Annotated in this window: 51 protein-coding genes and 3 pseudogenes; 27 read left to right on the top strand and 27 right to left on the bottom strand. The window is 55.5% G+C overall.

Features of this window, described 5'->3' with window-relative positions; translation table 11 throughout:
* Positions 1–179 precede the first annotated feature (179 nt).
* From rpmG to Q0Y02_RS03695, 4 genes are all read right to left on the bottom strand, one after another.
* Complete coding sequence (gene rpmG, locus Q0Y02_RS03710; RefSeq protein WP_007151127.1) at positions 180–347, bottom strand: 50S ribosomal protein L33; 168 nt, start codon at positions 345–347, stop codon at positions 180–182.
* Positions 348–368: 21 nt separating this feature from the next.
* On the bottom strand, positions 369–605 hold the full coding sequence (rpmB, locus tag Q0Y02_RS03705; RefSeq protein WP_035248690.1) for a 50S ribosomal protein L28: 237 nt from the start codon (positions 603–605) through the stop codon (positions 369–371).
* Positions 606–799: 194 nt separating this feature from the next.
* Positions 800–1,474: a DNA repair protein RadC gene (gene radC, locus Q0Y02_RS03700; RefSeq protein WP_297764538.1), complete on the bottom strand. Its 675-nt coding sequence runs from the start codon at positions 1,472–1,474 to the stop codon at positions 800–802.
* 49 nt (positions 1,475–1,523) lie between these two features.
* Positions 1,524–1,700 (bottom strand): four helix bundle protein, encoded by a 177-nt coding sequence (locus tag Q0Y02_RS03695; protein ID WP_297764535.1) that lies wholly within the window; start codon positions 1,698–1,700, stop codon positions 1,524–1,526.
* 194 nt (positions 1,701–1,894) lie between these two features.
* On the opposite strand from Q0Y02_RS03695, the gene coaBC reads away from it, so the two are divergent.
* The 5 genes from coaBC (at position 1,895) to slmA (ending at position 7,719) form a co-directional block, all read left to right on the top strand.
* Positions 1,895–3,094 (top strand): bifunctional phosphopantothenoylcysteine decarboxylase/phosphopantothenate--cysteine ligase CoaBC, encoded by a 1,200-nt coding sequence (gene coaBC, locus Q0Y02_RS03690; RefSeq protein WP_297764532.1) that lies wholly within the window; start codon positions 1,895–1,897, stop codon positions 3,092–3,094.
* A 90-nt stretch (positions 3,095–3,184) separates the two neighbouring features.
* Entirely contained in the window at positions 3,185–3,637 is a 453-nt protein-coding gene (dut, locus tag Q0Y02_RS03685) for a dUTP diphosphatase (protein WP_297764529.1), read from the top strand.
* Between the two features lie 18 nt (positions 3,638–3,655).
* On the top strand, positions 3,656–6,052 hold the full coding sequence (locus Q0Y02_RS03680) for a phosphomannomutase/phosphoglucomutase (RefSeq protein WP_297764527.1): 2,397 nt from the start codon (positions 3,656–3,658) through the stop codon (positions 6,050–6,052).
* Positions 6,053–6,120: 68 nt separating this feature from the next.
* Positions 6,121–7,020, top strand: a complete 900-nt coding sequence (gene argB / locus Q0Y02_RS03675) for an acetylglutamate kinase (protein WP_297764524.1) — start codon at positions 6,121–6,123, stop codon at positions 7,018–7,020.
* 111 nt (positions 7,021–7,131) lie between these two features.
* On the top strand, positions 7,132–7,719 hold the full coding sequence (gene slmA, locus Q0Y02_RS03670) for a nucleoid occlusion factor SlmA (protein ID WP_297764521.1): 588 nt from the start codon (positions 7,132–7,134) through the stop codon (positions 7,717–7,719).
* A 110-nt stretch (positions 7,720–7,829) separates the two neighbouring features.
* On the opposite strand, the gene Q0Y02_RS03665 is transcribed toward slmA, so the two are convergent.
* From Q0Y02_RS03665 to rph, 3 genes are read right to left on the bottom strand one after another with little or no spacing between them, the layout of a single operon-like run.
* Positions 7,830–8,450, bottom strand: a complete 621-nt coding sequence (locus tag Q0Y02_RS03665) for a hypothetical protein (protein WP_297764519.1) — start codon at positions 8,448–8,450, stop codon at positions 7,830–7,832.
* Positions 8,451–8,452: 2 nt separating this feature from the next.
* Positions 8,453–9,115, bottom strand: coding sequence for an orotate phosphoribosyltransferase (gene pyrE, locus Q0Y02_RS03660; RefSeq protein WP_035248706.1), 663 nt, complete (start codon positions 9,113–9,115; stop codon positions 8,453–8,455).
* Positions 9,116–9,124: 9 nt separating this feature from the next.
* Positions 9,125–9,841, bottom strand: a complete 717-nt coding sequence (gene rph, locus Q0Y02_RS03655) for a ribonuclease PH (RefSeq protein WP_035248709.1) — start codon at positions 9,839–9,841, stop codon at positions 9,125–9,127.
* Positions 9,842–9,999: 158 nt separating this feature from the next.
* Between rph and Q0Y02_RS03650 the strand changes: the two genes are divergently transcribed.
* The 4 genes from Q0Y02_RS03650 (at position 10,000) to Q0Y02_RS03635 (ending at position 14,282) form a co-directional block, all read left to right on the top strand.
* Entirely contained in the window at positions 10,000–10,851 is an 852-nt protein-coding gene (locus Q0Y02_RS03650) for a YicC/YloC family endoribonuclease (protein ID WP_297764514.1), read from the top strand.
* A gap of 292 nt (positions 10,852–11,143) precedes the next feature.
* Positions 11,144–12,361, top strand: coding sequence for a site-specific integrase (locus Q0Y02_RS03645; protein ID WP_063508271.1), 1,218 nt, complete (start codon positions 11,144–11,146; stop codon positions 12,359–12,361).
* A gap of 449 nt (positions 12,362–12,810) precedes the next feature.
* Complete coding sequence (locus Q0Y02_RS03640; protein WP_052042919.1) at positions 12,811–13,125, top strand: helix-turn-helix domain-containing protein; 315 nt, start codon at positions 12,811–12,813, stop codon at positions 13,123–13,125.
* Positions 13,126–13,358: 233 nt separating this feature from the next.
* A complete protein-coding gene (locus Q0Y02_RS03635; protein ID WP_035248713.1) occupies positions 13,359–14,282 on the top strand; it encodes an alpha/beta hydrolase in 924 nt (307 codons plus the stop codon).
* 74 nt (positions 14,283–14,356) lie between these two features.
* Here the strand turns inward: Q0Y02_RS03635 and Q0Y02_RS03630 are convergent, their stop codons facing one another.
* The 7 genes and pseudogenes from Q0Y02_RS03630 to Q0Y02_RS03600 form a co-directional block, all read right to left on the bottom strand.
* Positions 14,357–14,926, bottom strand: coding sequence for a LysR substrate-binding domain-containing protein (locus tag Q0Y02_RS03630; RefSeq protein WP_231866110.1), 570 nt, complete (start codon positions 14,924–14,926; stop codon positions 14,357–14,359).
* Between the two features lie 189 nt (positions 14,927–15,115).
* Positions 15,116–15,209, bottom strand: a pseudogene (locus tag Q0Y02_RS03625) (LysR family transcriptional regulator); the annotation flags it as partial.
* A 227-nt stretch (positions 15,210–15,436) separates the two neighbouring features.
* A pseudogene (locus Q0Y02_RS03620) lies at positions 15,437–15,598 on the bottom strand (integrase core domain-containing protein); the annotation flags it as partial.
* A 19-nt stretch (positions 15,599–15,617) separates the two neighbouring features.
* A pseudogene (locus Q0Y02_RS03615) lies at positions 15,618–15,992 on the bottom strand (iron-containing alcohol dehydrogenase); the annotation flags it as partial.
* 148 nt (positions 15,993–16,140) lie between these two features.
* Positions 16,141–17,322, bottom strand: a complete 1,182-nt coding sequence (locus Q0Y02_RS03610) for a lipid-transfer protein (protein ID WP_063508269.1) — start codon at positions 17,320–17,322, stop codon at positions 16,141–16,143.
* Positions 17,323–17,345: 23 nt separating this feature from the next.
* Complete coding sequence (locus Q0Y02_RS03605) at positions 17,346–20,333, bottom strand: peroxisomal multifunctional enzyme type 2 (protein WP_063508268.1); 2,988 nt, start codon at positions 20,331–20,333, stop codon at positions 17,346–17,348.
* Positions 20,334–20,389: 56 nt separating this feature from the next.
* Complete coding sequence (locus tag Q0Y02_RS03600) at positions 20,390–21,565, bottom strand: acyl-CoA dehydrogenase family protein (protein ID WP_063508267.1); 1,176 nt, start codon at positions 21,563–21,565, stop codon at positions 20,390–20,392.
* Between the two features lie 162 nt (positions 21,566–21,727).
* On the opposite strand from Q0Y02_RS03600, the gene Q0Y02_RS03595 reads away from it, so the two are divergent.
* The gene (locus Q0Y02_RS03595; protein WP_035248720.1) at positions 21,728–22,393 is read left to right on the top strand and encodes a TetR/AcrR family transcriptional regulator; all 666 of its coding nucleotides are present in this window, start codon (positions 21,728–21,730) and stop codon (positions 22,391–22,393) included.
* Between the two features lie 681 nt (positions 22,394–23,074).
* On the opposite strand, the gene Q0Y02_RS03590 is transcribed toward Q0Y02_RS03595, so the two are convergent.
* From Q0Y02_RS03590 to Q0Y02_RS03575, 4 genes are read right to left on the bottom strand one after another with little or no spacing between them, the layout of a single operon-like run.
* Complete coding sequence (locus Q0Y02_RS03590) at positions 23,075–24,346, bottom strand: FAD-dependent oxidoreductase (RefSeq protein ID WP_231866109.1); 1,272 nt, start codon at positions 24,344–24,346, stop codon at positions 23,075–23,077.
* Positions 24,347–24,404: 58 nt separating this feature from the next.
* The gene (locus Q0Y02_RS03585) at positions 24,405–26,060 is read right to left on the bottom strand and encodes a choline dehydrogenase (RefSeq protein WP_035248722.1); all 1,656 of its coding nucleotides are present in this window, start codon (positions 26,058–26,060) and stop codon (positions 24,405–24,407) included.
* Complete coding sequence (locus Q0Y02_RS03580; RefSeq protein WP_035248723.1) at positions 26,060–27,472, bottom strand: cytochrome P450; 1,413 nt, start codon at positions 27,470–27,472, stop codon at positions 26,060–26,062. The genes Q0Y02_RS03585 and Q0Y02_RS03580 overlap by 1 nt, the downstream gene beginning before the upstream one ends.
* 14 nt (positions 27,473–27,486) lie before the next feature.
* Positions 27,487–27,807: a 2Fe-2S iron-sulfur cluster-binding protein gene (locus tag Q0Y02_RS03575; RefSeq protein WP_008930234.1), complete on the bottom strand. Its 321-nt coding sequence runs from the start codon at positions 27,805–27,807 to the stop codon at positions 27,487–27,489.
* A 122-nt stretch (positions 27,808–27,929) separates the two neighbouring features.
* Here Q0Y02_RS03575 and Q0Y02_RS03570 point away from each other — a divergent pair, with 122 nt between their 5' ends.
* Entirely contained in the window at positions 27,930–28,973 is a 1,044-nt protein-coding gene (locus Q0Y02_RS03570; RefSeq protein WP_035248724.1) for an AraC family transcriptional regulator, read from the top strand.
* Between the two features lie 69 nt (positions 28,974–29,042).
* Here the strand turns inward: Q0Y02_RS03570 and Q0Y02_RS03565 are convergent, their stop codons facing one another.
* Positions 29,043–29,648, bottom strand: a complete 606-nt coding sequence (locus tag Q0Y02_RS03565) for a TetR/AcrR family transcriptional regulator (RefSeq protein ID WP_007151233.1) — start codon at positions 29,646–29,648, stop codon at positions 29,043–29,045.
* Between the two features lie 181 nt (positions 29,649–29,829).
* Between Q0Y02_RS03565 and Q0Y02_RS03560 the strand changes: the two genes are divergently transcribed.
* From Q0Y02_RS03560 to Q0Y02_RS03515, 10 genes are all read left to right on the top strand, one after another.
* Positions 29,830–30,774, top strand: a complete 945-nt coding sequence (locus tag Q0Y02_RS03560; RefSeq protein WP_008930237.1) for a metal-dependent hydrolase — start codon at positions 29,830–29,832, stop codon at positions 30,772–30,774.
* Complete coding sequence (locus Q0Y02_RS03555) at positions 30,759–31,598, top strand: SDR family NAD(P)-dependent oxidoreductase (RefSeq protein WP_022983810.1); 840 nt, start codon at positions 30,759–30,761, stop codon at positions 31,596–31,598. The genes Q0Y02_RS03560 and Q0Y02_RS03555 overlap by 16 nt, the downstream gene beginning before the upstream one ends.
* 38 nt (positions 31,599–31,636) lie before the next feature.
* Positions 31,637–32,596 (top strand): alpha/beta hydrolase, encoded by a 960-nt coding sequence (locus Q0Y02_RS03550; protein ID WP_035233473.1) that lies wholly within the window; start codon positions 31,637–31,639, stop codon positions 32,594–32,596.
* Complete coding sequence (locus Q0Y02_RS03545; protein ID WP_007149384.1) at positions 32,593–34,236, top strand: NAD(P)/FAD-dependent oxidoreductase; 1,644 nt, start codon at positions 32,593–32,595, stop codon at positions 34,234–34,236. Before Q0Y02_RS03550 ends, Q0Y02_RS03545 begins: the two co-directional genes overlap by 4 nt.
* 334 nt (positions 34,237–34,570) lie before the next feature.
* On the top strand, positions 34,571–35,932 hold the full coding sequence (locus Q0Y02_RS03540) for an outer membrane protein transport protein (protein ID WP_063509526.1): 1,362 nt from the start codon (positions 34,571–34,573) through the stop codon (positions 35,930–35,932).
* 34 nt (positions 35,933–35,966) lie between these two features.
* Complete coding sequence (locus Q0Y02_RS03535) at positions 35,967–39,047, top strand: Ig-like domain-containing protein (protein WP_297764480.1); 3,081 nt, start codon at positions 35,967–35,969, stop codon at positions 39,045–39,047.
* 161 nt (positions 39,048–39,208) lie between these two features.
* Positions 39,209–40,177 (top strand): alpha/beta hydrolase, encoded by a 969-nt coding sequence (locus tag Q0Y02_RS03530; protein ID WP_365848622.1) that lies wholly within the window; start codon positions 39,209–39,211, stop codon positions 40,175–40,177.
* A complete protein-coding gene (locus tag Q0Y02_RS03525) occupies positions 40,174–41,700 on the top strand; it encodes an NAD(P)/FAD-dependent oxidoreductase (RefSeq protein WP_035248735.1) in 1,527 nt (508 codons plus the stop codon). Before Q0Y02_RS03530 ends, Q0Y02_RS03525 begins: the two co-directional genes overlap by 4 nt.
* Complete coding sequence (locus tag Q0Y02_RS03520; protein ID WP_007150445.1) at positions 41,697–42,563, top strand: SDR family oxidoreductase; 867 nt, start codon at positions 41,697–41,699, stop codon at positions 42,561–42,563. Before Q0Y02_RS03525 ends, Q0Y02_RS03520 begins: the two co-directional genes overlap by 4 nt.
* Positions 42,564–42,604: 41 nt before the next feature.
* Positions 42,605–43,489: a metal-dependent hydrolase gene (locus tag Q0Y02_RS03515; RefSeq protein ID WP_007149555.1), complete on the top strand. Its 885-nt coding sequence runs from the start codon at positions 42,605–42,607 to the stop codon at positions 43,487–43,489.
* 146 nt (positions 43,490–43,635) lie between these two features.
* Here the strand turns inward: Q0Y02_RS03515 and Q0Y02_RS03510 are convergent, their stop codons facing one another.
* The 7 genes from Q0Y02_RS03510 to Q0Y02_RS03480 are packed head-to-tail and all read right to left on the bottom strand — an operon-like array spanning position 43,636 to position 51,990.
* On the bottom strand, positions 43,636–45,237 hold the full coding sequence (locus tag Q0Y02_RS03510) for a GMC family oxidoreductase N-terminal domain-containing protein (protein WP_035248738.1): 1,602 nt from the start codon (positions 45,235–45,237) through the stop codon (positions 43,636–43,638).
* Positions 45,224–46,339 carry an acyl-CoA dehydrogenase family protein gene (locus Q0Y02_RS03505; protein ID WP_035248740.1) on the bottom strand — a complete coding sequence of 372 codons (1,116 nt, stop codon included), beginning with the start codon at positions 46,337–46,339 and terminating at the stop codon, positions 45,224–45,226. The genes Q0Y02_RS03510 and Q0Y02_RS03505 overlap by 14 nt, the downstream gene beginning before the upstream one ends.
* 8 nt (positions 46,340–46,347) lie before the next feature.
* Positions 46,348–47,508 carry an acyl-CoA dehydrogenase family protein gene (locus Q0Y02_RS03500; protein WP_007150215.1) on the bottom strand — a complete coding sequence of 387 codons (1,161 nt, stop codon included), beginning with the start codon at positions 47,506–47,508 and terminating at the stop codon, positions 46,348–46,350.
* Between the two features lie 47 nt (positions 47,509–47,555).
* Entirely contained in the window at positions 47,556–49,106 is a 1,551-nt protein-coding gene (locus Q0Y02_RS03495) for a long-chain-fatty-acid--CoA ligase (RefSeq protein WP_035248742.1), read from the bottom strand.
* Between the two features lie 58 nt (positions 49,107–49,164).
* A complete protein-coding gene (locus Q0Y02_RS03490) occupies positions 49,165–50,145 on the bottom strand; it encodes a PaaI family thioesterase (protein ID WP_231866193.1) in 981 nt (326 codons plus the stop codon).
* Positions 50,120–51,121 carry a BtrH N-terminal domain-containing protein gene (locus Q0Y02_RS03485; protein ID WP_052042942.1) on the bottom strand — a complete coding sequence of 334 codons (1,002 nt, stop codon included), beginning with the start codon at positions 51,119–51,121 and terminating at the stop codon, positions 50,120–50,122. Before Q0Y02_RS03485 ends, Q0Y02_RS03490 begins: the two co-directional genes overlap by 26 nt.
* Positions 51,121–51,990, bottom strand: coding sequence for a metal-dependent hydrolase (locus Q0Y02_RS03480; protein WP_035248744.1), 870 nt, complete (start codon positions 51,988–51,990; stop codon positions 51,121–51,123). Before Q0Y02_RS03480 ends, Q0Y02_RS03485 begins: the two co-directional genes overlap by 1 nt.
* 877 nt (positions 51,991–52,867) lie before the next feature.
* On the opposite strand from Q0Y02_RS03480, the gene Q0Y02_RS03475 reads away from it, so the two are divergent.
* The 6 genes from Q0Y02_RS03475 (at position 52,868) to Q0Y02_RS03450 (ending at position 57,409) form a co-directional block, all read left to right on the top strand.
* On the top strand, positions 52,868–53,200 hold the full coding sequence (locus tag Q0Y02_RS03475) for a membrane protein (protein WP_035248785.1): 333 nt from the start codon (positions 52,868–52,870) through the stop codon (positions 53,198–53,200).
* 79 nt (positions 53,201–53,279) lie between these two features.
* Positions 53,280–53,774: a DNA repair protein RadC gene (gene radC / locus Q0Y02_RS03470; RefSeq protein ID WP_063508940.1), complete on the top strand. Its 495-nt coding sequence runs from the start codon at positions 53,280–53,282 to the stop codon at positions 53,772–53,774.
* Positions 53,775–53,874: 100 nt separating this feature from the next.
* The gene (locus Q0Y02_RS03465) at positions 53,875–54,843 is read left to right on the top strand and encodes a DUF932 domain-containing protein (RefSeq protein ID WP_103917428.1); all 969 of its coding nucleotides are present in this window, start codon (positions 53,875–53,877) and stop codon (positions 54,841–54,843) included.
* Between the two features lie 84 nt (positions 54,844–54,927).
* Positions 54,928–55,428, top strand: coding sequence for a hypothetical protein (locus Q0Y02_RS03460; RefSeq protein ID WP_233192295.1), 501 nt, complete (start codon positions 54,928–54,930; stop codon positions 55,426–55,428).
* On the top strand, positions 55,425–56,432 hold the full coding sequence (locus Q0Y02_RS03455) for a lambda-exonuclease family protein (protein ID WP_062814933.1): 1,008 nt from the start codon (positions 55,425–55,427) through the stop codon (positions 56,430–56,432). Before Q0Y02_RS03460 ends, Q0Y02_RS03455 begins: the two co-directional genes overlap by 4 nt.
* Before the next feature lie 95 nt (positions 56,433–56,527).
* Positions 56,528–57,409, top strand: coding sequence for a hypothetical protein (locus Q0Y02_RS03450; RefSeq protein ID WP_062814934.1), 882 nt, complete (start codon positions 56,528–56,530; stop codon positions 57,407–57,409).
* On the opposite strand, the gene Q0Y02_RS03445 is transcribed toward Q0Y02_RS03450, so the two are convergent.
* A partial coding sequence (locus Q0Y02_RS03445) for a helix-turn-helix transcriptional regulator (RefSeq protein WP_297764441.1) occupies positions 57,406–57,671 on the bottom strand: 266 nt, incomplete at its 5' end. The two genes, Q0Y02_RS03450 and Q0Y02_RS03445, sit on opposite strands and share 4 nt — an antisense overlap.

Here is a 57,671-nt window from a genome sequence, read left to right as displayed (position 1 = left end):
TTGAACATCGGTGAACTATTGCCACCCGTCAGGAGAAAATCCGCCGCGGCCAGCCGACAAAAACCCACCTTCAAACCACCCTTATTTGCCCTCCCTGGCCAGATTTCGGACATAAAAAAACCCGGAACAGAATCCCGGGTTTTTTTATGTCCGTTGCCAGGCAGGCAGGAAGAAAATCGTTACTTGATCTTCGCTTCCTTGTAGGCCACGTGCTTGCGCACGACCGGATCATACTTCTTGGTTTCCATCTTTTCAGGATGGAGACGCTTGTTCTTGGTAGTGGTGTAGAAGTGCCCCGTGCCAGCAGAGGACACCAGGCGGATTTTTTCACGAATAGGACCGGCCATGGGTTAGCTCCTTAATTAGCCTTAAACACGCTCGCCGCGAGAACGGATGTCAGCCAGCACGGCATCAATCCCTTTCTTGTCGATAATACGCATGCCCTTGGAGGTCACACGCAGGCGCACAAAGCGCTTCTCGGACTCAACCCAGAAACGATGGTGGTGCAGATTCGGCTCGAAACGACGCTTGGTCTTGATGTTCGAGTGAGAAACTCTATTGCCCGTTACAGGGCGCTTACCGGTCACCTGGCAAACCTTGGACATTGTCTTGCTCCGTAAATCTTCTTGCGGGGGGACGGTAGAGCCCCGGAAAAGGCGCGTTTTATACCAATCTGCCGGTCAAGTTTCAAGCTAAATCTTGGATATTCGACCGGATGGGCCAGGATTCAGGGACTTAGCTCGGCCCTGCCAGGACCTGGCAGGGCAAAAATACCCGACAGGGGATTTTCGCAGCCTGACTAAACAGCCCCTCTCGAGGCCAGCGACACCCAGCCACCGTCACCGATTACCAGATGATCCAGCACCCGAATCTCCAACAGCCCAAGCGCTTCTACCAGCCGCCGGGTGATGGCATGGTCCGACTGACTGGGTTCGGCCACGCCGGAAGGGTGGTTGTGAGCCAGAATCACCGCAGCGGCATTGTGCTCCATAGCCCGGCGCACTACTTCCCGCGGATACACCGCTGCCGCATCGATGGTGCCCTGAAACAACTGTTCGAAGGCAATCAGGCGGTGTTTGTTATCCAGAAACAGGCAGGCAAACACTTCGTAGGGCAGCCCGCGCAAGCGCGCGGTGAGTAGCTGCCCGGCCTTGTCCGGGTTATCCAGTGGCAACCCTCGCTCCAGCGGTTCCGCCAGATAACGCCGCCCCAGCTCCAGGGCCGCCAGCAACAGGGCGCGCCGGGCCGTGCCCATACCCGGTAACCGGGCCATGCGCTCCGGCCCGGCATCCAGCAGGGCCCGCAGCCCGCCCCCTGCCGCCAACTGTGTTCTGGCCAGATCCACCGCTGTCATACCCTGTTGGCCAGTGCGCAGAAAGATCGCCAGCAGTTCCGCATCACTCAGTGCTCCCGCCCCTCTCGCCAGCAACTTTTCCCTGGGCCGCTCATCCGCCGGCCAGTCGGTTATGGCCACAGGAACGCCTCACAGGGCATGCGACCCCGCAACATGGAATAATCAGACATCACGCAGCCTCCAGCATTCCCGACATCAGCGCAAACACCTTTTCGATCACGGTGATATTGGACGGGATTCCCAGCGCCGTTCTTTCCATCTGGCCAGCCAGCCCAAAGCGTTCTTCTCTCGGCCACCCCTCGGTCATGCCATATATCCTTCGGCCAATTCCACCGCTTCCTGGCAAACTCTCAAGTTCTTATAGCGCCGATTCTCTCTTTCCATCTTCCTGCTCCTGATCTTTCCGTGTTGCGTCCTTGCATGCTGCGTGCCGCGTCTCTTTTACAGTGCTACCCTATGCGCCTCGATTAATAGCATTCCGGGGGCAGCATCGGCAGACGAGATTTGCCATGATTGCCGTCAGCCAATAAGGGTTCTCGCATGCATCGTCTGGTGAACAAACGCATCCTTCTGGGAGTCACGGGCGGAATTGCCGCCTATAAAGCCGCAGACCTGGTTCGCCGCCTGCAGGATGTGGGCGCCCAGGTGCGAGTGGTGATGACCCAGGGAGCCTGCGAATTCATTACCCCGTTGACCATGCAGGCCCTGTCCGGGCATCCGGTGCATACCACCTTGCTGGACCCCACCGCGGAAGCCGCCATGGGCCATATCGAGCTGGCCCGCTGGGCGGATCTGGTGCTGATTGCCCCGGCCTCAGCAAACTTCATGGCGCGCCTGGCCCACGGCCATGGCAACGACCTGCTTGCCACCCTCTGCCTGGCCACCGGCGCCCCCATCGCCATCGCGCCGGCCATGAACCAGCAGATGTGGGCGGATACCAGCACCCAGAAAAACCTGCTGATCCTGCAGGAAAAGGGCATCAAGGTGTTCGGCCCCGGCAGCGGCAGCCAGGCCTGCGGCGAAATCGGCGCAGGGCGGATGCTCGAGCCACTGGAGATTCTCCAGCATGCCGCCGAGGTATTCGATTACCAGTTGCTCACCGGCAAGCATGTGGTGATTACCGCAGGTCCTACCCGCGAAGCCATCGACCCGGTGCGCTATATCACCAACAAGAGTTCCGGGAAAATGGGCTTCGCCCTGGCCGAGGCTGCTGCCGAAGCCGGTGCGCGAGTCACCCTGATCGCCGGGCCGGTCAATTTGCCGACCCCGTCACGGGTAGACCGAGTGGACGTGAGCCGTGCGGTGGACATGTTCGATGCCTGCATGAAAACCGTGGACGAGGGCTGTGATGTATTCATTGCCACCGCCGCTGTAGCCGACTACCGCCCCACCGTCACCGCCGACCACAAGATCAAGAAATCCACCGAGGAAATTCACCTCACACTGGTAAAAAACCCGGACATCGTGGCGTCGGTAGCAGAACACGACAAACGCCCCTTCACCCTGGGCTTCGCCGCTGAAACCCGGGATGTAGTGGCGTACGCCCAGGCCAAACTGGTGAACAAGAAACTGGACATGATCGCTACCAACGATGTGTCCGGAAGCAATGTGGGCTTCAACAGCGACAACAACGCCCTCACCGTCATCTGGCCCGGTGGCCACAAGGTGCTGCCGCTGGCCTCCAAAGCCCAGATCGCCAAACAACTGATCGAACTGATTGCGATACGGTATAAAGATTAATAACAACGCCAGACACCTGACCCCAGATGCCAGACGCCCGCCGCGTCCGGCGTTCAGCATCAGGTGTCCGGCCAATCAGGAACTGACTCCATGAAACTGCAATACCGCGTTCTCGACACCCGACTGGGCGACACGATTCCTCTGCCCCATTACGCCACCGACGGCTCCGCCGGACTGGACCTGCGCGCCATGGTCAAAGAGCCACTGACGCTGGAACCGGGGCAGACCGAGTTACTGCCCACCGGCATGTCCATCCACATCAGCGATCCCGGCTATGCCGGCATGATCCTGCCACGCTCCGGGCTGGGCCACAAACACGGCATCGTGCTGGGCAATCTGGTGGGACTGATTGATTCCGACTACCAGGGCGAGCTGATGGTGTCCTGCTGGAACCGTGGCAACCAGCCATTCACCGTGGAACCCGGCGAGCGCATTGCCCAGCTGGTGATCGTGCCGGTGATGCAAGTGCAACTGGAACAGGTGGAGACTTTCACCAACACTGAGCGGGGCAGCGGCGGTTTCGGCCACAGCGGCCGCCACTGAGCCTGATCCGGAGGGGATATGGGGAACAACAAGAAGAACAATAAACGCGCCGACGTGAGCGTATTCAAGCCACTGGCGCCCCTGCTGATTGCTGCCCTGGCTGCCATCCTGGTGGCCGGCGGCGCTACCTGGCTTTACCAGACCCGGGTCGCAGACGCGGCACAACAACAGCAAAACGCCACGCAGCTTGCCCAGTCCATCGCCAACCTGGGGCAGAGCCATATCCAGGCACACCAGCAGCAGCTGGCGTTGCTGGCCACCCGCAACGATGTGGAGCAGGCACTATCCGCTGACACCATCGCGAACTTTAACGCCCGTCACCACCAGTGGTTGCCGGATGCCAGCCTGCGCCTGGTGCCACGCCGTGGCGCGAATACTGATGATTTCAGCTATACCGCCCAGGAACTGCTCAAGGAAGTGCGTCTGGGCCAATCACCGGGCCCGGTCATCATCGCCGGCCAGCCTCCCACCCTGATTCTGGTGAAAGCCACCCGCAACCAGAGTGGCGCCCTTCTGCTGCAACTGCCTCTCAACGCATTGACGAAAAGCCTGCAATCCCTGGCCCCCGCCGGTAGCCAGCTGCAGGTAACCTTCGCTGGCAACAACCTCTTCAAGCAGCCCGGCAGCAACAATGGCACCCGTGCAGACGCTACTGCCGGCCCGGTGGGGGTCCAGCTGACGCTCCCCCCCACCGACAGCAATCTGCTGATGATCAGCACCATCGTTGTGGCCCTGGGCATCGTGCTGTTGTTACTTGGCACCCTGGTGGTAAACCGCTTGCTGGCCCGATTTCTCAAGCAGGATTGTGCCGAGCTGGTCCGTTACTGCGACGAGCTCGCCCGCCAACCCGGGGTCAGCGCCCGCAATCACTTCCATTTTCCGCTTTTTAGCACCGTCAACGACGCCCAGGCGCGCATGGCAAGCAAGCTCCGCGAGCGGAGCGGGCCAGCTCGCCCGGCTGCCAAAAAACAGTCGGAAGACCTGGTCGTGGTGGAAGAGAATGACGACGGCATTCTGCTGATGGACGAGGAGCACGGAGAAACCCTGCCGGACAGCATCTTCCGTGCCTATGACATCCGTGGCGTGGCCGGCGACACACTCACCGCCCAGGGCGTGTATCTGCTTGGCCGCGCCATCGGCACCGAAGCTGGCGAAGCCGGCCAGCAAAGCGTACTGGTGGCCCGGGACGGGCGCCTGTCGAGCCCGGAACTGAGCCGTTCGCTGATCAAGGGCCTGCTGGAATCCGGTCGCGATGTTATCAATCTGGGGCTGGTGCCCACTCCGGTGCTCTACTACGCCACCGAAGTGCTGGAAACCCGTAGCGGCGTCATGCTCACCGGCAGCCACAATCCGCCCAGCCACAACGGTCTGAAAATCGTCATCAATGGCGACACCCTCTACGGCGAGCGCATTGCTGCCCTGCAGGAACGTATCCGCAGCAAGTCGTTCAGCGAAGGCCAGGGCCGCGAGGAAGAGCGCGATGTCGCCGATCGTTATCTGGACGATATTCTCAGCGATATCGTGTTGGCGCGGCCCCTCAAAATCGCCATCGACTGCGGAAACGGCGCTGGCGGCGAACTGGCTCCACAGCTCTTCAGGCAACTTGGCTGTGAGGTCACCCCTCTCTACACCGATATCGACGGCAACTTCCCCAATCACGCTCCAGATCCGGGCAACCCGGAGAACCTGGCCGACCTGATCAGGATAGTGCAGCAGGAAAATCTGGACCTCGGCCTGGCCTTTGATGGCGACGCTGATCGCGTGGCGGTGGTCACCAACAGCGGCGAAATCATCTGGCCCGATCGCCTGTTGATGCTGTTCGCCAAGGATCTGCTGGGGCGCAGCCCGGGCGCGGACATTCTCTTTGACGTAAAATGCAGCCGGGCTCTGCCGGCCATTATCCGCAAGAACGGTGGCCGCCCGATGATGTACAAGACCGGGCACTCGCTGATCAAGGCCAAAATGAAAGAGTGCGGTGCGCCGCTGGCCGGCGAGATCAGCGGCCACATCTTCTTCGCCGACCGCTGGTTCGGCTGCGACGACGGCCTTTACGCCGGCGCTCGTCTACTGGAAATCCTCTCTCTTCAGGATGACAGCGCCAGCCAGGTGTTCGACGGCCTGAAGACCGGCCTCACCACCCCGGCCCTGTACATTGATGTGAGCGAAGAAAACAAATTTGCCCTTGTCGACGCCCTCGCCGCTCGCGCCGAACAATTCGCCGGTGGCCGCCCCAACACCATCGATGGTTTACGGGTGGACTACCCGGACGGCTGGGGCCTGGTGCGCGCCTCCAACACGACACCGTCGCTGGTAGCCCGTTTCGAAGGCCGCGACGAGGAAGCCCTGGCAAGGGTCAAGGAACAGTTCCGCAAGCACCTGCAGGCCGTGGACGACAGCCTGGAATTGCCGTTTTAAGTTAGAATCAGACAGCCGAGGCGTTGAGTGTTCAACGCCCTGGCTAACGCCATGCCCTAGGAGACCCAATGGACACCAACAGTGCCCACGACACCGCCCGGATTCTGATTGAGGCGCTGCCCTATATTCAGCGCTTTTCCGGTGCCACCGTGGTGATCAAGTACGGCGGCAACGCCATGGAAAACGACGAGCTGAAAAACAGCTTCGCCCGCGACGTGGTGATGCTGAAACAGGTGGGCCTCAACCCGGTGATCGTTCACGGCGGTGGCCCGCAGATCGGTAGCCTGCTGGAACGCCTGGGCAAGGAGTCGAAGTTTGTTCAGGGCATGCGCGTCACCGATCAGGAAACCATGGACGTGGTACAGATGGTGCTCGGCGGTCTGGTCAACAAGGACATCGTCAACCTGATCCAGCACAACGGCGGCCAGGCCATCGGCCTCACCGGCAAGGATGGACGCCTGATCAAGGCCCGCAAGATGCTGCTAAAGGCTCAGGACGAAAACGATCCGGCCCTGCAGACCTCGGAAATTATCGACATCGGCCATGTGGGCGAAGTGCAGGGTATCGACACCACCATCATCGACCTGATCGCCGGCAGTGATTTCATTCCGGTGATCGCCCCTATCGGCGTAGATGAAAAGGGTATCAGCTACAACATCAACGCGGACCTCGTCGCCGGCAAAATGGCCGAGGTGCTGCGCGCCGAGAAACTGATCCTGCTCACCAATGTGGCAGGCTTGAAAGACAAGCAGGGCAAAGTACTCACCGGCCTTAGCGCCGAGCGGGTCGATGAACTGATCAAGGACGGCACCATCCACGGCGGCATGCTGCCCAAGATCGGCTGCGCCCTGGACGCGGTGAAAAACGGCGTGCACACCGCCCACATCATTGATGGTCGGGTATCCCACGCGGTGCTGCTGGAAATTCTTACCGATCAGGGGATCGGGACTCTGATCAGCAAGAACTGAGATTGTAGGACCCATGCTCGCATGGCGAACATGGCAACGCCCTTCAGGGATTTCGCCATGCAAGCATAGCTCCTACGAGGGCTGACAATATAACAACGGGAACGACGCTACATGACCGAAAAAAAACCGTCGCGCAAAGAGCAGATTCTGCAGTCGCTCGCCCACATGCTGGAAGCCGGGCCCGGGGGGCGTATCACCACCGCCGGTCTGGCTCGGGAAGTGGGGGTCTCAGAGGCGGCGCTGTACCGGCATTTTCCCAGCAAGGCGAAGATGTTCGAGGGGCTGATCGAGTTTATTGAAGAGGCGATCTTCTCCCGCATCAACCGCATTACCGAAGAAGGGGATGCCACCGGCCAGGTGGAACAGATCCTGACCCTGATGCTGGCCTTTACCGAGCGCAACCCGGGGATTACCCGGCTGCTCACCGGTGATGCACTGACCGGCGAGAATGAACGCCTGCACCAGCGCATCCTGCAGTTCTATGATCGGGTGGAAAGTCAGCTCAAGCAGGTGCTGCGCGACGCGGAGCTGAAGGAAGGGCTGCGCACCCGGGCCACTCCCACCATTACTGCCAACCTGTTGCTGGCAGTGGTCGAGGGGCGCATTGCCCAATTTGTTCGCTCAGGTTTCAAAATCCGCCCTGGCCAGGACTGGCAGGCGCAGTGGGAATTGCTGATCCCCACCTTGTTCCGGGAATAGCCCTGCAGGCGGGGCGTGTAACGACGCAGCGATCGCAGGGCGCGCCCCGACGGGATGAGCGAAGCGAATAACCTGCCCACTGGCAGGCCCTGCCAGATAAGGGCCAGGGTTTAACGTTCTGCCTTCTCGATTTCCTTCAGCCGCTGGATGATCGGCGCGTATTCCTTTTTTGCCGCGTCGATATCGGTTTCGAACTCCACCAGCTTTTCTTCCGTTACTTCAATCTGGCGCTTCAGACGCTCAATGGCTTCCTGGACACCCTCCGGCACATCGCGACCGGCTCGTTCATTCCGGGCCGCCACCGCGATCTCGTCATCCAGCTTCATCTGTAGCTGAGCCAGGCTGTTTTCTTCATAGCTGATGCTCAGTTCCAGGGAATCGATCTTGCGGTCCCTGGCGCGTACCGCATCTTCCGGCCCCGCATACAGACGCACCAGCTCCTTGTCTTCACGGGCCTGACGAGCCCGCTGCAGACGAACCTGCCGGGCCTCTTCATCATTCAGATTAACGCCATCCACATCTTCCAGAACCCGCCCATGCTGATCCAGCAGCTGATAACCGCTACGCATGGCATCGGTGGTCAGAGTACGGTTCAGGTGGACCACACCATCGGCAGTCACATGCCGAAAATAGGCACCGTCCGGCATGCGCTCACTGGCGCGCTGTCCAAATCGCGCCGCCAGTGTTGGCGCTGACAGAATCAGCACCAGAATCAGAGCAATACATCTCATTATTATTCCACTCCATAACGCTCCCGGTACTGCCGCATACGGTACACCATGGGCTCGCTATCCGGTTGCTGTTCCAGCCAGTGAATAATATCGTTCATCGCCACGATACTGCCCACCGGCACCCCCAACGATTGCTCCACTTCCTGAATCGCTGACAGCCCTCTCCCTGCTTCGGAAGGCTCCTTACCGCACTCCTGGCGATCCAGTGCCACCATGACCCCCGCCATGGTGGCATCGGTCTTTTCGAACAACGCTGCCACTTCACGGATGGCAGTGCCCGCGGTAATCACATCATCAATCACCAGCACCCGGCCCTGTAAGGGCGCCCCGACCAACCAGCCGCCTTCGCCATGATCCTTGGCTTCCTTGCGGTTAAAGGCCCAGGGCAAATCGCGGCCATGGTGCTCGGCCAGCGCCACTGCCACCGCTGCCACCAGCGGAATCCCTTTATAGGCAGGCCCGAACAGCATATCGAATTCCTGCCCGGAGGCGACGATGGCGTCCGCATAATAGCGACCCAGCCGCGCCAGGGCCTCACCGGTGTTGAAGGTGCCCGCATTGAAGAAGTACGGGCTCTTGCGACCGGATTTGAGGGTGAATTCGCCGAATTTCAGCGCTTCACGCTCCTGGGCAAAACGCAGAAAATGCTTCTTGTAGTTCTTCATTGTCTATCCTTACCAGCCCAGCACCTGCTGCTGTGCCTGAATGATTTCACCAATGCCCTTTTCCGCCAGCCCCAGCAGGGTGTCGGACTGTTCGCGGGTAAAGGGAGCCCCTTCAGCGGAGCCCTGGATTTCGATAAAGCCGCCCTGCTGGGTCATGACCACGTTCATGTCGGTGCCGGCGTTGGAGTCTTCCGCATAATCCAGATCCAGCACCGGCTCGTCCTTGTAAACGCCCACGGATACCGCACCGACCAGACCGGTAAGCGGGTCATCCTTGATCTTCTTGGTTTCCAGCAGATGGGAAAAGGCATCCACCAGGGCCACGCAGGCACCGGAAATGGAGGCGGTGCGGGTGCCGCCATCAGCCTGCAGTACATCACAATCCAGGAAGATGGTGCGCTCACCCAGCTTTTTCATATCTACGGCAGCACGCAGGGAACGACCGATCAGACGCTGGATTTCAAGGGTACGGCCACCTTGCTTGCCCCGGGAAGCCTCGCGACCGGAGCGGGTGTGGGTGGAACGGGGCAGCATGCCGTACTCGGCAGTGATCCAGCCCTGGCCCTTGCCCTTCAGAAAGCGCGGCACACCTTCCTCCACGGACGCGGTACACAGCACCTTGGTATCCCCGAAAGCGACCAGCACGCTGCCCTCGGCGTGAACGGTGTAGTTGCGGGTGAAGCTCAGTTCACGCAGCTGATCATGGGCTCGGCCGGAAGGACGCATGGAAACTCCTGAAGTGTCTTGAATGCAAAAGGGCCGCCATTGTAGCAAAGGCAGGGGCGGTTCTGCCTGCTTGGTGGGTCATTAGGCCCGATGGGCCCTCGTGGTCTAGACTATGGGGCCCGTCCAACCGCTGTTTCGAGGTTCACATGATCTGCAGTATGACCGCTTTCGCCCGCGCCGACCGTCATCTGGAAGGCTACAGCCTGGTCTGGGAGATCAAAGCCGTGAATCACCGCTACCTGGAAGTGAGCCCGCGCCTGCCCGACGCCCTGCGCGCCCTGGAAAACGGCGTGCGTGAGAAATGCCGCAAGGCGCTGGCCCGGGGCAAGGTGGAAGTGACCCTGCGCTACCAGCAGGACGACAGCGAGGTGTCCCTGGAGCTCAACGAGGAACTGGTGAAGCAGCTTTCCGATGTATCCCGTCGGGTCGGCGACCTGGTCCAGCATCCCGGCCAGGTAAACCCCATGGAAATCCTCCGCCATCCTGGCGTACTCAGCACCCGCAAGCTGGATGTGGAACTGCTGCAGAACGAATCCCAGTCCCTGCTGGATGAAGCCCTTGACGCCCTGATCGACACACGCCGCCGGGAAGGCGAGCAATTGGGCCAGCTGATCGTCGACCGGCTGGATGGTATCGGCACCCAGATCGATATCGTCAAAGCCGCCATCCCCCGCATCAAGGAGGCGCAGCGCGACCGCCTGCGCACTCGTATCCAGGACGTGATCGAGTCCCCGGACCCGGATCGCCTGGAGCAGGAGCTGGTCATGCTGGCCCAGAAAATGGACGTGGACGAAGAGCTGGACCGCCTGGTGACACACGTCAGCGAAGTACGGCGCATCCTCAAGAAAGGCGGCCACATCGGCCGCCGACTGGATTTTTTGATGCAGGAACTCAACCGCGAAGCCAATACCCTGGCAAGCAAATCCGTGGACAGCGAAACCACGGCGGCGGCAGTGGAACTGAAAGTGCTCATCGAGCAGATGCGGGAACAGATCCAGAATATCGAGTAAAATCCAGGTAAGTCCATAATCGTATTTAATACGTTGTTTTTAAAGAATTAAATTCGAAACTCAATCCATGGAAATCCACTGCCATCCACCACTATCCAGACAAAAGTGGTGGGCAAAATGGTGGGCAAAAACGTGACTTTTCCCTCCCTGACACCTATATTGACCTGAAATGGTGGGCAGCCATCAAGAGACTGCCTGCATACCATTGATAACAGAGAATTTTTCTCTTTAATCAACAAACAAAAAGTGGTGGGCAGCCTGTTTTTATAGGCTCAAACGCCACAAGGTCAAAATGAGCAAACTCAGCGCCACTCAGATCAAGTCCCTGGCAAAGCAGGCCCCCAAGAAGCATACCGATGGTGGCGGCCTCTATTTCTGCGTGCGCAAGTCAGGCACGCCCTACTGGATGCTGCGCTACAGCGCCCAAGGCAAGCGCCACGAGATTACCTTGGGCCAATACCCCCAGATGTCCCTGGGTGACGCCCGGGAAGCCGCTGTGCTGACCAAGCAAGGCATCCGAACGGGCACCGACCCAATCCAGGAAAGGGCCAAAGTTGTCCAGCCCGACATCCGCACCGTCAAAGACCTCTTCCAGGACTGGCATGAGACCGATCTGTCCCGGCGCCTGAAACACCCCAACATCCCCAAGCGCATCTACCAGAAAGAAATCCACCCGGTGATCGGCCTCTACCCGATTGCCGACGTCACCCCAAGGGATATCCGGGCAGTCCTGCAGCGCGTTCAGCGCAGCAACCGCCCCACCATCGCCAATGACACCCTGATGTACATGAAGCAGCTGTTTCGTCATGGCATCAAACTGGACCTGTGCCAGAACAACCCGGCCAGTCCCTTCACCGTCAGCGACGCCGGCGGCGTCGAAGCCAGCCGGGAGCGCACCCTGACGCTGGAAGAAATCGAACATTCCTTTGGGGTCTTCCGGGAGCACATCAGCAGCTTTGGTCGAGACAACTATCGGGCCTGCTGCTTGTTCCTGGTGCTAGGCGTGAGAAAAAGCGAGCTATGCGAGGCCCGCTGGGAAGAATTCGACCTCGAGGCCGGAATCTGGGATCTCTCCAAAGAGCGCAGCAAGACTGGCGCATCGATCACCATCCCTCTGCCAACCCAAGCCATTGAGTGGCTAAAGGTACAGCAAGGCCATGCCTGCGGCTCCCCCTATGTGTTCCCTGCCAGGCGCGCCAGCAAACGCCCCCACATGGGCCCTGACACCCTGAACCGCGCCATTTCCAAGCTATTTGGCCGAGAGGCTGGCCGGAAGGTGCAGCCACCCAACAAAATGGACGACTTGGAACACTTCACCATCCACGACCTGCGACGCACCTTCCGCAGCCTCGCAGCTGCGGAAGGTGTGCCGAGCCATGTGGCGGAGAGGTGTTTGAATCACAAGCTGAAGGGGGTTGAGGGGATTTATGATCGGTATGATTATTTTGAGGAGCGAAAAATAGCTCACCAGCGAGTAGCCAACGCCATAGAAGCCTTAATACACCTATGATGTACAGGTGTGTTTAGGCTGTATTTATTGACTATCGACAACCATAAGCCAAGACCCTGAACTACAACCTATACAAAGAATCGGGATTTTGATGGACTCGCTTGGACACCTCTGGACAATCAGCAGCCTGCATCACACAACAGCAAATGTGGCCACGAATCGCTGTCCTGCTACCCTGCGCCGCCCAATGGCTTATGCATAATCTTTTAACCTGATCCAGCTCCCTAGCGCCACAGGTTGTCGCTTCTGCCTCGGATTCATTTTTGCCAGCCAGGTTGTTTAGTCAATCTATAACCGCTCAAGATACTGGCCGCTTGCGAAAAGATGGCGCCGCTTATACGCAGGGAAATTTGTTGGAGCCTGTTGTGCTCGCCGCTGGGGGGGGGCGGCGGCGTTACACCAAATCGGCAGAAAGACAGCGACATCACTCGCATCGGTCGGGTCACGACTTGGATGCATGCGAATTATCAAAAGTCTTTCAAAGTCGGGGAGCTGACCGCTATGCCGAATATAAGCCCCGCGTTTTTCATCGGCATTTCAAGACCATCAGCCAGCTAACCCAGGTGCAGTTCCAGGAGCGGGTGCGTTTGCAGGAAGCCTGGCGGCTGCTATTCAGCGAGCAGGACGTGGCCAGCGTTGATTACCTGGTCGGTTATGAAAGCCCGTCCCAGTTCAGCCGCGACTACCACAAGCTTTTTGGTGCTCCGTCAGATCGAGACAAGGCGATGATGCGGTCTAGTTTGGCGATTGAGAGTGGGGTTTAGGTGCTCGTAGACATGGAGCTGGCCTACCCCCCTTTGGGGTACGAAATAAGAGATCTGGGAAGATATTGCATCATGCAGTAAAGCGCAGTGTCGAAAATGTAGTACTGCCTTAATTCATTGGCTAAGCTAATAACCCCTTCCTTAAATTGCCATCTAATCAGAACAATCCCCGCTTGCTACCGTGAATCCCATAGTCACTGACCAACCTAATGGATTCACAAGAGGGTAAGACCATGAAAGCTGTGAGCTTCAAGAACCGTAATGTCGATGTGGCCGCCAATCTGTACTTCCCGGAAGGCTTTGATGCGTCCCGGCAGTACCCCACGATTATCTGTGCGCACCCGATCAGTAGCTGCAAGGAGCAGACCTCCGGTGCGATCTATGCCGCCCGGCTGGCGAAAATGGGGTATGTGACGCTGGCGTTTGATGCGTCCTTCCAGGGGGAAAGTGGTGGCGAGCCACGTTTTCTGGAAGACCCGGCGACCCGGGTGGAGGACTTCCGCTGTGCGGTGGACTATCTGGTGACCCAGGATTTTGTGGATGAGAGCCGCATCGGGGTGCTGGGTATTTGTGGCGGTGGCGGTTATGCCGTGCATGCGGCCATGACGGAGCGTCGTATCAAGGCGGTGGGCACCGTGGTGGCGGCCAACTATGGGCGGCTGATGCGCGAGGGGGATATGTCCCCGAATGCAGCGATCCAGACCCTGGAGGCCATTGGCCAGCAGCGTACCGCCGAGGCCCGTGGGGCGGAGCCGCTGATCACCGGCTATATTCCCAACTCGAAAGACGAGTGTGAGCAGGCAGGCATTACCGATATTGATGTGGTGGAAGCGGTGGATTACTACACCACGCCGCGCGGGCAGCAGCCGGGTTCCCCCAACAAGCTGCGTTTCTCAGGGCTGGCACCGGCAGTGGCCTTCGATGCGTTCCATCTGGCTGAGCATCTGCTGACCCAGCCGCTGCAAGTCATCATCGGCAGCAAGACCGGGGCCTTCGGTTCTCACCGGGATGGCTACGAGCTGTATGGCCGTGCGGCGTCGAAAAACAAGGATCTGCTGGTGGTCGATGGTGCCAGCCATTATGACCTGTACGATCAGCCGCAAGCGGTGGATCAGGCGTTGGCAAAACTGCAGCAGTTTTATCAGGATCACTTGTAACACATCGCGACAGCATCAAGGGCGGCCAGGTTGGTCGCCCTTTTTTATATTCGGTCGATTGGTTTCGAGAGCTCTCAGGTAAGGCGCAAGGCATCAACCACCATGGCAAAGGCAGTGGAGGCCTTGCGGCGGCTGGTGTAATAGAGGTGATAGCCGGGAAAGGTGTGGCTATAGCGATCCAGCACGGAGATCAGGCTGCCGTCGTCCAGTCCCGGCTGGGCCAGGGCTTCTGGAAGGTAGGCCAGGCCCATGCCGTCTTTGGCCGCTTGCAGCACTTGCAGGATGCTGTTGAATACCAGTTGTCCTTCCGTGTGGGTTTTCACTTCTTTCTTGCGTACCTGAAACAGCCAGGGGAAGACGCCGCCCTGGGTGGGCAGGCGCAGGTTGATGGCGTTGTGTGCCACCAGGTCCTGGGGTTTTTGCGGTGGCGTGTGTCGGTTGAAGTAGTCCGGTGAGCCCACCACGACCATGCGGATCGGCGGGCAGATCGGTACTGCAATCATGTCCTTGGCAATCAGTCCGGCGCGGCGTACCCCGGCATCGAATCGTTCCTTGGCAATATCCACCAGTCCATAGTCCACGCTTAGTTCCACCTTGATATCCGGGTGGTCACGCAGCAGGGGCTGCAGGGCTGGCCACAGCACGGTGGAGACGGCAAATTCATCGGCGGTGATGCGTACGGTGCCGGCGGGTTTGCCCTTGAGCGAGTGCAGCTCCGCCAGCCCGGCGTCGATATCGTCCAGCGCCGGCCCTACCAGTTCCAGCAGCCGGTCGCCGGCTTCCGTGGTGGTGACGCTGCGGGTGGTGCGGTTGAGCAGCTTCAGGTCCAGCCGCTCCTCCAGGTTACGCAGGGTCTGACTGAGGGGACTGGGACACACCCAGCCCGGCGGCGGCGCGGGTAAAGCTCTGTTCCCGAGCCACGGCCATAAAGGCGATCAGATCGTTCAGGTTCTCTTTCATGACTAATTAGCTGCGCTAATGGCTGATTCGGTATTGATCATGAAAGCATGAAGCGCGGAGGGGTGCCAGATTTAGTGATTCATGCGTGTCACCGACGTCTATCACGGAAAGCAGAATCGTTCTACGGGCTCACTGAGGAAGCAATCCATGAAGGTGTAATCCACCCATTTTTCATCGCTCGTTTGAGTATAGAGTCACTGTAGCAATCGGGCCGGAGGCACTCCGCCAATGGCCGAATTGGGCCATCCGTTATTGTATTGCCACCGCCACTGTGTGGTTAATAGCTGGGCATGGGCAACGCAGGTGAACTCGTGGAGATCCAGCCACTCGCGCCATGTCGTTCGATTAAATCGTTGTCCCCGTTTCCACAAAACCTCAGGCCTGCATCTTCTTCAACAGTGCCTCACACACCGTCTGATTCATATAGCGCGGTACCGCATAACTGAAATGCGCTTCCTGCAATGCAGCCCTGGCAATGTCGGGAACATCTTCGCTGCGCAATGCGTCCAGCTTCTCGGGAATGCCAAGCTCCTGTTTCAGTTCGCGGACACGTTTGATGAATTTTCCTGCCAGCGCTTCATCGGTTTCACCGCCCTGCTCCAGGCCGCTGACGCGGGCCAGTTCGGCCAGGCGCTCAATGCAGGCGGGGGCGGAATATTCGAGTACGTGAGGCAGCACAATGGCATTCGCCAGGCCATGGGGCGTGTGATAGTGGGCGCCGAAGTTGTGGGCAATGCCGTGGGCGTAGCCAAGACCGGCGCGGTGAGAAGCTGGCCTTTACTACCTTGCTTTTACTTTTTGTCGTTACCGCATTCATCCCGGACCTCCTTAACAGGGAAGCCGGCCTGCGAACCGGCAGGCCGGCACCCTGTATGTGACAGTTCAGTCTTTACGGTACTCAGTCATTGCGATACATGGTTACCACACAGGCACCACCCAGACCGAGGTTATGCTGCAAGGCCACCCGTGCACCGTCTACCTGACGCTTGTCCGCCTGACCGCGCAACTGCCACACCAGCTCAGTACATTGCGCCAGCCCGGTGGCGCCCAACGGATGGCCCTTGGACAGCAGGCCACCGGATGGATTGGTCACATACTTGCCGCCATAGGTGTTGTCACCATCCCAGATGAATTGCTCCGCACCGCCTTCCGGGCACAGACCCAGGCCTTCATAAGTGAGCAGCTCATTGGCGGTAAAACAGTCATGCAACTCGACCACATTGATGTCTTGCGGACCAATGCCGGCCTGCTCGTACACACTCTCTGCAGCCGCGCGTGTCATGTCGTAGCCGACCATCTTGATCATGGATTTTTCGTCAAAGCTGCTGGCGAAATCCGTGGTCATGGCCTGGGCGGCGATATACACCGGATTCTCAATGCCATGCTTTTTCGCGAACTCGTCCGAGCACAGGATCGCCGCACCGGCACCACAGGTGGGAGGACAGCACTGGAAGCGGGTGAGCGGATCAAACACCTCGTCGGACGCCATGATTTCTTCCAGCGACAGCACCTGGTTGAACAGCGCGTAGGGGTTGTTGCCGGCATGGCGGCGCGCCTTCTCGGCGATCTTGCCGAAGGTTTCCCGTTTGGTGCCGTGCTGCCACCGGTACTCGCGGCCCGCGCCACCGAACATCTGTGCCGCCGGCGGCGCCTGGTTGAAACCCTGCGCATCCATCATCACCTGCGCATGCTGACTCATGGGGTTTTCGCGATCATTGAACTTGGAGCCCAGCGCCCCGCGTTCCATTTTCTCGAAACCGAGCGCAATCACACATTCGGCCAAGCCGCCCTCGATGGCCTGGCGGGCCAGGAACAGGGCCGACGACCCGGTGGAGCAGTTGTTGTTCACATTGACCACAGGAATACCGGTCAATCCCAGCTCATACACGGCGCGCTGACCACAAGTGGAATCGCCGTAGACATAACCGCAGAACGCCTGCTCCACATCGCTGTACTGGATGCCGGCATCCTTCATGGCGGCGAGGCCTGCAGCCTTTGCCATCACATGGTAATCATCGCTGGCACCGGGCTTGGCAAACTTGGTCATCCCGACACCGATTACATTCACTCTACGTTTCATTGTCGTTTCTCCGAATTCGGGTGTTACAGGATTTGTTCGAGTTTGCGTACCAGCGACAGATCACCGTCCACGCGCATGTCGCCTTGCTGATACAGGGCGCGCAAGGCCACCTTGCCGGTAATCAGATCGGCCAGCTTGCCGTCGTCCAGTGTCATCACCGCCGCAGCGTCTTTTTCGCCGCTGGAGACAGCAGGCGACGAATCGGACAGGTCGATAAACCAGGCACTGTCAGGGCGTTGTACCTTGATCTGCAATACACCACCCTGCCCGCCGATGGCGGACAATTTTTCCGCCAGCTGCGGCAGCACTTTTTCCGCCTGCGGTTCTTTCTGCTTTTTCGGTGGCGCGGCGGCGGTGTCCGGCTGGCCGGAGGCCAGTCGCTTGTCCCGCGCCTGATCCACCAGCTTCGGGTCCATGCCCTGCAACACGGTGAGCTTGTTGGAGGCCATCACATTGCCGTCGATCTTCAGCTCGCCACCGAAGAACAGTTTCTGCACGGCGGCCAGGTCACCGCCAAACAGGGTCGGCGCATGTTTGGTATCCAGTTCCAGCGTCACATCCGCCTTGTCCAGTTGCCCCGGCCCGGCGGTGCCCGGTGCATTCTTCAGATCGATATAGAAATCCTGATCCGGGTTGCTGAACGCAAACTGGAAGCTGGTGCCGGTCTTCTCGATCAGGTCCGGGTTGTCGGCGATGAAGTGGCCGATGGCACTGAACACATCCACCATGGTCGGCTCCTGCGATTCGACCGGTGCGGCGGCAGCTTGTGAACCACCACCGTCAGCCACACGCTTGTCGCGTTCCTGTTCGGCCAGTTTCGGGTCCATGTCCTGCAACACGGTCAACTTGTTGGAGGCCATCACGTTGCCGGAGATTTTCAGCTCACCACCGAAGAACAGTTTCTGCACGGCAGCGAGATCGCCACCAAACACGGTGGAAAGGTGCTCGCTGTCCAGTGCCAGGGTCACGTCCGGTTTGTCAATCGTGCCCGGCCCTGCCGCGCCCGGTGCATTTTTCAGGTCAATAAAGAACTGCTGATCCGGATTGCTGAACTCGAACAGGAAACTGGTGCCGGTCTGGTCGACCAGTTCCGGCTTCTGCTCGATGTAGGTCGCCACCGCGGCGAACACATCGTCAGGCGTCACCGCCTGCTCCACCTGCGGCGCAGAATCTTCCTCGGCGGAAGCCTGCTCCGGCACCGGCGCCTCTGCCGGAATCTCGGAGAACAGCTCGATGGCGGCATTCTTCAGCACCACCTCGTTACGCTCTTTCACCCAGGTTTCGAAGATGATGCGGTTATCGGATTCCTTCCACATGCGTGTTTCCAGGGTTTCACCCGGGAACACCGTCTTGGCAAAGCGCACCTTGATGCTCTTGAAGTAACGGCCATCGTTATTGCTGAACGCCTTGATCACATGGCGGCCCGCGTAACCAAAGGTACAAAGCCCGTGCAGGATCGGTTTGTCATAGCCAAAGGCCTTGGCAAACGCCGGGTCCGCATGCAGCGGGTTCCAGTCACCGCACAGGCGGTACAGCAATGTCTGGTTGGCGTCGGTTTTTTCCTCGATCACCGCATCCGGTTCGCGGGCGGGCGGCACATTGATCTCGCCGGAATCGCCACGCTCACCGCCCCAGCCACCGGCACCTTTCACGAACGAGGTCATCTCGTTGTAGGCCACCTCGTTACCGTTCTCGTCGGTGGAAGTAATGGCGAAGGTGACGACTGCGTTCGGGTCCTTGTCCAGCGCCTTCTTGAATTTGAAGGTGTGTTTCAGCTTGGCATGCGGCGGCAGTGGCCGCTTGATCTCGGTGTACTGCTCACCATGCAGTAAGCGGTCAAAACCAAAGTTCATCCCCGGCAAGGTCAGCGCACCTTCCTTCGCCGCTTTCAGCATCGCGCCGATCTGCGGCATGACGCCATAGGTGGGCAACGCCTGGAAATTGCCGCCCAGCTCGTAGACGAATTTCAGTTCATCTTTATCGAGCGGGTCACGGGCGGCGCCAACACTCAGCGCGTACAGCGACAAATCATTTTCATCATAGGCCGATTCCAGCTCGACGCTTTCCTTGCTGGCCACATCCAGATCGATGAACTCGTTGCCGCCCAGAGACGGATTATTGATGTTGTCGAGGATCGGCGAGAAGGATTCGTTGACGTTGGACGGATGATCCGCGTCGGTAAAATCGGTGATCTTGTCCCAGCGACGGGCCACATCATCGACGCTGAATGCCTTGCCGAGCGGGAAGTTGTTGCCCTGGGTGCGCTCCCAGCGCAGCTTGCTGATGTAACCGGCGCCCACTTCGAAGATGCCCTTGGTCTCTTCACAGTCTTCATGACACAACCAGGCCACCAGTGGGCTGACCGCTTCCGGCTTCAGGTTTTCCAGCAGATTCGGCGGCATGATGGTTTCCGTCAGCCGCGAGGCGGCAATCGGCGCGATGGTATTCACATGAATGTTCTTGCTGCGCCCTTCCTCGGCCAGACAGTTGGCCAGCCCGGCCAGTCCCAGCTTGGCGGCACAGTAGTTGGCCTGACCGAAGTTGCCATACAGGCCCGCTGCCGAGGTGGTCATGATGATGCGGCCATAGCCCTTCTCGCGCATGATCGGCCAGGCCGCATGGGTCACGCTCATGGAGCCTTCCAGGTGGACTTTTAGCACCAGGTCCCAGTCCTGCTTCGACATCTTGGCGAAGCTCACATCACGCAAGATGCCAGCATTGTTGACCACGATGTCCACGGTGCCGAAGTTATCCAGGGCGGTCTGCACTATCGACTCGCCGTTTTCCACGGAGTCATAGTTGGCAACCGCTTTTCCCCCCATGGCCCGGATCTCTTCCACCACCTTGTCTGCGGCGGACGATGACTTGCCATCACCGTGGGCACTACCACCCAGATCGTTAACCACCACCTTGCAGCCGCGCTCGGCCAGGGTCAGTGCATGCTGGCGGCCCAACCCGCCCCCGGCACCGGTGACGATGGCCACACGATCATCAAAACGACGTTCTGCCATGATGCTTTCCTCTTTTCATTCCCGGGCCCACTTGCCGCGCGAGCCCGGGAAAATCTTTAGATAGAGCGGGAAATGAGTTCTTTCATGATTTCGTTGGTGCCGCCGTAGATGCGGTTGGCACGGGTGTCGATATAGGCGCGGGCGATGGGGTACTCGAGCATGTAGCCGTAGCCACCGTGTAGCTGCACACAGCGATCAACCACATTACTGAGCAAATCGGACACCCAGTACTTGGCCGCACAGGCTGCCTCGGGGGACAAGGCATTGCGCACCACCAACTCCATACAGCGATCCACATAGACCCGCGCAATCTGGATTTCAGAACGCATCTCGGCCAGTTCAAAACGGGTGTTCTGGAACGCCGCCACCGGCTTGCCAAACGCCTGCCTCTGTTTCACATATTCCACGGTGGTTGCCAGCGCATGCTCGGCAGCCGACGCACAGATGATGGCGATCATCATCCGCTCCCAGGCCAACTCCTTCATCAAGGCAATAAAGCCCATACCCTCGGCGCCCAGCAGGTTTTCCTTAGGCACCTTGACGTTGTCGAAGAACAACTCGCAGGTGTCCTGCCCGCGCATGCCCACTTTCTTCAGCGGCTTGCCCTTGGAGAAGCCCTCGCGATCCGCCTCGATAATCATCAGGGATACACTTTGTGCTCCCAGATCCGCCGGCCCGGTTCGCACCGCCACCACCGCCATGTCACAGAGGTAACCGTTGGTGATAAAGATTTTCGAGCCATTCACCACATAGTGATCACCCTCAAGGGTGGCAGTGGTCTTGATGCGCTGCAGATCGGAACCGGTACCCGGCTCGGTCATGGCCACGGCAGTGACCGCTTCACCGGTGGCCATTTTGGGCAACCACTGGCTTTTCTGTTCATGGGAGCCAAAGTTGTTGATGTAGTTGGCAACAATGTCCGAATGCAGCGCAAAGCCGCTGGCCGAATCACCCACCCGGGCCTGCTCTTCCATAAGAATCATCGAGTAGAGGCGGTCAACGCCGCAGCCACCGTATTCCTCGGGCATGGTGGCACACAGCAGCCCAAGCTCACCCGCCTTGTTCCACAGCTCGCGATCGAGATGCTGCTGCTCTTCCCACTTCTCGTGATAAGGGGCAATTTCCGTCTCGAAGAAACGTCGAGCGGTGGCGCGAAACGCTTCATGGTCTTCATTGAACAGGGTACGGGGAATCATTGGCGACACAGCCGCCGGTACATGCACGTCACTCATTACAGGTTTTCCACTGTTGATTCATAAACATGACAAGAACTCTATAACTTACAATACGTACGTTCAACTTGTTTTTAATCGTTCGCGCGCATAAGCTATATATCGTTTAGAATCAGCATCCTACGCCAGAGAAAGCAAACCCGACAACAGGCAGATAACGTCATGAAGGCACAGCGACGAACCCAGGAACAACGTAGCGATGCCATGCGAGAACGCATCATCCAGGCGGTACTCACGTGTCTTGAGAAGGACGGATTTGCAGGCACGACAGTGAGTCGCATCATCGAGGTCGCTGGCGTTTCCCGGGGAGCACCGCTACACCATTTCCACAGCAAAGCCGCCATGATTGCCGCTGCTGCCGAGCAACTGATTCGCCAGCAATATATTCAACTGGGCAAAGCCATTGCCAAGCTGCACGGCTCTGAGGACCGACTGGAAGAGCTGATCTTTGGCGCCTGGAAAAATGTCTTTGATCAACCGGAATACATCCCGTTGATGCAGCTACTGACCGCCAGCCAGCACGATCAGGAACTCGCCGCCATTTTGCAGCGCGTCTGGACATCCAGTTATTTCATCGTGGGTAACGCAGCCGATCACTACCTGGAGGCCACCAAGGAAGATACCGATGTGCGCTCGATGATGATGTTGACGCAATGGCTATTGCGCGGCATGGCACAGGACCTGCACATCGTTGCGGACAAGGCGCTGTTTGACCGTTATCTGAAGCTTTGGTGTGACACGCTTGCCCTTCACTTGCGAGCTAGGGCGGGCGTAACGACACCGCCCCCTTATCCACCCAGGTGGGATCTACCGCTGACTGATGTTTGACGGTAGCTATCTCAGCACGCCATGTTTATGTCAACGTATCGCTTATCCAATACTCGATATGTCACAGCATTTCGCCCCTGGCTAGCAGCGATAATGGCAGACAGGGGTATCCTCAGTTGAGCATACGCCAATAATACAAAGGTACCCGAGTATCGCTACGACTGATGCACAGGTGTTTATGGGCAAAGTCAGTGGAATTTCCAAGACAGGGAAGAGGCTGGCTACACCAATTACTACACTTTCAGTACGGTTACAGAAGCCGGACTGAAATACAGCCTAACCAGCTGATTTAAATAAAAGTACAAAGTCGAAAAAGGTGTTGCCCAACACGGTTAGCCCATCAAAAATAACCTGAAGATGGGGCCCGAACCCCTAGCGAGTAGCAGTGTATCGCAGCCCTCACGACAAGTCATCGAACGATGGAAAATCGCCAGCACAGCCAGGATCGTCCCACTGAAGAGACTCCAACACTCTATAATATTTTCCTTTCCACACAGGCATCCACCTTAGGCCCCAATGAGTGATCGTACATTCAGATGTAGTGTCAAATTAACTATCTCACTACAATTTACCCAGCCGATGCTCTCAAGGAGGCCATGCCAGTGGATCCCTCCTTTAAACCGGAATCTCTATTGGGATACCACGAAAGGATGACCGGTTACTGATCGCACTTCGCATGCTTCAGATTAAAGACTTCAGCTCGATATCCGTATTACTCAATGCGTCAGCGCTAACGCTCTTGCGTTGCTGGACCAACTGCTTGCCCACCATGAAAGCAATGGGCAGATTGACCGCGTCAACAGCAATGACAGAGCCCTCGAGCAGATAGAACACCGCAAATCCCTTATCATTGGTGGTGCCGCGCAGCACCCGCTGATCATGATTTTGCGACAGCCCAACCATCTGTAAGCGGACGTCATATTGGTTCGACCAGAACCATGGTGCGCTATCGTAGGGCATCTCCTCGCCCATCAAGGTCGCCGCCGCCGTACGCGCTTGATCAACCGCGTTGGCAACAGACTCAAGCCGTTGCATCTTTTCGAAAAAAAGATTCCGGTGGCGGGTACAGTCGCCGATTGCCAAGATGTCGCGATCATCAGTGCGGGTAAATTCATCCACGACAATACCGTCATCGCAGAGTAGGCCAGCGTTCTCGGCCAATGTAGTTTCCGGTATGACACCTATTGATACGAGCACGATATCAGCCGGAACATTGCCACCATCGGCCAAGGTCACGCCTGCCACACGCCCCTTATCACCCGCTTCGAAGCCAGTTACCGCCGTGCCAAGACGCACATCAACGCCAGCAGCAGTGTGCTTGGCGTAGAAAAACGTGGACATTTCTGGCCCCGTAACACGCTGCATCAAGCGTTCGGCGGCTTCCAGGACCGTGACATTAACACCTTTCTTGATAGCGCTGGCAGCCACTTCAAGGCCAATATAACCGCCGCCCACGATGACCAGGCGTTTACCCGGCACTAATTGATTGCGCAGAGCATCGGTGTCAGCGATATCATGCAGATAGTGTATTCCTTTCAAATCTGATCCGGGCGCTTTAAGGCGACGAACATGTGACCCCGTCGCCAGAACCAATCGATCGTATTTCAATGTGCTTTGATCCGACAACTTGATGCTTTTCGCGTATCGGTCGATCCCTTCGACGCGCACACCGAGCCGCAACTGCTGCCCCGCATTCTCATACACCGAACGCGGCTTCAGGTACAGAGACGACTGATCAACCTCTCCTGCAAGATAACTTTTGGACAAAGGTGGACGCTGGTAGGGAGGATGAGGCTCATCGCTCACCAGTACTACCTCATGCTGATATTTCTTTTGCAGCAAGGCTGTCAAGAGCGTACCGGCTGCATGTCCACCACCAACGATGACTGTCGTATCTTTCTTTTTGTTAACCATAGGTTGTCTCTTTTGTGCGCCTTGGAAGCGTATTTTCATATCCCAACACCGCAGGTGAGCAAGAGGCCGCGATATCGATCGCGCACGCACAGGATGCCTAACTGCTGAGCATCTCAGCATCCTCAAGTATCATCGCGGCTCCCTTCTCGCCGATCATGGTTGCCGGCTGGTTGGTGTTACCGCCGACCAGTGTCGGCATGATAGAGGCATCAACTACCCTCAAGGATCGCAGGCCGTGCACTCGCAGACGCGAATCGACCACCGCCATCGGATCCACACCCATCTTACAGGTTCCGACTGGATGGTAGGCGGACTCGCCGCTACGCCGCACCCATGCGGCCAGGTCCTCATCATTCTGCAGCTCCGACCCTGGCGACATCTCGACTTCGTGGTGCAAGCAGAATGCAGGCTGCGCCAAGATCTTACGCACCAGACGTACCCCGCGAACGAGCTGCTCGACGTCGGCGGATTCGGCCATGTAGTTGGGATCTATCAACGGGGCAGTGAACGGATCAGCACTGTGCAAACCAATCCGCCCACGCGACAATGGCCTAAGTCCGTAGATCATCACTATGTAGCCATAACCACTCATTGCGACCTTCATGTCCCTCCCGTGATCGGCGTACAGCATAGGGCCAAAGTGTAGTTGCAGGTCGGGTATCGCCTCCTCCGGCCGGGAGCGGATGAACCCGCCTGCCTCGGCGCCGTTGCTGGACAGCACACCGCGCCGACCGATCAGGTATTGCAGCAGTGCCCCCAGGCCCTTTAGCCAGTAGCTAGGATGCATCGAGATACTCTGGCGGCTGCGCGTTCTGGCGCGCACGAACACGTCGATATGGTCCTGTAGATTCTGTCCAACGCCCTCCAGGACATGACGCAATTCAATGCCATGCCGGTACAGCTCCTCACGCGGACCGATGCCGGATAACATTAGCAATTGCGGCGAGTTGAACGTTCCGCCGCAGAGCACAACTTCGCGCCCGGCACTGACCTGCACCAGCCCCTTAGCGCTTCGGTACTCGACACCGGTGGCACGGGTGCCATCAAGCAGCACACGGGTAACATGCGCGCCGCTGCGAACCGTCAGGTTGGAACGCTCCTCGGCGGGTTCGAGATAGGCGCGCGCATTACTGCACCGCATGCCGTCTTTCTGATAAGCGTAGTAGAACCCCACTCCCTCCTGCTCACTACCGTTGAAGTCCCTATTGAGCCGGTACCCTGCCTGCCTCGCTGCCTCAACGAAGGTCGCACTTAACGGGTTGGTGTAACGGCGCTCGGCAACATTGAGCGGACCTCCGAGGCCATGAAATTCAACCTCGGCCGGGTTCAGCTTCGGCTCGAAATGTTCGGATCTACGAAAGTAAGGTAGAACATCAGTGTATGACCACCCATCACAGCCCTGCCGCGCCCATTCGTCGTAGTCCCAGGCATGCCCGCGGATGTAGACCTGCGCGTTCATGCCACTAGAACCACCAAGCATTCTGCCCCGCGGCTGGAACAAGACACGGTCATGCATATGGGGCTGCGGTTCGGTATTGAACTGCCAATTGAATCGGCGGCTGAACATCAGCTGCAGGAAACCCAACGGCATGTTCACAAAAGGGTTACCGCGGCTCTCAGGTCCGGCTTCAAGCAGCAGCACCGAATAGCGGCCGCTCTCGGACAAACGGCTTGCAACCGCACACCCAGCAGAGCCCGCGCCGACCACCACATAATCGAATGCTTCAGGCGACACCCCGCTCAGACATTTCATTAACTTTTTGCCGTCAGCTTGACCATCAATTTGGAATAGCCCCGCACGAAGTTAGACTGCACACGCTCGGGCTCGCCAACAACTTCAATATTCTCGAAGCGTTTCAGTAACTCTTCCCACAGAATGCGAAGTTGCAGCTCGGCCAAGCGGTTACCCATGCAACGGTGAATGCCGTAACCAAAAGAGATATGGTTTCGCGCGTCCTTGCGATCAATAATAAGTTGATCAGGGTTTTCGAACTTGCGTTCGTCCCGGTTTCCCGAGGCATACCACATTAACACCCGGTCCCCTTTCTTGATGGTCTGACCACGAAGCTCAACATCCTGGGTAGCAACCCTGCGCATATTCGCCAACGGGGTTTGCCAACGGATGATTTCCGAAACCATATTCGGAATCAACTCCGGTTTTGCCTTCAGTTTTCTAAATTCCTCGGGAAACTGATTCAAAGCCAGCACGCCACCACTCATCGAGTTGCGAGTGGTATCATTTCCACCAACAATAAGCAGCGCCAGATTCCCGATAAACTCCATCGGCCGATTGATCAGGTCTTTTGTATCTTCGTTGCTCTGCAGCATACTGATCAAATCGAAACCGGGTTCTTCGCCGGAAGCACGTCGCGCCTCCTTGTCTCGCCACAGCCTGGAGAACGCCCTCGCCATATCTGCCGCGTCATCAAACATGACATCTTCGTCGGTAAATTCTCCACCCGTGGCGGATGCCGCGCCAGACAAACGATCAGACCATTCAACGAGTTTGTGACGATCCTCATAAGGGAAATCCAGCAACGTAGCGAGCATACGGCCAGTCAGTTCTTTGGACACCGCCGGCACCCAATCGAAAGGTTTATCCAGAGGCAAGCTGTCTAGCACTTCCGCCGCACGAGAACGAATCAGCCCTTCCATTTCTTTAAGGTTTTTCGGAGCAACGACGCCCTGCACCGCTCGGCGCTGTACATCATGTTTGGGCGGATCCATGGCGATAAACATTTCCACCGATAGTCCGTCCGGTGGATCACCCAGAATAATTTGCGGCTCAGAGGAAAACAGTTCATGGCTCTTGTCGACGAACAAAATATCTTCATAGCGCGTTATTGACCAGAAAGGCCCGAATGGACTGTTCTTCTGGTAATGTACCGGAGCTTCATCTCGTAACCGCTTAAAATAGGCGCGCCACTGATCTTGTCGATACAGAAAAGGGTTGCTGGTGTCGATATCTTCCAGTGCCAAGGTGCTAACATCAGGCAGGGGAGTTTCGACAAACTCCATTTGTGTGGAGCGAGAACCCACGGCCTTTCTCTTTGCCTTCATCAACATTTTCATGGTTTTAATCTGAAAATGCATTGGCACCACTTTCGACGAAACGTTGAAAACCTTGGTCTGCAAACTGTTGCTTGAGCTTGTTTTTGTTGACATAGCTTTCTCCCTGCTTACATCTGGAATTCAGGCAAATGCACGGTCATACCGTCCATCGCCTCAGTAATTTCTACCTGGCAGCCCAGACGCGAGGTTCTCGCCCGCTCCGGGGTCATGGACAGCATCTGTTCTTCCGCGTCACCAACCGTTCCGGTATTGCCGAACCACTCATCGGCAACAATCATGTGGCAGGTACCACAGGCGCACTCGCCGCCACAATCACCATCGATACCTGGCACGGCGTTATCAACCGCAACTTGCATAAGCGTAGAACCCGCCCTGAATTCCGTCACATGCTCGGTATCGTCATGTTCAATAAAGATAATTTTTCCCACAGCGCGTCTCCTAGTATTTATGTCTAACCTGAAGATTGGCTATATAGCGGCATGCCAGCGAGGACATTTCTTGACAGGACGGGGACATTTAAAGACAGTAATGACTTTCCGAGGAGAGGCTAATGGCAATAACTACGCAGAGTGATAGCTTGCAAAGCGTGGATGCTGATATCCCATCGAACTACTCACGCCTTATCGCCCGTGAACTTGGTCTGAGTGCACGAGAGCTGCCCCGACTCCTGCGCAAAACAGATGTGGATGTTACGCAATTACTCAAAGATGAGAGTCGACTCACCGCAACCCAACAGATGCAGATCTTGCGTAATGCTTTGGATCTATCCGGTAAACCAGAGTTCGGCTTGCGGTTGGGCAGGCGCCTCACCCCGGCAACCCATGGGGTGATGGGCTTTGTTGCTAACAGCAGCCCCGACCTTTATACCGCGCTGCAAGCCGTTCACACTTTCCTGCCTACGCGAGCAAGCTTTATTCAGGTGAACCTGCAAAACACTGAGGATTATCTGGAATGTGTTGTGAGCTTTCAGGTAGCGATGGACAACGACGTGGAGCGCTGCTTGGCAGATACTGTGATCAAGGCTTTTTTTGAAATTGGCGAGTTCATCGTAGGTCGCCCATTGTATGAATCAGAGGTTCATTTCCCCCATCCAGCCCCCGTCTACCAGGGCATGTACCGGGAGTATTTACCAGGCAAGGTTTACTTTAACTCCGATCACTTCAAGCTAAAATTGGCAATGGGGTTGTGTCGAAAACCGAACGCATCGGCCAATCATGAAAGCTATCATCTAGCCTTTCAGCAGTGCGAATCCATGCTTGCGCGTCTTCAGAGTCCTGAACCGGACTATCGGACTCGGTTACAGAAAATGATGCTGTCCCGGCCACCCGGAACACTTAGTGAAGAAGAGGCGGCTGCCTCTCTCTTTATAAGCAAGCGCACCCTGGCACGGAAACTCAAAAATGAGAACAGCAGTTTCAGGAAGATTCGCGAGGAGGTACTATCGAAGCAAGCAGTAAGCTATTTGTGCAATAGCCAGCTGTCCGTCGAAGCCACCGCCACACTGTTGAATTATCACGACACGGCGAGCTTCAGACGGGCATTTAAACGCTGGTTTGGTCAGACACCCGATCAATACAGGCAGCATGCAGGTTAGTGTTTATAAACAGACTGCACTCACAATCAGCAGCGAGTACGGCCATCAGTTCTCACTGAATAGCAACGTCTACCGCTTGAGCACACCATCCTTAATTACCGTCCACACAAAATCTCCGACATCCTTCACCGTATATCGCCCCCCCTCATTGAACCACGTTGCTACCCAGTTCAACGCGCCCAGCCCGATAAGACGCAAAAGATCACGATCCACATCAGCACGAATCAGGCCCTGAGAGGACAAAGATTGCAACATGGCAGACCAAAGAAGCTCGTATTTGTCTCGTAGATCAATCATTTCCTGGCGGGACTCACCATGCAAGGAGCGCCATTCAAAAAGGAGGACATAGACCATATCCGACCCACCAACCAGCAACTCAAGGTGAGCATTGATCCCCTGACGCAACTGCTCAAGCGGCTCACTTTCCCCCCGAATGGCCTCAGACAAGGCCGTAGACGCTTGCTCAAGCGCAAGGCGCATCAAGTCGACCAGAATGCTTTCCTTGGAGGGGTAACGGTAATGCAAGCTGCCAGGCAGCATGCCACAAGCCTCGGCGATTTCTTTAACGGTGGTTTTATCGAACCCCTTTTGACGAAATAGACGAGCTGCAGCACCGAGCACAAACACTCGATCCGCCTCCGCCACCGGCGTTACCTGATTTTTCTTTCTTCCCACAAGGCACTCCCATGCTGTAAGCCTTTGATTCTAGCATTCCTTTTAAAGTCGGCCCAGCCTTCCTGGCCGATGGCACTATTCGATCTATACAGATAAAAACACGCTGTCTACCTTATAATCTTGAATTTGGTTGGTCATACAAATAAAGTCCAATGAATGCACTTTACTTGGGAGCGATCCAATGGCTCTGGCAAACCGCAAGATTGGTTACGACGAGGTTGTAACCCGTGACATTCACTTTCCCATGAACATCGAAAACGTGGCTCGCCACTGGTTTCGCAACGACCCGTGGTCCACTCACTGGATGAATGCCATTCTCGCCGCCGTCCCCGACGGTGAACGCTGGGTGATGAATTCTGCAAGACGGCAGCTTGGCAAGCTTGACGATCCAGAAGTGCTGAACGCAGCTAAAGAATTCATTCGCCAGGAGCGCATTCATGCTCGTGAGCACGATGAAATGAACGCCATCGGCGTGCAACACGGGGTTCCCATCGACAAGGTTGAAGGCGTGTTCAAGCTGATCCGTAAGCAACTCCAACACCGCCTCAGTGACGATATGCAGAGCTCCATCGCAGCGGCGTTTGAACATTTCACGGCCATTATTTCCTCGGTACTGCTTGAGCACCCGGAGCTGTTTGACGAAACCCACCCGGATTTGCGTGCCATGCTCTACTGGCACTTTGTCGAAGAAACCGAGCACAAGAGCGTCAGTTATGACGTCTTCGTCGATGCCAGTGGTGGTGGCTACCGCAGTTACCGACTGCGTATCAGTGGCATGCTACTGGCCATTGCCCTGGGCTTCCCCATTATGATCGGCAACCAGACCTATCTGCTCTACAAGGATCGTCAAATTCTGAATTTGTGGTCCGCCGCCAAAATGACCAAAGTCCTGTTCTGGCGTCCCGGCATTCTTTCCAAGGTACTCGCTGGCGTGCCCCCCTATTTCTCCCCCACTTTCCACCCGTGGGATGACGATAACCGTGATGTAATCCGGATCTGGAAACGCGCCTACGAAAGAACTGGCGACCCTCATAAGGCCTATCAAGCGCTCAGAGACCACCGAGCCAACAATGTACACGGTACATTCGAAACGCCACAACCTGAACCCGCATGGGGGCAGGCATGAAAAAGAAACCCTTGCACCCGTCAACTCAGGCGGCAGCTGTCATCACCGGGGCGGGTAGCGGCATCGGTCGTAGCTTTGCTTACGAAGTTGCCCGTCGAGGCGGTTCGGTACTGTGTGTCGATATCAATGAAGAGCGCGCCGAACAGGTGGCGATCAGCCTGCGAGCACTCGGTACTCACGCGGTAGCCCTGGGGTGTGATGTCGGCGATGAAAAACAGATGGCATACCTGGCGGAAAATGCCGAGCCTTTGCTCGGCAGGCCGGTAACCCTGGTAATCAACAACGCCGGCGTCGGCCTCGGTGGCCCAATCGGCGAGGTGTCACTTGAAGATTGGCACTGGTGCATGAACGTCAATCTATGGGGAGTTATTCACGGCTGCCATTATTTTGCCCCTCAGCTTCGCGATCTGGGCTATGGAGGCATCATCAATGTGGCCTCTGCTGCCGCATTCGGGTCCGCCCCGGAAATGGCCGCCTACAACGTCACCAAGGCAGGGGTACTGGCCCTGTCCGAAACGCTGTCTTCTGAACTGACCGGAACCGGCGTAAAAATCACGGCCCTGTGCCCAACCGTGGTCCCGACCAATATCGTCGAGAATGGGCGCCTGCCTGAACGTCGCCGTGACTTTGCCCGTTCAGCGATGACCCGCTATGCCCTCACCAACGCCGACCAGGTGGCCCGACAGACCCTCAGTGCCCTTGATCGAGGTGAGCTTTACATGCTGCCACAAATTGACGGCCGGCTTGCCTGGCGGTTGAAACGCCTGACGCCACGACTATACGCCCGCGCGATTGGCGAAGCTTACAGAATGCTGGCTGATTAAATCGCATTTGAGGAAACGGAACACGCAAGGAATTCAATATGGCCTCCATTCCTACAACAATTTTGAAGCTACTTTTTCGCGCCGGCATGAAGCGTGATATACGCGACCCGGACAAACTGGTAAGACATCTTCGCAGGGTGATGAACGCGCCTTTGGCCCCCTCTCTGCTGCCACGCGGAGTGCGACTCAAGCGAGGCAAGGTTGCAGGAATAGCTGGCCACTGGCTAGGCACCGCAGACCCACAAATCACCATACTCTACCTGCATGGTGGCGCCTTCATCGGCGGGCGGCTTGATACCTATCACCACTTTTGTGGCCGTTTGGCTCACGCCCTGAATGCGCGGGTCTTTCTTCCGGATTACCGACTAGCCCCTGAGCACCCCTTCCCGGCAGCAACGGATGACGCCTTTAATGTGTATCGTGAACTGATCGCAGACCCTCGCCCTGTGGTCATTGCGGGAGACTCTGCGGGAGGCAACCTGACGTTAGTCACATTGCTGCGTGCCCGTGATCAGCTGCTGAAAATGCCGGCTTGCGCCCTCGCCATTTCGCCGGCATCGGATGCGCGAGGCACCCTGATGTCCAGACAGGCGAATAGCGACAGCGATACCATGCTTTCCCATGGCATGATTGAGGTGGCAACGGATATCTATCTGGCCGGCGCGGACCCCGCTCACCCGTATGCCTCACCAATCACCGCGGATTTCACCGGCTTGCCCCCTCTACTTTTCACTGTCAGTAGCGAAGAGTGTCTGCGCGACGATACCCATGCAGCAGCACAATGCGCGCGAGATGCGGGGGTGCCCGTGCAGGTTCTGGAGCGCGATGATATGCCGCACGTGTGGCCCGTATTCACCTTTTTGCTACCAGAGGCAAAGCAGGACTTCCCTACCATCGTCCGAATTCTGGGAAAGTATCTGACCAGCAATAACGTCGGCAAAGCCCCATCCCAAACGGTCAATGCTAGCGATAGCGCCATAGTTGAGGTTGCATCATGAATATGGCTGCTGTTGCAATCCATAACCCTCGTCCCAGCGTTACTCCTGATCATGAAGTCATTATCATCGGCGCGGGAATTTCTGGAATTGGTGCGGCAATCCAGCTGCGTGCCGATGGCATCAAAGATATCTTGATCCTTGAGCGAAGCAAGGATGTGGGAGGAACCTGGCGCGACAACCGTTATCCGGGAATCGCTGTCGACATTACCTCGTTTACCTATTCATTTTCCTTCGAACAAAACGCAAATTGGTCTCGCGTTTTTGCGCCGGGAAACGAGCTTTACCAGTATACAAGACAGGTAACAAGCAAGTATGGCATCTACCCACTGATTCGCTTTGGTGTCGAAGTCGCTAGCGCCCGTTTTGATCTCGACAGCCATGTCTGGTTGATCGATCTTACGGATGGCAGGCGACTTAGTGCACGCCATATTGTCTCGGCCTGTGGCGGTTTGATATCACCCAAGATGCCAGATATTGAAGGGCTTGATACGTTCCAGGGCAATGTCATTCACACTGCACGCTGGCCAGATGACCTTGATCTTAGTGACAAGCGAGTAGCGGTAATAGGCACTGGCGCCACTGCAGTGCAACTGATTCCGAAAATTGCCCGCCAGGCTCGTCAACTTGACGTCTACCAGCGCACCCCCATCTGGGTGCTGAAGAAGCCGGATCAGACTCTGCCTGGCTGGCTCAAGGTATTGTTCCGAACCGTACCGGGCTTGCAACGCAGCCTTCGCGGCGCTACCGACACCGTCAGCGAAACCCTGATGGTGCTTTCCGCAATATATTACCGGCAGGCCCCTTGGCTGGTTCGCATGTGTGAAAAGGCGGGCATAAACAACCTGCGCGAACAGCTGCCCAACCGCCAGGACCTGTGGCAAGCACTGACACCGAAATACGGCTTCGGGTGCAAAAGGCCAACGTTTTCCAACGACTATTTCCGAACCTTTGCCCGAAACAACGTTGAGCTTGTCACGACCCCGATCAAGCGTATTACGTCCCGCGGCATCACCACCCAGGACGGCCGCTCACGGCGTATCGATACCTTGATCCTCGCCACCGGTTACAAAACCTTCGAGAAAGGAAATATTCCCTCGTTCGACGTCATCGGCAGCAACAACATCAATTTGGGCGATTTCTGGCATGACTACCGTTACCAGGCCTATGAAGGGTTGACCATTCCGGGCTACCCGAACTTTTACATCATGCTCGGTCCCTATGCCCTTATCGGCACCTCTTACTTCAAGATGGTCGAAGGGAATGCCATCCACCTCTCTCGCTGTATTCGCGAAGCCAACCGACGTGGAGCCAGCCAAGTGGAAATACGTCAGTCCGTCCATGACGCGTATTTCCGCAATATCCAGAAACGCCAGCAAAACACCGTGTTCCTTAACCACAACTGCGCGCTGTCGAACAGTTATTACTTCGACCATCATGGTGACGCGCCAATGCTGCGGCCCTCTACCTCTCTGGAAATGCTGTGGCGAGCCAAGCATTTACCGATGGATCACTACCGGTTCAGTGTACTGGCCGGGCACACTCCCAGCAGACACGACGGCGGGAGACAAGCCTGTGAGCCACATCCCCAGCTGCCAGAGAAGGGCATTCCGGCAAAACAAACAGATAACAATTCTCAGTGACTGTGCCAGAGAAAGTGTGGAGCCTGCTTGTACATGTCACGCCAGCAGAGCTCTCCAGATCCAGTTGACCGTGCGCTTTAGCGCTGCCCAGGAGGCGTTACACCACTCGATAACCCATGCCTGGTCAGCAACAGAACACGGCATCTCGTCATAGACGACGACTGGGCGTCACGCATTAATGTGTGACATTACCGGAGCGCCAGAGCACAACGTCATTACAGTCATGGACACAGACAGCTAAGCCTGAGACCAATATTGGTTGTTTAACCAAACAAACAGAAAATCAGAACAACTCACCATCTATAACCAGAACAGCCCCCTTTAGGAGCCTGAAATGTCTGCAAAAAAAACAAAACGGTTACCTCTCCTTTTCTTCACGTGCACTACAGCATTGCTCTCACCCGGCTTGGCCATTGGCGGTGCTGGCGACGGAGCGAGCACTTATGGGCTAGGCCCAATGAATGCCGGCACTGCCTTGGCATTCAGTCCTTTTGCATCCAACAGCTGGTCGGTGTACTACAACCCGGCCGCCATGGCCCGCTCCCCGGAGGGCGAACTGGGAGTCATTGTGCAGTATGGCGACCAGGAATTACGTGCCAAATCACTGGGAGGAACAGACCCTTTGGAGCGAGAGAATGATATCCTCTCTGACACCAGTTCCGAACTATTATTAATCGGCTTCAAAAGCCGCGTCGCCGGCATTTCCAGCATCGACAAGCCCATTTACTTTGGCCTGAACGTGGGTGTAGACCAATACACATCCAACCTATTGCCCTATCAGGCCAATACCAGCCAGAAAGGGCAGTTTCTACGCTATGAATCTCAGCCACTTTATCTCGCCTTTGGTGGCGCTATCAGCAACGTCCTGAGGGGCGTTGACGTCGGCGCATCAGCACGTCTTACCCTCCAGGCCAAAGCCAACCTGGAAGCAGTTTCAGACCTTGGCGGCAACACAGACTCTGAAAAACTTTCCCTGGAAGCCTCTCCATCCCTATCACCGGCACTAGGTATCAATATCCGCTCTGGAGAAATGTTTTGCGGTACAAGCGAGTGCATGCCTTTTGGAATGGATAAGATGGAGCTGGCTCTTTTCTGGCGGGGGGAAAGTAGCTATGAGGTATCCGTGGATGCCAATGTGGTTGTGCCGGGAGTTATCCCTGAACCAGGCCTGAGCCTAGCGCTTAGTACAATTGATACCTATCAACCTGAAGTTCTCGGCGCAGCCATTTTGCTTCCCGTTGGCAAATTCGAATTGACGGCAGGCATTGAGCAGCACAATTGGTCTGCGCTTGAAAGCGAGTTTGCCGACGATACTATTCGCGATCAGGCTAATCTAGCGTTTGACGACATCACCATTCCCCGAATTGGCGTTAGCTATCAGTGGTCGGAGTCCATGAAACTCTTTGCCGGCGCAGCCCTGGAGGACTCACCTTTAAAATCCAGCCGATCCCAGGACGTTAACTATCTTGACACCGATAAAAAGGTTTTCGGTCTGGGTGCCAGCTACCGTCTGTCCAGCGCGCCAATAATAGATATGCCATTAGAACTCTCCTTCGCTTACCAGTATCAAATGCTGGATGAAGCTGATTTCGAATTGACCTCCATCAACTCTTCCACCGATCCAGCCCCTTATGAAACGGTAAGGGCTGATGGTGAAATAAACGTATTTTCTTCCTCCCTGTCGCTAAAGTTTTAACAACAGGCATGCGATTAATACCAGGAGAAGAGCAATGAATAATAACCCCATCACAATCCACCAGTTTCTGATTAGTCTGGCGGTCGCCATAGCAGCCCTTCTGACCGGGTGCGGTGGCGATCAGGGCGATGTAAGCAATCCCTGGAGCACACCAGAGACATTAATTTTTTCTTACCCTTATCCTGGCCAGACCGAGGTTCCAGCTACCGCGCCAGTAATCCTGCGATTTTCCTCTGCACTTGAGCAAGAGGTTATTGATGACATTGACTCACGCCTACAGCTGGTCAGTGATACTGATGGGAATACCGTCATGGTTGACTATCAGGTGGTAGACAATGGCAGAGGCCTGGCCCTGTATCCTCAATCGCGGCTGGCTCCGGCGGAAGCGTACCATCTGGTTGTCAACGATGATGGCCTTGGAGCCATTGATGATAACTCCGTGGCCCGCGTTCGGTTTCGGACTGCAGGCAGTCAAGCCGGCGCATCGCAAACCATGGGAAGCGGCTCTTTCACCCTGCTTTCAGCCACTCCTCTAGACCAACCGTCATTGCTAGAGCCGATTGATGATGCCAGCCATCCCAACGACATGAGCACCTTCAGGATGTCGTTTAACCAAACGGTTGATCCGACCAGCACAGCATATGGCGAAACCGGATCGGTTCAACTTCGTGACAACCTCGGCAAGTTGGTTCCCGCATCACTATTTTTGCAGGGTCGTTACCTGACACTGGATCCTGACCAGGATCTGAAACCTGTGGAACACACACTAACGATTGCTGGGCTGCGGGCCCAGACTACCGGTGAACAGTTGCCGGAGTACAATCGGACTTTTGTTCCGGAAGCCACTCTTCCCCGTGCTACATCCGTTCTAAAAGTTGGCAGTCTTGGAGCTGAGCAACCTGGACTAGTGTCAACTTTAACCGGCAACCCGATCAATCAGGTGCCAGTACAATCCTTTGTGCTGGGAGATGAATCATTTACCGGGTTGAGCGGGGATCTAGCTGCAGATCTGGCTTTTGCTCCCAACTTTCCTAATGCCGTTCCACTGCGAGTACCCGCTGGTTCCGTACTCCGAGGCACCCCCGTGGACGTCAATATACTGGGCGAAATACCGTCCGGGCTGGAAACCGGTGAAGTCACCATCACGATACTCAGCGACGCTAATGGGTATCTGATCCCGAATCCATTCAGTGATTCCCCATCGGTTCCCCGCTATGCCCTGCTTAATATGGACGCAGCAATGACTGCAGCAGGTCAAGAGCCCAATGCGGCTCTCAGCCAGAACCTGCTTAATGTGCAGGTAGCGGGTTTAGCCGTTGTAAAGGATGGTGTACTAGTACTGGATGCGGTCAGTGTGGTTGAACCTGATGTACTGGGCCTGGAGAAGGCATCCGGTCTGCTCTCATTCCGCATGGAGGCCTATCAAAACCAGCGCCAAGCGCCTGCCCCAAGCCAAGACACTCGACCCTTGCAGCTTCAGTCTTGGGCACCGGGAGAAACGTTCCAACCCAATGCAAGGCCTGGTGACCCCGTTATCCTGAACTTCAACAAACCATTAGACCCAGCTTCGGTGTTCCTTGACGGTGCCGTACAGGTTTCTGTTGATGATGTAGTAAAGACGTACCCAATACGTCACGATGGAGCCACGATCATCATCGGAGGAGATATCCTTCAACACGGAAAAGACGTCGGGGTCACCCTCACCAGCCTGCTCCGAGATACGCAGGGAAACCCGCTCAACCAGGACCAGACACTCAACATCCGCCTACCGGACTTCGTGCTTCCCAATGGCAGCACCAATGAGCTACGTGCACCACTTGTCGCTGCTGTTTTTCCCGGTTACCCCTGTGCGTTAACCGATGTCGATCTTACCGGCGAAAGAGAGACTTGGCGCAATGGCCGATGTGTAGGAGGTAAAAATAGCGACCCGCTCTATCCTGTACCGAATATGTTCAAGGATTTTAGTATTCGAGTCATCTTTAGCCGCAGTATCGACGGCGACACGGTTAATGATCAGACTTTTGTTGTTGAACACTTCGATACCAACAATAACGCATGGGACCCCATCAATGGTCGTCTCAAGGTGCTTGCCCAGCGAATAGAGTTTCTCCCGAACAACCCGTGGCAGATTGGCGAGCTTTATCGCTACACCCTGCACTCCGAGCAAAACTCGCCTGTTTGTGGCACCAATGCCATATGTTCAACCGATGGTGCACCGCTACAAACACGTCAAATCTCTCAGTCCAGTTCCTCAGCCCCAGAGCTTAGAGAAGGAGGTCCAGACCTAACCAATCACTTCGTTGTAACAGGGGAAGAGGACCGGATCACCCGTGTGTCGTTACGCTCTCTGCCGGTTGCGGATGTTAACGCTAATCTTAGTATCGATGACAACGAGCAAGGTGCGGTACCCGATGGTAACGGCGGTGCCATTGCCGATGCCAACTACCTACAGCTTAGGCTAAAAAACAAATCGGGAGTAATAACCCATGCCAACATTGGCTGTGGTATAGGCGACGATTGCCCGGAAAAGAAATTTGCCTTTGTCGGGTCAGGCGCCTTGCAAGCCGGGGTAAGCCAGTATGAGCCGGATGTCACCATCAACCGACGCCTCATCGACAGCGACCCAATGACATCAAATGAAGTCACCGGCGCCGTCATTGCCAAAGTCTTCCCCACTGTTCTCCCAACGACGAGTGTGTTTCTGGAAGCCCGTGCACTGGGATTAATCACAATACCGTTAGACACCGGCCCCCTGGTGCTTCGCTTGGCATATGAAAACAATCAGCCCATTACTGGCTATATCACCCGAACCCCTGATGGCCCCTGGTTTAGCACCACGTTTGATCTCATGGTGGATGCACCAGAACTGGAACCACGACTAATCATTGAACTTGGGCATGACATCCGCAGTAAAAAAATAACCGGAGTCACCTTGGAAGGGCCGTTACGTTTTGTTGACGATGGTCGCCTGATTCTAAAAGTTCGCAACCCTGACTCTCTCGTCATACCAGCCAACATTGATCTGCTTGGCATAGGTTTGGCCGGTGTCGAATTGGAGGTACCGCCCCTCGGCGTAGACCTTACTTTTACCTTCTTGCCGGTAAAAGATTTTTAATATATTCCCCTTGTGCTAACGCACTTTCATGCCCCCTTTATGGGGGCTTTTTTCTGTCCTCACCGTATGCCACACCGCTGAATGATCATCAATATCGTCAAATAGGACTTTTCTTTGTGTAGAAGAAACGCTAATATTTGGTTGTTTGGCCAAATAAATAAATGCCTATAATGATGCATCCTCACGACAGCCTCGCAAGCCTTGCCTATAGCGATTCAAAGCACTCACCGGAATCTGGCAGGGATATACAGTTCCCGGGAAACGGCGGGTTGGTTCTTAGTGCAACCCAGTTCGGGGACCCGAAGTCACCGCAGGTGCTTTTGCTGCATGGCGGCGGACAGACCCGTCATGCCTGGGCGCACACGGCAACAGCTCTGGCCAGATCCGGGTACTGCGCTACCTGCATTGATGCCCGCGGTCATGGTCAAAGCCAGTGGTGCCCTGAAGGGGATTACAGCGGCACCGCGCTGGTATCAGACCTCCGCGCCATCATCCAATCACTTCCCACATCACCTTATATCGTGGGAGCGTCAATGGGCGGACTGACGGCCATGCTTACCCTTGGGGAGGAGCCCCCCTTGCCCTGTCGAGGTCTGGTACTGGTGGATGTGGCCCCACGGCTTGAGACCAAAGGCGTTCGCCGGGTGATTGAGTTCATGCGCCGCCACCCTGACGGTTTCGACTCTCTGGATCAGGTTCAGGATGCCGTGGCTGCCTATAACCCAACACGAAAAGCACAATCAAGCTCACAGGGCTTGCGAAAAAACCTCCGCCAGGACGCTAATGGCCGTCTCCATTGGCACTGGGATCCTGCGTTTCTTGATCATGCGGTAATCCCTGAAGCAAATGAAGGCATGTTCGGCCGAGCGCGACTCAATCTTGCAGCAAGCAAACTCAAATTACCGATATTACTCATCCGCGGCCATCACAGTGATGTACTCAGCGAAGCAGGAGCCCAGGAATTATTAGCCCTCGTGCCACATGCCAAGTACCGAGTAATCCATCAAGCAGGTCATATGGTAGCGGGTGACCGCAACAGTATTTTTACCGGAGCAGTGCTGGACTTTCTTCAGCACCTTGACCCGCAAGGAAATCACATACGCTCCACCGATCGGAGACTTACACCATGAAACATAAACACCTCGACGTGCTGATCATTGGCGCGGGCCTTTCCGGCGTTGGTGCGGCTTGTCACCTAAGCCGCAAGTGCCCAGATCTACGCTATGGCATCCTTGAGCGACGCAAGCGCGTTGGTGGCACCTGGGATTTATTTCGCTATCCCGGCATCCGTTCGGACTCCGATATGTTCACACTCGGCTATAACTTTCGGCCTTGGACAGACACCAAGATGCTTGCCGATGGCCCCTCTATTCGCAATTACATCGAAGAAACCGCTGAGCATCATCAGGTCCACAAGAAAATTCATTTTGGCCTGAAAGTCACTGCCGAGGACTGGAGCAGCGAATTCAATCGCTGGACGGTTACCGCGTTGAACGAGGAAACCGGTGAAGAAGAAGTTTTCACCGCTGGGTTTGTCCTCAACTGTACCGGTTATTATAACTATGACGCCGGCTACACACCGAAAATTCCTGGAATCAATCGCTTTGGCGGCGAGGTAATTCACCCGCAGCACTGGCCAGATAACTACGACTATACGGGTAAGCGAGTTGTCGTGATCGGCAGCGGCGCCACCGCCGTAACACTGGTGCCCGCGATGACCGACCGCGCTGCGCATGTCACCATGTTACAGCGCTCCCCTACTTATGTTGCCTCCGTCCCTGAGCAAGATCTCATCTCGAAAAACCTGCGCCGAGTACTGCCAGAAATGCTTGTTTACCGCATGGCGCGCACACGCAATATCCTGCTGCAGAGAACCGTATTTAACCTATCGATTCGTAAGCCCAAAGCGATCCGCAGATTACTGCTGGCCGCTGCTCGCAAACAACTGGGGCCGGATATCGACATGAAGCATTTTCAACCTCACTACAACCCATGGGAGGAACGAATGTGCGCAGTTCCCAAGGGGGATCTGTTCAAGGTGCTTCGTGAAGGCAAGGCTTCCGTGGTGACGGATCATATAAAAAATGTCACCAAAACCGGTATAAAACTGGAATCTGGGGATTGGATACCTGCCGATATTATCGTCACAGCTACCGGTCTGGATTTGCAAATGTTGGGCGGCGCAGAGCTACGTGTTGATGGTACGCACGTCAATCTCTCAAACACCATGATGTACAAAGGCTTAATGCTGGAAAAAGTGCCTAATATGGCACTGGTCTTTGGCTATACCAACGCGTCCTGGACCCTCAAGGCAGATATTGCCTCCGAATTTGTTTGTCGGCTTCTCAAGCATATGCGCAAGACAGGCGCAGAAAAGGTGACCCCTATCGACGAGGAAGGGTGTGGCTCTGATGTCAACTTTCTCAACCTTCGCTCTGGCTACATTCAACGTGCTGATGACCGCCTGCCACGCCAAGGCAACAAAGATCCTTGGCAAAACCTCAACGATTATCTTCACGACCTGCCGGCGCTTCGTTATGGAAAAATGAATGATGGCCACCTTAAATTCGAAACGACAAACCTACATAAAACGAAACGCAATCTCGTCCAAAAACTTCTGAGCAACACACTCAATATAGAGGCGCAACGATGAAATCATTTTCAGGAAAAGTCGCGGCGATCACTGGCGCCGGGTCGGGCATCGGGCAAGCCACGGCGATTGCTCTAGCAAAAGAAGGCTGCCACTTAGCGATCTCTGATATCAGCGAAGAAAGCCTAGAGAAGACGGTCGAATTACTGGCAGGCTACGCCGTCAACATCAGCACTCATGTTGTTGATGTCAGCAACAAAAATGCGGTTTATCAATACGCGGAAGATACCGTATCAACACACGGAAAAGTAAATCTCATCATGAACAATGCCGGTGTGGGACTGGGTGAGACCGTCGAGAACATGAGCTATGAAAACTTTGAATGGCTGATGAATATCAATTTCTGGGGTGTCGTATACGGTACAAAGGCATTTCTTCCCCATCTCCAGAAAATAGGTGAAGGCCATATCGTCAATATCTCCAGCGTTTTCGGCATTATCGGTGTTCCAACCCAGTCAGCCTACAACGCCGCAAAATTTGCTGTTCGCGGATTTACAGAATCATTACGTGAAGAGCTGGATATCGCGGGCGGCCTTGTCAGCGCGACTTGCGTTCATCCAGGTGGAGTAAAGACCAACATCGCGCGTAATAGTCGCATGGGAGACATGGGCAGCATGAACATGGGCGACAAAGAAGAGATTGCCAGCATGTTCGAAAAAATTGCCATGACCACACCCGAAGCTGCCGCTAGAACCATCCTGAAAGGCGTGCGGAAAAACCGGCGAAGAGTTTTGGTAGGCGGTGACGCGGTCATGCTGGACACCACACAGAGACTGATACCCACAGGCTACCAACGCTTGCTTGAAATTATGTTTAAAAAACAGCAAAGCAGCAAAAATAAAAAAACGCATCAGGGCATGGCCTGACATTTTTCTCTTTAACTATCACATTATTGATTGGAGGCGATATGCGCTCGTCTAATACGGTAAAAAGCATTAAGAAACTCAGCGGCGCACTGGTGGGCATTCCACCGCGTCATATCAATTTTCAATTTCCGGATTCCATTCCAAAGTATTTTTATGCTGGAAATGCCACAGCAACGACTTTCTTTGCCATGCTCTCCGGTTTTTTCCCACCTGGTGAACGCTATTTCATGGAGTCCGTTAGACACTTTCGTGGTCAGGTTAAGGACGAATCTCTACGGGCGGCCATATCGGGCTTCATGGGGCAGGAGGCCATTCACGGACGAGAGCACGACAGGCTGAACCAGATTCTCGCCGAGTACGGCTATGACATGCAGTCGCCAGATCGGTTTGTCAAAATTGGCTTGGCCATACTAGAGAAGTTGCCGCCGAGCACTCGGCTAGCCGCCACCACGTTTATGGAGCACTTTACTGCGCTTCTCGCCGAGCAGCTGCTTGAAGACGAGAATTTTGTACGCCAGGCAGACCCTGAAATGCTCAAAATATGGCAGTGGCATGCGCTCGAAGAGCTGGAACACAAATCTGTTGCCTACGACGTATATGAGCTTATTGGTAACAGCCGTACAGAGCGCGTGGCTGCAGCCCTCGCCTCGATGGTCGTCTTGCTGCCGATGCTGGGCATCACCTGGAGCTGGATGCTTGTCAAAGACGGCCAGCTCGGCAACATCAGCGATAATGTTAAAGGTCTGAATATTTTGCTAGGTCGTAACGGGTTTGTATCGCAAATCCTTTCGCGCCTTCCTGAGTTCATTCAGCCGGATTTCCACCCTGATCAACATGACACCAAAGGGCTGGAAAAACTGTGGCGTGAGAAGTTGTTCGCTGAAGGTGGCCAACTGCATGAGCTGTATAGCAATCCGGCGGCATAATAATGCTCAAGGGGGTTTAGGGAACCTCTGAATAGTTGACGACTCTGTCACCACCGTTTGCTAAAAGACACACAAAAAAATGCCGGAATTGCTTCCATGCAACTCCGGCATTACACCTTTTATCATAGCTTTTCTCTAGCCGATCTTTATTGCGCATCCTCTAGAATGAATTGTGCCGCTCGCTCGCCAATCATCATACATGGCGCGTTCGTATTACCACTGATCAACAGTGGCATGATCGAGGCATCGGCGACACGCAACCCCTTCACACCGTTTACCCGCAGACGGACATCCACCACCGCTTTTTCATCACTACCCATTCGGCAAGTGCCGACGGGATGGTAGATTGTTTCAGCGCGCTGGCGAATATCCGCGTCAATCTGGTCATCACTCTCCACGCTGGAAGCCGGTTCGTCATCACCGCCAAAAGCAGAGCTGAAAGAATGACTGTGAAACACTTTTCTGGCTAGTTTCACGCCTTCACGGAGCACAAGAATATCGTCAGGATGAGAAAGATAGTTTGGGTCTATCAAAGGCGCAGCAAATGGATCGCTATTGGCCAATCGAATCTGTCCTCGACTCTTAGGCCTGAGTTGGCACACATGAATCGTACAACCAAACCCTGGCGTCAACTGACGTCCATGATCTCGAAGATAAGCCGGTAAAAAGTGTAGCTGAGCATCCGGACGATCCGGCTCGCTGAGCAGGCTGACAAAAGCCCCTGCTTCCGCCGCGTTACTGGCAAGAAAGCCGCGCCGATGACGAAAATACTGGTAGAAGGCACTAATCAGCCGAGGTATAAAAAACGGTGACATGCCGATTGATTGACGGCTTTTGTCCTTGATCATGACGGTCATATCAAGGTGATCTTGAAGGTTCTCCCCAACTTCCGGCGAGTCTTGCAAACAGGTGATGCCGATTTTCGATAGGTGCTCTCGCTCTCCAATACCCGACAACATCAGCAACTGAGGGGTATTGATCGCCCCACCGGACAGGATGACTTCTTTGTTCGTACGAATGACCGATTGAGCACCATCACTATCACAAATTTCGACGCCAATCGCCCTGCCGCAATCCAGTAACACCTTGGTTACCTGCACATCCGTCATGATGTGCAAGTTATCGCGGCCACGTGCAGGATCCAGGAAAGCACGCGCGGCACTCCACCGGCGCCCTTCTTTTTGTGTTACCTGAAACCGGCCAAAGCCTTTCTGTTCCGGCCCGTTAAAATCATCGTTTCGGGTATAACCCAGCTCTTCACCGGACTTAATAAACAGCGGGGTTAACGGGTTAACATCCCTGACTCGGGTAACATTCAGTGGCCCACCCACACCATGCCAATTGTCAGCGGAGTATTGTTCATTGTTTTCATGTGCATTGAATACCGGCTGCACATCTTTCCACGCCCACCCTGTTGCGCCTTGCGCTGCCCAGTCATCATAGTCTTGTTGTTGGCCTCGAATGTAGACCATGGCATTGATTGAGCTGCTGCCCCCCAGTGTTTTTCCTCGCGGCCAGTAGAGGCGCCTTTTATTAAGGTGACTTTGTGGCGCGGTGTCGTAGCCCCAGTTTCGCTTTCCTTGTTTAATTAGACCGATGAGTCCAAACGGAATATTAATAAAACCGCTATTATCGTGGGGGCCGGCCTCAATAAGACAAACGGAATACTTGCCGCACTCGCTTAACCGGTTGGCAAGAACACAGCCCGAAGAGCCCGCCCCCACGACGATAAAATCAAACGACTTCATTTTGCTTCTCCCCCGCCTGAATAAACCGTGACATGTGGTGCTCTCGGTCGCCATGACTCAATGATGCATGTGTCACCAGACGGAAGTAATGGCCAATGTTCAGCTCTTCCGTAACACCAACGCCACCATGGATCTGGATACCTTGCTGAGTGATACCAACGGCCCGGTTTGCGTAGTAAGCCTTTGCCGCCGCTGTCGCGCGCCCGCGCTCACCGACGTTTGCGCTCTCTCCTTTTACTGACACCATCAAGAGCATGGATTCCAGCTGCTGGAGATCAATAAACGCATCAACAAGGTAGTGCTGGATTACCTGAAAACTGCCAATCGTTCTACCAAACTGTTTACGCGTTCGAGCGTATTCCAGAGTGGCCTGATACACCTCTCGGCAGGCGCCGTACATACGTGCGCAGTCCAATGCGCACAGATAATCGAACCAGGCAGAAACCGCTTGCTTTGCCGCATCACCACGACACAAAACCATTTCGTCTGTGATGAGCACATCATCAAGCGTCAAACTGGCAGCACGGCTTCCATCGAGCAGTCGATATCTTTCAACGTCACAGGCGTCGAAAGGTAGCGCGACAATGACCAACTCATCACCAGACATAGCGGAGACGAGCACGGCGTCTGCAACGCCACCATCAGACACAACGTGCTTCTGCCCGGAAAGTCGTTCTCCGTTTAGCCTCAAGGAAGGGTTCAGCACGTGATAACCGGCATGCCGGTCATAAAGACCGCAAGCCACACGTGCCTCACCAGCAATAATGCGATCAAGCAACGCCAAGGATGTTGGCGTATTGGCGAACTCCAATAACTTGCCGGGGGAAACAATTAAATCGACAAAAGGGTCAAGACAAAGCGCGGCTCCTAACTCCTGAACAATGGCGCACACGTCAAGCAATGAGCCGCCATACCCTCCAACAGATTCAGCAAACGGAAGGCCAAACCAACCCAAATCATTCATGGCCTGCCAGCGATTCGCTTCAAGGTGATTACTCTCATTCAACTGTGCAATGTAGGTGTCAAATGAATAGTTGTCTTTAAGATAACGGCGCGCGGTATCCGCAATCATGGTGGTATTTTCGGGTAACTTGAAATCCATTTTTCACCTCACAATCCGAGCAACATCTTCGCCAACACGTTTTTCTGGATCTCGTTAGATCCACCATAGATGGTGCACGCACGCAGGAAGTTATAGCGGCGACTGGCCTGATTAAAAATTTGCTCCCCAATGGGCTCCTCGTTATCCCATGGCAAAGACATCAAACCTCCGATTTCCACCATCGCTTGGGAAACCCTTTGCTGTAGTTCCGTGCCTTTGATTTTCAGTCCTGACGATTCTGGGCCGAACGGCTTGCCTTCATCTGTGGCAGCAACGGTGCGAAAGTTGGTGTATTCCAGTGCCATAAGATCGACTTCCAAGCCAGCCAACCGACGCACCGCCAACTGCTTATCTGTTTCCGTTGGTAGCGCATCGATAGCACTTTTAAGGCGATTGATTTCGTAGTGAATATCCGCCACACCGGCAATGGTGGTGCGTTCGTGGGTAAGAAGAAACTTGGCAATGGTCCACCCCATTCCTTCTTGACCCACCAAATTTTCCACAGGCACTTTCACGTCGGTAAAATAGACTTCGTTAAGGTGATGATGCCCATCAATTGAATAAATCGGCCGTACTTCAAGCCCGGGGGTTTTCATATCGATCAGCAGGAATGAAATACCCTGCTGCTGTTTCACGGTGCTATCCGTTCGCACCAAGCAAAACATCATGTCTGCCCAATGGGCCTGTGTCGTCCAGATTTTTTGACCATTAACCAAATAATGGTCGCCATTACGCGTGGCTCGCGTTTTTAACGAGGCCAGATCTGAGCCCGCATTGGGCTCAGAATAACCTTGGCACCATAGCGTTTCGCCACGCTGAATGCCGGGCAACCACCGTTCCTTCTGTGCTTCAGAACCAAAGGTATATAACACCGGCCCAACCATGGCCACACCAAAAGGACTTGTTGGCGGAGCCCCTGCCGAGGCGCGTTCCTGATCGAAAATATACCGCTGGGTTGCGCTCCACCCTGGGCCACCAAATTGTTCTGGCCAAGTAGACGTGAGCCAACCTTGACTGCCCAGCAAACGCTCCCATCGTTGCTGCATATTCTTGTCTGGCATCGCTCCTCGGGCAGTACAGCGCCGAATATCATCAGGCACATTTTCCTTCATCCACTGCCGGATACTCTTACGAAATTCTTTTTCGTCATTACTGAAATCCAGATTCATGGAAGCCTCCAAGCCAATAAATTTCGCAATACAAGGTCATCAATTACTCAATTAACCTGTTTACCGTTGCTCTCCCAAAAGGGGGCTCGCAGTTCGTTTTTCAGCACCTTACCTGCCCCACTCACCGGCAACGACTCTGCCTTAAAATCAACGCTACGAGGCACTTTGTAACCTGCAATTCTTTCACGGCAATGTTCGATAATCTCTGCCTCACTGGCGTGCTCTCCTTCACGCAGCACCACGATTGCATGCACAGCTTCACCCCAGCGTTCATCGGGAATACCAATTACCGCGCACTCCTGTACCGCAGGATGGCTATAAATGGCACCTTCAACTTCAACAGAGAAAATATTTTCTCCACCGCTGATTACCATGTCCTTGGCTCGATCAACGATGAAGACAAATCCATCCTCGTCCATGTAGCCAAGGTCGCCGGTATGTAGCCAACCATTGCGCAAGGTATCAGCGGTTGTTGATTCCATTCCCCAGTAACCCAACATGACGTTTGGTCCCCGCGCACATATTTCGCCAACCGTACCTTGAGATACCACCTGATCATTTTCATCAAGCACCACCACCTCCACACCCAGTGCTGCGCGACCGGCGCTACGTAATTTTTCTCCGCCGGGAATGTGATGTTCTGGCCCGAGTGAGGTAATGATTGGGGAGGCTTCGGTCTGGCCATAGCCCTGAGCAAATGACACTGTCGGCATTTGTTCCATAGCACTAATCAATACCGCCTCTGGCATTGGCGAGGCGCCATACAGCATGCGTTTTATGCTGCTGACATCGTAATTGGCGATGCGCCCAGATGAGGCTAGAAGATTGACCATGGTCGGCACCAACAGGGTGTTCGTGACTTTCTCCTGCTCAATGAAAGCCAGCACTTCATCAACATCAAAGCGAGGAACAATGCCATGTGTCCCCGCAGCCAGTGTCACGGCAAACGTGCTGGCCATATCAGCCAAGTGGAACATGGGCCCGGCATGCATATATATGGTGTCACTGTCATAGCCCATCTCGGCAACCACGTTTAGGGCATTGAATACCAGGTTGTCATGACTCAGCATCACGCCTTTTGACCGCCCAGTGGTACCACCGGTATAAAACAGCCCCGCCAGATCGTCACCGCCAGCATTGGCGTCACGGATTCGATCGGCGTTGGCGACAAGGGATTCATAATCAATACACCCTTGTGGACACTCACCCTCACCCATGAAGACAACATGCTTGATAGACTCAAGCTGTGGCTGTAGGGATGGCAGCAATGCTGCAAAGGTGTCATCAACGAAAAGCACTTTAGAACCTGAGTCATTCAAGGTATAGGCGATTTCAGGTGGTGCGAGCCGAATATTGACGGGATTCACTGCCGCACCGGCCCACGGCACTGCATAGAAATACTCCAGGTAGCGATCGCTGTTTAATGCCAGTATGGCAACCCTGTCACCCGCATTGACGCCCAGACTTAGCAACCCGTTAGCAAGGCATGCGATACGGTCTTCAAACTCTCGCCAGGTTTGCCGCCGACCAGCAAAAACGGTAGCCGTACCTTGGCCGTTTAATTGAACCGCACGGCGCAAAGTCTGTGAAATATACATAACAGAACTCCTCTATTGAGGCAGAAAAGGAAGGGGGGAGGGTTGTTTATAGATTGGATTAGCTGGAAGCGAAGGCTCTCTTATAAATGAAGCGACCTCGGGAAACCTGGGCGCCATCAAGAAACACATCCACAACAACCACAATGAAGCGCTTTCCTTCACGAATAATGTTCGGCTTGGCCACCAACGTACCCGCAAAGGCCGGGCGCAAATAATCCAGAGTCATACTTGAACATACTGGCTTATTTTGTTCAGTCTGATTCGCTGTTAAGTGCGCGCCAGCAACAAGCTCCGCGAAGCTTGCGATAATACCGCCATGAAAAGTCTTGATCAGAGGGTTGCCAATGTGCTGCTCGCGAAACGGCATTTTATAGGTTGCTTCGCCATTATCGTCCGAAGCCGTCATACCAAGAAATTTTTCGTATGGTGATACATCGCCGACCACAGTAGAGAGAGCGGTTACCCTTTCTGTTTCGAAGCTGATGATTCCTTCATCATCGATTGTTTTTTTCTTGGAGGGGGCTCTCTTATTGCTAGGATTCACAGATTGATCAAAGGACGGGCCTGCCGTTCCTATCGCAAAACTGCCTGATACCGACGCCAGCAAATTGCCGCCATCACGCCCAAATGCCTCTCCACGGACATAAGCAATATTTTCTTCAACTGCAAAACAGGTGACATTACATGCCACCCCTTCGCCAGCCTCGGGTTTAGCGATGAAATCAACGCGCAAGTCAATTGTCGCAATTGGGCGCATGTCGCCGAGGCGCACAAAAATCGCCAAACCACATGCCGTATCAAGCAAGGTAGCGATGGCTCCCCGATGAAGCTTTCCCTGTTGATCACAAACCTCTTCCACACAAGGCATGCTCATTACCGCGCCATCTTTGGTAATGTCATCCATTGCGATACCAAAAACCCTGAACAACGGATGCCCTGAACCAAAAAAAGCCTTTGCGGCAAGCAGTTCTCTCGGGAGTGATGTCTCAGCTGTCATAGTTAGCAACTTTTTATCAGAATGTTGAAGCGGCATCCGCATACCGGGTCTCTGCAACACGCACAGATTCAATGGCGTCCGTTATTGCCTCTTCAGGGAATGTTTCACTTTCGGACCCCTTTCGCAGACAATCAGCCAGAGCGGACCATGCCGCAGCACTCGTGCGCATCAACTCGACCAAGCCTGCCTCATGTATTTCAGGAACAATTTCACTCGCTTCATCGAGAAATTCTGAATACATCGCTCTAAAGCCGCTGCCCCCCGTTCCACGCTTCTCGATCACTTGATAGGCGAAACGGAGCAACCATTGCCATTTATCCACTGCCTTCCAGCGAGGAAGTTCCTGGATCCAAGTTGTTAGCGCTTGAATACCGTGATTCCTGCTTCCTTGCAGGAGATTATCTGCATTCTTCACAATCGCACTGCGCACGTTATCGGCAGACACCTGAACCGAAACACTTTCGGGTGCGAACAATGAACCATGATGGATAAAGGGTGGCGACAAGGAGAATCTGGCTTCAACCAACTTGTCACGAGGCACCTCTAAAAGCCCTGGGCGCTCGGTATCGCTAACGAGCATCGTCTCGCCCTTCTCGGCTCGCTGCCAGGCGACGATGGCGTGACCGGGGAAATGTGTACTGCTCTTGAAATAAGGAAGGTAAAAAATATCAGTTAAGAGAAGCGCAGGCCGCCCCGCATCAAGATGGGCATCCAGCGCATCGGCGGCAGCACATTTATCTTGCCAAGTTTCCCAGCGAAACGGCACGCCCAGTGTAGAGAACACCGTTTCCTCAAATCCCATTGAACGGACATGGACAATAAACGGGGTGTCCGTGCCTGGTATTTCCACATAAGTAATACCAAGCCCGGCACCCAGCCCGAAGCAGAAAGCTTCCGTCAAATTAAGCCCATGAAACTCCAGCAGGTCTCTGATAGCTGAACTGCCACAGTGACGCCCAGGCCGATGTGTATGAGGAACATCGACGGTACTGGGGACATCCTGCTTGTCTCCATGCATCAGGCTGCCTCACTCACTGGAGCCGGACCGTAAATGGTTTCCGATGCCCGCATCGGATCTCCATGAGTCTCATACTCCGCCAACCACGCGGCAACCTTCTCAGGCATACCGGTATCCCAAGGGTGAAATCCAGGGCGGAACCAAGCGAGGAAATCAGGCAGCATGCCTGTGAGAATACCTTTTCGCCCATAAAGCTTGTTCAGGCCTCGCAGAATCACACCAGGCTGGCGCGTTACGCCATCAAGCTTGAGCATATTCCAAAATACTGGAGCCACGACAAGGTGAACCATCAGGGTCGCAACCACCAACGCAGACGCGCGCGTCAAGTAGCCTCCACCTGCTGCGCCCTGATAAAGATCATAGGCCACGGCCTTGTGCTCTACTTCTTCGACCCCGTGCCACAGAAATAGCGCTCTCATGACGGGGTCAGCCTCGCTAAACATCTCGCTCTTCTCGCTGACCATGGTTTCGCCCAGGGTTGCCGTAAAGTGCTCAAACGCCGCCGTCATGGCGAGCTGATACTTCTTCGGCAGGTACTTTTGTGTGGTGCGAATAAAGGTCCTTAGATTCGCAGTGACCTTATCCACATCCACGCCCTGGCTGGCCATCACATCGTTGAAACGATCATGGACAATCCCGTGCTGACCTTCCTGGCGAATAAAGTGACGAATATCCTCGCTCAGCTGATCATCTGTCACTTGATCCTTGAAGTTACGCACTGACTGGATAAAGAAGCGCTCCCCCTCCGGGAAATGCACTGAGAGGGCATCAAAGAAGCGGGTCAGCACGGGGTCACCGCCATTCCAGTGCCGTGGCACTGACGAGACATCAAAAGCGACTTTGCGCGGCTGAATTGATACAGAACTCATAATTCCTCCAAATAAACAGGCTGTCTACGTAGTGACATCCCTTGATCTTATTTGGCTGAACAACCAAATGTCAATAACCTTAGGTCGCAAGTCTCCTCTGTGAAGCAGTCATTATGCATAAAGCTGCATTTAAATGGTTTTGGAAGTGTGGTCCGACCATGGAAGATACGCTGTATAAAATTGAATCGGTGTGCTGTTTTTCGAATATTTATCTTTCCCGGAATGCCGATGAAACTTCCACCTTGAACTTTCGATGCCTGCGGGATGAGCTGAATCTGTGCAAGATTCTAGTTATTGCAATATCCAGAATCGCAAAGAAAGAAGCGCAAGACTAAGTGATTTATCGCTGAACGTTCTGGAATGCAATCCACGACGAGGAAGACAGCACAGCAATGCGAGACCAGCAAACCAGCGCGCGAACTAACGTGAACATACATTCCGGGTGATTAAAGGTATCTTCGGCTACAGAAAGGTGCCACCTTGGCCAAGCCTAGAATACCAACAGGCTATATACCTTGGCGGGGCCAATAACCTGTTCGGAGTGAAACGGGAGCTGCCGCGCCTGATTGCTGCTTTTCTTGAGCATCATAAAACCGAAAAATGCACGATATTCAGGCCCGCCCTAACTCGTATGAGAATTCACCAAGCAGGTGCTGTCGAGAAGATGAGAGGCATGTTAGGCCGCAGCTCACCAACATCGGCCAACTAAATAGAGAAGAGCGATCGGCGTAGTATCGAACTATCCAAATACTACACAGAAACTTCAACTACCCGCATGAAGAGAAATGCGGCCACTATCCCAGATTTTTTCAACCATATATCACCTCTATGAAGCCAGGAAGGAATGGCCTTCCTGACCCTGTCTCATGGAGGTTTCATGATCATTCAATGTCCGTCCTGCCGTTCCATCCGCGTTGTCGCCCTGCAGAATGGCCGCAAGGTCGGCGGCTCTGTAGGCACGGTTGCAGGTGCCGCCAGCGGCATTGCCATGGCTAGCAGCGGTGCTCGCGTGGGCGCTACGGTCGGCCTGGCGTTTGGCCCTGCCGGGTCCGCCATCGGCGGTATCGCCGGTGCCGTGTTTGGCGGTTTGGCTGGCGGCGTGGCCGGTGGTGAAGCTGGTGCTGCGCTGGGCGCCAAGCTCGACGAGACCTATCTCGACAACCTGGAATGCCTGGATTGCGGACACAGCTTCCGCCTCGATGCCGAGTAAGTCCCACTCTCCCCTTACCACTCACACACCCCTGAAGCCCGCCCAGTGCGGGCTTCTTTATGCCGCTATGGAGGCCTGGATGGATATTCCCACTTTCGTAAAGAACGAGCAGGGCCTGTACCACGTACAGGGCTGCGTTAAGCCTGAGGAAATTGTCAGTACGGCGGCCACCATTCTTCTGGATGAGCTGACCGGTCGGGAGGCGCTAACCACTCCCACCGATGTCGCCCAGTTCCTGCAGATGGCCCTGGCCCAGAAGAAGAACGAGGTCTTCGCGGCCATCTTCCTCAACAACAAGCATAAGGTGCTCAGTTTCGAGCCCTTGTTCAACGGCACCATTGATGGCGCGGCGGTGTACCCCCGTGTGGTGGTACAGCAGGCCCTGGCCTGCAATGCCGCTGCCGTAATCTTCGCCCATAACCATCCCTCCGGGTGCTGTGAGCCCTCCCAGGCTGATCGCACCATCACTACCCGGCTCAAGGACGCTCTGGCCCTGATCGATGTGCGGGTCTTGGATCACTTCGTCGTGTCCCGCTCCGAGTGGGTCAGCTTAGCCCAGCGTGGCTGGCTCTGAGCCTTCACTCTTCGGCTTTTGCTCTACCACTGACTCAACCACCTCTTCTCATTCGTTAAGCCGCCCGTTTTGGGCTCATCGTTATTCTTGGAGATTTACCATGGCACATCTTGTCGAAAGCATGGCCTATGCAGGACGTACCCCCTGGCACGGGCTGGGCAACCAGCTCGCCGCCCAACAACCCCTCAATGTCTGGATGCAGGAAGCCGGCATGGACTGGGAGATCCGTGAGACCCCTGTTCGCTTCATTAGTAGCGAGGCCGGGGCTCTCGGGCAGATCTCATCCTTCCCGGATCAGAAGGTTCTGTTCCGCTCAGACAATCAGGCGCCTCTTTCGGTAGTGAGTAACCGCTTCAAGGTGGTTCAACCCCGGCAGATCCTGGAGTTCTACCGGGATCTCACCGAGCGCTCTGGTTTTGAGCTGGAAACCGCTGGCGTCCTTAAAGGGGGCCGCAAGCTGTGGGCACTGGCCCGCACCGGGCAAACAGGCTCCTTGGCAGGCAATGACCAGACCAACGGCTATGTGCTGCTGGCTACCGCCTGTGACGGCACCCTGGCTACCACTGCCCAGTTCACCAGCATCCGAGTGGTGTGTAACAACACCTTGGCGGTAGCTCTCAATGGCGCCGGCCAGGCGGTGAAGGTCCGCCACAACACCACCTTCGATGCCCAGGCTGTCAAGAAGCAGCTCGGGATCTCCGTCTCCGCCTGGGATGACTTCATGTATCGCCTGAAGGCCCTCAGCGAGCGGCGCATTACCCGCAAGACCGCCGAGAAGGTCATGCGCTCGGTCTTCACCGATGTGAACTACTCCTCTGGGGACATGCTGGTGAAGCCCAACGAACAGGCCATGAAGAAGGCCATGGCGTTGTATGACGGGGCCGGTCGCGGCGCGGAGTTGCCGTCAGCCAAGAACACGGCCTACGGCCTGCTCAATGCCGTCACCGAGTTCGTGGACCACGAACGTCGCGCCCGCAGTACCGACAACCGGCTGGATTCCGCCTGGTTCGGCAAGGGGGCCCAAATCAAGCAGCGGGCCCTGAGCCAGACCCTGGAACTGGTGGCCTGACTGATTCCCTACTCATTCTTTTCCCTCGACTAAAGCCCGACCCGCTCTGTGCCGGTCGGGCTTTTTATTGTTTGGAGCCTGACCATGACAGAACCTAATCACGATAACCGTGTGGGCCCGGAAGCCAGATGCTCTGCGCCTCCCCTCTCCCCGCATCTGGCCGCCATTTGGGGCGCCTTTCTCCATGAAGGGGTGATGCTGAACAAGGAGCGCGGTACCCGGCTTCTGGAGATCTGGGGTAATGGCTGTATCGAACTGATCAGCACCCTGTGTGACTTCATCCCCGATATCTGGAAACAGGTGCAACCCTACTGGTACGGCCCGCAAGGGTTTCCTGGGGTGTTCGAGTACGAGGTGGTGTCCATCCTGGGCGAACAGCTGGGCACCTATCTGCTCGAGAATGACGGCAATCTGCCACCCCATGACGACATCCAACAGATGATCACCGATCTGGTAGTCACCTTCTTCAGTCAAGGCGGCAGTCATGAGATCCCCTCGGATCAGACGCCCCAGACCCATCGGCTGATCAATCTCCATGATCGCTTTACCAAGCGGCTGACCCAACTGGAAGGAGGTCACTCATGAGTACACCCCGCGCTATCAAACCCTCATCCCGTCCGGCCCTGCGCCTGGTGTCCACCAAGGGCATGAACCGGGAACAGTGGCTCAAGGTCCGCAAGCAAGGTATCGGGGCCAGCGATGCCGCTGCGGCGGTGGGGCTCAACCCGTATCAGTCGCCCCTGGAGCTGTGGATGATCAAGACCGGTCGGGATGGCCTGTTACCAGCTCCTAATCCGGACGACATCCATACCCCGCTGTACTGGGGCAACCTGCTTGAACCCAAGGTGGCCGAGGCCTATGCCAAGGCGACGGGCAACAAGGTCCGGCGAGTGAATGCCGTGCTCCAGCACCCGGATGCGGACAAGTCCTGGATGCTGGCCAATCTGGATTATTCCGTTGTGGGCAATCCAGAGGTGCAGATCCTGGAATGCAAAACCACTGGCCTTAATGGCGCCAGGCTCTGGGCCGAGGGGGTACCGGAGTACATCCAGTGTCAGGTACAGCATCAGCTGGCCGTCACCGGCAAGCAGGCGGCGGACGTGGCGGTGCTGATCTGCGGGCAGGAATTGCAGATACACCGCATCGAGCGGGATGAAACCGTCATCAAGCAACTGATCGAGCTGGAGCGGGCATTTTGGCACTTGGTAGAAACCGATACACCACCCGACGCCGATGGCTCCGACTCCGCCGACCAGTCATTGCGAGCGCTCTACCCTCGTGATGATGGCGAAGCCCTGGATCTCATTGAAGACACCGCACTCAACGGCGACTTCAGTGAGATGCTGGATATCCGGGAACGCTTGGCCCGTCTGGCCGAACGGGAAGCCCGGCTCAAGCAACGCATCCAGCAACGCATGGGTGACGCCGCTCGGGCTTACTTCATCGACGGCCAGGTGAGCTGGAAGCGCAGCAAGGACAGTACGGTGCTCGATACTGACGCCCTGCTCAAGGCTCAGCCCGCGCTACTGCAGCAATTCCCCAAGCATCGGGCCGGCAGCCGCCGGTTCCTGGTCAAGGCCACCACCTGATCGTTCTCGCATCACCTCATTCAACACGCCAGCCTAAAAGCATAAACGCCGGGCCCTGCCCGGCGGCTGTGCGTTTTTTATAACAGGAGACTCCCATGATCAAAGGACTCGCCATTACTCCACCCGTAATTGGCCGTATCAGTATTGGCCGCATGGTGGAAAAGAACGGCAAGCGTCTGCCGGAGAAAGACGACCAATTCACCATTACTACCCAGATCCAGACCCGGGAGGGCTGGCTACCGCACCCACTGGATGAGGCTCTGCGCCAGGAGGGTCAGGGCAAGAAACTACGCAGCATTCCCGTCACCCTGCCCTTCAATGATCCGGACCTGAATCTGCGGGCGGAGTACACCTTCTTCGAGCGCAAGAGTGGCCGGCCCCTGTGCAGTGGCGACGGTGAGAGCTGTCGACGCCGCACCGACCAGGGCCTGGAACAACTGCCCTGCCCGTCACCCGACCTATGCGAATTCGGCGCCCACGATCTGTGCAAGCCCTACGGACGGCTGTATGTACGGATCGGGGAAGAGGATGAACTGGGCTGCTTCGTGTTCCGGACCACTGGCTACAACAGCATCCGCACCTTGGCGGCCCGGCTACGCTACTTCCACGCCATCAGTGGTGGCAACCTAGCCACCCTGCCTCTGGAATTGAAGCTACGCGGGAAGAGCACCACCCAGAGTCACCGGGCACCGATCTACTACGTGGATCTGACACTGCGCGCAGAGCAATCCATGGTGGAGGCCGTCAGCCACGCCAGGGAAGCGGCCAAGGTCAGGGAAAGCCAGGGCATTCACCAGGCAGAATTGGACAAGGTAGCCCATGCCGGCCTGCTCAACGCTCAGTTCGAATACTCGGAGGAGGAAGGGTTACAGGTTGTGGAGGAGTTCGTGCCGGAAGGCACTGCCCCACCCGGCAATGCTCAACCACAGCCCGTACAGGGACTCAGCCAGAAGCTGGCCGGGAAACAGGCAGGTTAATCAATCATGGCCAGCAGGCCTTTGCGACGTTTGGCAGTCAGACGCCGGTAGCCCTTGAGTAGTTGGGCTTCGGCGTCATTGCGTACCTGGGCGTCATACTTGGACTTCAGCTCTGAGGCACCCTCAACCTGATCGCCGCAGATCAGATGATCCAGCGATACACCGAGGACCGCCTTCAACTTCGGCAGTAAACGAAATCCGGGCGAATCACGGCCATTTTCCCAGGCGGATATCGTGGATTTGGTCACATGAAGCTCGTCGC

This window comes from uncultured Alcanivorax sp. (genome assembly GCF_947258575.1).
Classification (GTDB): domain Bacteria; phylum Pseudomonadota; class Gammaproteobacteria; order Pseudomonadales; family Alcanivoracaceae; genus Alcanivorax.
This window is presented reverse-complemented; position numbering and strand designations above follow the sequence as displayed.

Coding starts and splice junctions, on each gene's coding strand:
- rpmG (WP_007151127.1), bottom strand. CDS start 347: ATGGCCGGTCCTATTCGTGAAAAAATCCGCCTGGTGTCCTCTGCTGGC.
- rpmB (WP_035248690.1), bottom strand. CDS start 605: ATGTCCAAGGTTTGCCAGGTGACCGGTAAGCGCCCTGTAACGGGCAAT.
- coaBC (WP_297764532.1), top strand. CDS start 1,895: ATGCATCGTCTGGTGAACAAACGCATCCTTCTGGGAGTCACGGGCGGA.
- dut (WP_297764529.1), top strand. CDS start 3,185: ATGAAACTGCAATACCGCGTTCTCGACACCCGACTGGGCGACACGATT.
- Q0Y02_RS03680 (WP_297764527.1), top strand. CDS start 3,656: ATGGGGAACAACAAGAAGAACAATAAACGCGCCGACGTGAGCGTATTC.
- argB (WP_297764524.1), top strand. CDS start 6,121: ATGGACACCAACAGTGCCCACGACACCGCCCGGATTCTGATTGAGGCG.
- slmA (WP_297764521.1), top strand. CDS start 7,132: ATGACCGAAAAAAAACCGTCGCGCAAAGAGCAGATTCTGCAGTCGCTC.
- Q0Y02_RS03665 (WP_297764519.1), bottom strand. CDS start 8,450: ATGAGATGTATTGCTCTGATTCTGGTGCTGATTCTGTCAGCGCCAACA.
- pyrE (WP_035248706.1), bottom strand. CDS start 9,115: ATGAAGAACTACAAGAAGCATTTTCTGCGTTTTGCCCAGGAGCGTGAA.
- rph (WP_035248709.1), bottom strand. CDS start 9,841: ATGCGTCCTTCCGGCCGAGCCCATGATCAGCTGCGTGAACTGAGCTTC.
- Q0Y02_RS03650 (WP_297764514.1), top strand. CDS start 10,000: ATGACCGCTTTCGCCCGCGCCGACCGTCATCTGGAAGGCTACAGCCTG.
- Q0Y02_RS03645 (WP_063508271.1), top strand. CDS start 11,144: ATGAGCAAACTCAGCGCCACTCAGATCAAGTCCCTGGCAAAGCAGGCC.
- Q0Y02_RS03635 (WP_035248713.1), top strand. CDS start 13,359: ATGAAAGCTGTGAGCTTCAAGAACCGTAATGTCGATGTGGCCGCCAAT.
- Q0Y02_RS03610 (WP_063508269.1), bottom strand. CDS start 17,322: ATGAAACGTAGAGTGAATGTAATCGGTGTCGGGATGACCAAGTTTGCC.
- Q0Y02_RS03605 (WP_063508268.1), bottom strand. CDS start 20,333: ATGGCAGAACGTCGTTTTGATGATCGTGTGGCCATCGTCACCGGTGCC.
- Q0Y02_RS03600 (WP_063508267.1), bottom strand. CDS start 21,565: ATGAGTGACGTGCATGTACCGGCGGCTGTGTCGCCAATGATTCCCCGT.
- Q0Y02_RS03595 (WP_035248720.1), top strand. CDS start 21,728: ATGAAGGCACAGCGACGAACCCAGGAACAACGTAGCGATGCCATGCGA.
- Q0Y02_RS03590 (WP_231866109.1), bottom strand. CDS start 24,346: ATGAAAATACGCTTCCAAGGCGCACAAAAGAGACAACCTATGGTTAAC.
- Q0Y02_RS03585 (WP_035248722.1), bottom strand. CDS start 26,060: ATGAAATGTCTGAGCGGGGTGTCGCCTGAAGCATTCGATTATGTGGTG.
- Q0Y02_RS03580 (WP_035248723.1), bottom strand. CDS start 27,472: ATGTCAACAAAAACAAGCTCAAGCAACAGTTTGCAGACCAAGGTTTTC.
- Q0Y02_RS03570 (WP_035248724.1), top strand. CDS start 27,930: ATGGCAATAACTACGCAGAGTGATAGCTTGCAAAGCGTGGATGCTGAT.
- Q0Y02_RS03560 (WP_008930237.1), top strand. CDS start 29,830: ATGGCTCTGGCAAACCGCAAGATTGGTTACGACGAGGTTGTAACCCGT.
- Q0Y02_RS03555 (WP_022983810.1), top strand. CDS start 30,759: ATGGGGGCAGGCATGAAAAAGAAACCCTTGCACCCGTCAACTCAGGCG.
- Q0Y02_RS03550 (WP_035233473.1), top strand. CDS start 31,637: ATGGCCTCCATTCCTACAACAATTTTGAAGCTACTTTTTCGCGCCGGC.
- Q0Y02_RS03545 (WP_007149384.1), top strand. CDS start 32,593: ATGAATATGGCTGCTGTTGCAATCCATAACCCTCGTCCCAGCGTTACT.
- Q0Y02_RS03540 (WP_063509526.1), top strand. CDS start 34,571: ATGTCTGCAAAAAAAACAAAACGGTTACCTCTCCTTTTCTTCACGTGC.
- Q0Y02_RS03535 (WP_297764480.1), top strand. CDS start 35,967: ATGAATAATAACCCCATCACAATCCACCAGTTTCTGATTAGTCTGGCG.
- Q0Y02_RS03530 (WP_365848622.1), top strand. CDS start 39,209: ATGCCTATAATGATGCATCCTCACGACAGCCTCGCAAGCCTTGCCTAT.
- Q0Y02_RS03525 (WP_035248735.1), top strand. CDS start 40,174: ATGAAACATAAACACCTCGACGTGCTGATCATTGGCGCGGGCCTTTCC.
- Q0Y02_RS03520 (WP_007150445.1), top strand. CDS start 41,697: ATGAAATCATTTTCAGGAAAAGTCGCGGCGATCACTGGCGCCGGGTCG.
- Q0Y02_RS03515 (WP_007149555.1), top strand. CDS start 42,605: ATGCGCTCGTCTAATACGGTAAAAAGCATTAAGAAACTCAGCGGCGCA.
- Q0Y02_RS03510 (WP_035248738.1), bottom strand. CDS start 45,237: ATGAAGTCGTTTGATTTTATCGTCGTGGGGGCGGGCTCTTCGGGCTGT.
- Q0Y02_RS03505 (WP_035248740.1), bottom strand. CDS start 46,339: ATGGATTTCAAGTTACCCGAAAATACCACCATGATTGCGGATACCGCG.
- Q0Y02_RS03500 (WP_007150215.1), bottom strand. CDS start 47,508: ATGAATCTGGATTTCAGTAATGACGAAAAAGAATTTCGTAAGAGTATC.
- Q0Y02_RS03495 (WP_035248742.1), bottom strand. CDS start 49,106: ATGTATATTTCACAGACTTTGCGCCGTGCGGTTCAATTAAACGGCCAA.
- Q0Y02_RS03490 (WP_231866193.1), bottom strand. CDS start 50,145: ATGCGGATGCCGCTTCAACATTCTGATAAAAAGTTGCTAACTATGACA.
- Q0Y02_RS03485 (WP_052042942.1), bottom strand. CDS start 51,121: ATGCATGGAGACAAGCAGGATGTCCCCAGTACCGTCGATGTTCCTCAT.
- Q0Y02_RS03480 (WP_035248744.1), bottom strand. CDS start 51,990: ATGAGTTCTGTATCAATTCAGCCGCGCAAAGTCGCTTTTGATGTCTCG.
- Q0Y02_RS03475 (WP_035248785.1), top strand. CDS start 52,868: ATGATCATTCAATGTCCGTCCTGCCGTTCCATCCGCGTTGTCGCCCTG.
- radC (WP_063508940.1), top strand. CDS start 53,280: ATGGATATTCCCACTTTCGTAAAGAACGAGCAGGGCCTGTACCACGTA.
- Q0Y02_RS03465 (WP_103917428.1), top strand. CDS start 53,875: ATGGCACATCTTGTCGAAAGCATGGCCTATGCAGGACGTACCCCCTGG.
- Q0Y02_RS03460 (WP_233192295.1), top strand. CDS start 54,928: ATGACAGAACCTAATCACGATAACCGTGTGGGCCCGGAAGCCAGATGC.
- Q0Y02_RS03455 (WP_062814933.1), top strand. CDS start 55,425: ATGAGTACACCCCGCGCTATCAAACCCTCATCCCGTCCGGCCCTGCGC.
- Q0Y02_RS03450 (WP_062814934.1), top strand. CDS start 56,528: ATGATCAAAGGACTCGCCATTACTCCACCCGTAATTGGCCGTATCAGT.